Genomic DNA, 57,671 nt, shown 5'->3' on the forward strand with positions numbered 1-57,671 from the left:
GTATGTCCTGACGGGAATGAATAGTCCTTCAATGGGAAATTTCCAATTTTCACCTGCTCCAGAACCCGGAATGGGCGATCTCTTCTGACGATCTTCTTGATGAGGACAACAATCAGATGGCTAACGGTTAAAGCAATGGCACTCTGATATGCCGTTATGTCCCATGCTTCAAATGCTGCCCAGGCGATGAGCAGTGCACTCAGAATCGTGAAGGTGGCTCCACCGAGATGGGTGATACCTCCGAACAACCGATCAAAAGCTCTGTTGCTGATGGTCTGGTTACACCAGACGAATACCCGATGATCAAATCTTCGCAATCGCTTTATCATTACTCTTCACCTGCCGTTACATCCGTTGATTCTTGTGGACCCTGCACAACAGGGACTTCCGCACGTTTCTTCTTGCGGTTCTTGATAAAACGCACCGTCAGCCAGATCCCTCCTATGAGAGCACCTACAGACAGTAGAATGATCGTAAGTACGCCGTCCACCATATGCTCTGCAGCACGCCCGTACACGTAGAACAGGATACCTACGGTATAGAACTTCACGGCACGCCCGAGGGCTGCGTAACTGAGTAGTTTCCATAAAGGATAACTCATACAACCGGAGAGGATGGTGAAGATTTTGAACGGAATCGGCGTAAACGCACCGACAAGAATAGCGGCTTCCCCATGCTTGGTGAACAATGTGGTGGCCGAATCGTACCATTTTTTCTTCATGATCTTGGTTAAGACCAAATTTCCGGAAACCTTGCCGATTCCATAACCAATCGGCGTTCCGATCAGGCAGCCGACAAATCCGATCGTGGCAAGCCAGATCGCACGGTCTGGACTCATTGCACTTAAAGACAATTGCGAGAAAAGAGCCGGAATCGGAAAAATAATCGCATCGATCATAGCATGAATAAATAATCCGATATCGCCTAAATTACGTAAAAAATCCATCTGGCCTTGTCTCCTCTGCGAGGCTTCCTACTTGGCAGCCCGTATGCTGTGCGATATCGTTGGTTACATTTAAAATCAAATTCATCCGTTCACATTCCTCTCCGAAATCATGTTAATGAAAGGATATCATGATTGGGAAAGGATGACTTCCGTCTTCAGACGATAATGAACCTAGACTTAGGTCTAGATACTAATAGTAGATATAATATAGTAGATATAGTATAAACGAGTTTTATGATCAATAAGTTGAGTTTATAACCATTTGGACCAAAAACAAAAAAACAGCTTAGCCGCAATGCGCGGCCAGGCTGCCAAGTTCTAAGACCATGTGCTATTCAAATTGACAAATTTGCGGGACTTCTCGGACCGAGTTCACCACATGATCGGCCTGCGATAAGTCCTGATTCCCCGAATTCGGGTTCACGAAGCCGATGCATTTCATGCCAGCCGCCTTCGCTGCTGCAACGCCGTGCCTTGCATCCTCAAGCACCATGCAATGCTCCGGATCCACACCGAGCAATTCAGCCGCCTTCAGATATACATCCGGCGCCGGTTTTCCCTTCTCCACTTCTTCACCGCTCACAACGCATTGAAAATGATCCAGGAGATCAAACTTACGCAAAACGGCTGAAATAAATACAGGTGGCGATGAAGATGCTATAGCCGCCGGTATATTACGTGCTTTAAGCTCCGCAAGGAGCTCCCGTATGCCATCAATAGGCTCCATTTCCCGGGAAGTAAGCATTTCAATTTTATTGGACAATTGGTATTCAATGATTTCCGAAACGGATTGGGTAAGCTGATGTTCATCCTTAATGGCTGCCCACATCTCCGGATTGGTCATACCTACATACTGCTCCAGCTGTTCATGGGTTATCGCCGATCCGTAGTAGTTCATCACCTGAATATCGACTTCAAAGTGAAGCGGTTCACTGTCAATAATAACCCCATCCATGTCAAAAATAAATGCCTGTATCATGTTCAAACTCCTTTGATGAAATGTTTTTAGTTAACGCCAGATTATATCGAGTACCGTTCCCAGCACTCCGGATTTATGGCCTCTGAGGACATCGGGATTGAATACTTCTACGAAGCCGCATCGGGTGCAGGATACAAAGAGATCACGCAAATGAAATGATATCGTGCAGCTCCATAAGGGAATGAATCTCATATTTAGGTTGAATGGCTGTCGGGTTTGCCTTGCGCAGCGGGTTATACCAGCAGGTGTCGATCCCGTAACGAATACCTCCTTGTATATCGGAAGTTAATGAATCACCAACAATAAGAACCTCGCTCTTGTCGGGATGGTTCAACTTATCAAAGGCATAATCGAATATGCCTTCATGAGGCTTTTGGGACCCTGCATCCTCTGAAACAATGATGCATTCAAAGGAATCGCATAACGCCGATCGGCTAATACGGTTAAACTGCACCTCCTCTATTCCGTTCGAAATGATCGCCATTCGTTGACCGCGCTCGGTCAGTTGTCTGCACAGCTCTTGCGCCCCTTCCATTAGGAAGGAGCCTTGCCCTAAATATTTTATGTAAACATCGCTAAAGGCATCGGCATCCAAGGCGCACGTAATGCCGTGTTCTGCCAACAAACGCTCAAATCTGGCTGTACGCAATTCACGCTGTGTAACCTTCCCCTGCTCAAAATCACTCCACAACTGCTGATTAATGCGTCTGTAGCTGTCTACGATGGCATCCGTGCACTCCTGACCAATTTCGCCAAATACGCCGGATAACGCAAAAGCCTCCGACTTGGCATAGTCGTATAAGGTTTCATCTGCATCAAATAAAATAACGTTGTAACGCACAGCTGCCCTCCTTACATGCTGCTTACTTATTCCAATCTGGATTGTTGATTCAATTCCCGAATCTTCTGCCTTTGTTGGTGCTTTAGACGATCCCTGTTACTCTTTACCAGCTCCGTTAGACGAACAAGTATTAACAATAACAATGTAATGATTACCCCTACTGCCAGTATTATCATGACCCATTCGTCTACTCCGAAGAGCATAAATAGAAGCAATTCGATCAAAATAAAGAACCCTGCACCCAAAGCAAGCTGTTTCATAATACCTCCTTAACTCTCTCTTCGGAGTTTATAGAGATGATGCCGCTCCTGCTCAAGCTCAATTTCGCCCACATACTTAAACCCGCATTTTTGGATCACTTTATTGGAGGCATGATTATGAAGAACGGCTAATGCACTCAGCTCGCGCTCGCTTGTATTTTGGAACAAAAACTGGATTAATGCCCTTACAGCTTGGGTGGTATATCCCTTATTGTAATGCTGATTCGAGATTCCGTACATAATTTCTCGATTGGGCTGGGGCAGCTCCTCTTTAGGACCTGTATTGCACCAGCCGATACATTCGTCTGTTGCTTTCAAGACCATGGCTAGTCGCAGACGAAGCTGTCCCACATCCCCGCCGTTTTGAACAGCCTGCAAGAACTGCCGATTCTCCACAATTTCATAGTTGGTTAACCATTCAAGCCGCTGTTCCCTGGGTACATCCCAACCGGGCAGGAACTGTCTGATCTCCGGTTCATGCGTGATCTTAAAGATCGCATCAACATCTTTCACCATATATTCCCTGAGCAGGATGTCCTCACATTCAATTATAAAGGGTATTTCTTGAGCATCGATATTTATCTTGTGGTTCAATTTAGCCTCCTGTATTGATTTGCTTATGTTGCCTGGCCCATGACGATGGCATCAATTGACCGGCCCGAGTATAAGTATCATCAGGCTCAACAATTGAGAGGCTTTGAATATTTCCTTCCAGCTCAGACCAAATTCAGCCTCATCTGAATGGTAATCATCTTCCGGTCATCATCTAGCGTCGTAATACGGACATCGTAGGGCTCAAAACCAAGTTTATGATAAAAAACAAGCCCTCTGGAATTGGTATTATGGCAGCTAAGATAAAAGCGAGTCATTCCATATTTCTCTTTGGCTATATCCATCATGGTCTGTAACAGCTTCTGTGCGGCTCCCATTCCCCTATGCGACGGAGCAACAATAACATTGCCAAGCCACAGAGATTGATCAATATCCTCGTAAAAATTTGCGTAAGCCACTACCTGCCCACTAGATTCTTCAACAATAACCGTGGGATCATATCGATTTTCCAGCAAACTCAAGACTTGCTCCGGCGTCCAAGGGAAGTCCGATCTGGGACTCACATAAAACAGCTCCTCCGGCGTCTGAGGAAAGCTGCATATCGTTGATAAATCCTCGTCAGCCAGCGGCCTATGGATGTACATAATACAAGGTCCTCCTTACTTCACATTTCGTGCAATATACATACCTCTTCCAATCAAGCCTTCCGGATCGTGCTCCACGCGAAGGCCCGCTTCCTGGAATGCCTCGATCATCTCTTTCACGGTAAAGAGCCCCAAGCGATGCTCCTCCGTATAATGCTCGATACCATGCTCGCTTCCAAACAAATACTCCATTTTCATGATCGAAATATCGCCTTCGCGGTCCGAATGGGACATCCTGCTCATATGGATCCCGCGATGCTCGGTCATGATCGTGTCCACTCTTCCGGTGGTCCAGACATCCGGTGTCAGCCACGGCTCAACCAGAATGACACCCTCCTCGTTCAGATGCTCCTTAAACTGCGTTAGGGTCTGCACCAACATTTCCAGCGTTTTCACATACCCGATGGAGCTGAACAGACAGAGGATCACATCATATTTCCGGTCCAAGCGAAAACGGGTCATGTCGGCAACCGAATAATGACCATCCGGATTTTTCGACTTCGCGATCGAAACGAATTCCCGGATTTAAATCGATACCATCGATCGTATAGTGCTGCTTTAAGAAAAAGGCGTGTTCCGCGGTTCCACAGGCAACGTCGAGTACAGTCCGGTAATCCTTACCCTGTCTTCTAATATATTGCCGGACCTGCTGCGCCTCCTGCTCATAATCCTTAAAGCTGTAAATCACGTCATAATATTTCGACGATAAATCAAACATGGATACACCAACTTTTCGCATAATAAGTAACCTTCATGTCTTTATCTGCAGCCAAATAAGAGTTCGTAAGCTATAAAGACCCCTACTTAGATAACATCATCTAAAGTCGGGGCATCCGCTCAGTCATCTTCCATGATTATACAACCGTTCCACAGATTGAGTAACCCTTTGTTCAAGTAAGCAGCAGACTTATGAACATCCATGATTATGGCTGTATCTGCTTATCCTTCGATATGCTTGTACCTGTACCAATAGGAATAGATCTCTTTGTACTGAAGACGATCGTACAATCGGCTTGCGGCAAAATTATTCTGTACCACCTGTAAATAGCTGCTTGTAGCTCCATGTTTCTTGGCCCAATGCAGAATATGTAACATTAACTGTTTGCCGTACCCACGATTTCGACAGGCCGGAGCGGTAACCAAATCATATATTCCTACATAGCCCTGCTCCAAAGCACCAATTCCGCATGCTACAGGTTCAGTACGATGATATAGGATGAAGAATCCATATTGTATCACGGAATAGTTAAACAGCTTTCTTTTTACAGCCTTGTTCTTCTCAGATATTCCGGTTAAGTCCGCAAGCACATCCAGCCATTCATCGGTCAGCTTGTCTTCGATCTGAACTTCCTTATGGGATGGGGACTCCATATCATCCAAGTGAGCCAATACTCGAAGACTGGTAGGATCCAAAAGGGTATAACCCCTGGATTCTAAAATAGGATCGAGTTCCTGCGGATTGAATGGTGTGATTTTAAATACGACGTCAAGTCCGGCCTTAACATATAAACGCTCACATTGTTCAATCTGGCTATTAAGGTCGATCGAAGACTCCGTATAGAGAGCTTGAATTGAGTTGGATCTCTTGGTATAGCCGTCTGCAAATCGTAACAACCATCCCTGTTGTGTCAAGGTTTGGAGCGCTGGCCAAGCGTTTAAGGTAAGCTCCTCGATTCTCTTATGCACGTAAATCACTCCTACAAATATGTTAGGAATAAATATACGTTAGTATGCATTTTTATTCAATAAATAAAATGTATTATTCCTTACTCTGAACCAGACCGTTCACCCTGTTTCGTTAGTGGAATTAAGCGCCTTATAAACTGAATATAACTGGAACATCTGCGAGTCTTCGTTTCCATATCATATGGTCAACTCCACTCCCCCAATGGTCCTGTAGGACATAATCGGGTTCACCCAGCTTCTTCTTCCATATCTTCTGTGCACGAGAGTATCCGCTATCCAAACAAAATTCCGTTAATCCTTTATTGAGAAGCGTAAGATACATGATATTTAACATTAGATTTCCGATCCCTTGCTGTTGGCAATCCGGATGAACAAATACCGTTCCGATTTCAACCACATCACGCAATCTCCCATCGGTAGCTTCCCGGATCAATGCATTGGATGGTCCATACTCGATGCAGCTCACAATGCTGTTATCTAGCAGTCCGATGAGAAAATATCTCTGCTCTCCGTTCGTTTCAAAATCTGCGTTCAAGTACCTATTTTTGCTGTCAATCTCCTGTTCAATATCCTCCAGTAAATCTGCCAAGCCTTCTTTGGCAAAAGTATCGGTAATTACGAACCTGAAAAAATGCTCCATAGCTTTTATATCGCCGCGATTTGGTCGCCTGACTTCTACTTGAAGCATGTTATGCCTCCTTGTAGCTTCAATTACAATAGTCTCACAGATCTTTGGTGTGTTTCATAACATGGGCTTTAACCTCATCCTTTTGTTCATCGGTTAACTGGACAGGTTTCCAAGCATGATCATCAAGGATGTGGAGGGTTAGAGGTTGATCAATTGCCAAAAGTGCCTGATACTATTGTTGATCACCTTGTTTTCTCCAGACCGGACTTCCGAAATGATCTTTGCCGCCGTTTCTTTAGCCAGCTTGTAATCTTGAAACTCAATATGCCCTTGGCGTAAGGCTTCCTCTAGCTCATCTTCATCTTGAATGAAGAGGCTTCCGTCTGGAAGCACAATAACATCCAGATAGAGATCATCCCAATAAGGGATCCCTTCGTCACTAACTCCATTCACCCTAGAAATATCGTTCTCATGCGTTATTCCATGCGTTCATTGCGGATTACCATATGTAGGTGGTCTTCCCAGACGCCGTTAATCTTCAAATATTTGATGGCCAGTCCTTCTTCGTAAAAGCCTAATCTTCTCACTACATTCAACGAAGCTATGTTTCTTGGCATAATGTTAGCTTCCAGCCGGTGCAGCCCCATCGTATCAAAGCAATAGTCGACCACGGCCCTTAGCGCTTCGGTCATATACCCTTGCCCCGTATGAGCCTGTGCCAGCTTGTATCCCACATTGGCCGATTGAAAGACGCCCCGAACGATATTGCTGATCGCAATCGAACCGATAATTTCATCATCTTTATGCAGCCACACTTTAAACAGAGTTCCGTCTGCTATGCTTCGACTCTCCGCTCCCAGTATCTCCGCCTGCTTATCGAAAGTATAGAACTCAGCTTCTCTAGCTGGCTCCCATACCTTCCAATGCTCATCGTTCTTAACGATAAAATCCACCACATCCGCTGCCCGATCCCGATCAATCGTCTTCAATTGCAGACGAGAAGTTTGTATCGTTATGGTCATGCGACGCCCCCCTTGAACTACTTTAACTAAAATCTAGACAATAACCTATCCGTCCCTGGGAATATAATGTTTTAGCTCCGAACGGGTATTCCACGGGCTTCCCCCTCTGGAGTCAATCGGCAAGCACGAACACCAACAAAACCAAAATTGCAATTTTGAGTTTCTTCATTTTATTTTCCTAATATTTCATAGATTAAAATGCCGCTTAACCTCTTCGTAGTTCTCCTGAATGCTTTTGCTTCCGTCCACGAATATAACCTTGAACCCCCGATTCATGGCGTCCTTGGCCACATATGCTGCAAAACCGATATCTCGTCCCATCCAATTCTGAAAAGCGTTATCGGGATCATCGCATTGATTCAGAATATCGTGGATCCATGCGCGCTTCGCATAATGCTCCTTCTGGAAATCCGGAACCGGTACGATCCATATTGCCTGATGGGGGCTGGATACCAGCTGTGCTACTTTTTCAGGTAAAAGCGCTGCTCCCTCCACAATTAGGGGGGGTGAGGCCGGCATGGTCGATACATCATCCACGATCATCGGAAACTCCTCGCGATAAAACTCCAGCTCCTCATCAATCTGCTGCTCAACCGGTCGTGACCATAATGTATTCCAGCCCATATCCTTCAAACGGAACATGGTGGGATGCTCCGACGGATTGCATGAGTTTACATGCTTCTCGTTGAACAGGTCACATTGATAATAGGTATAGCCGTAATCTTTCGTGATCATTTCGGCAATCGTGGATTTGCCTGAACATGGGGAACCTCCGATCCAGTATACGTGGGAGTAGTCTTTTTTCTCGTTCATCATCTAATCATGCCCCTCTGTCGTTATCTTTTCTTAACTCGTTTCGAATGTCCAGCAATACGTTCCAGATCGCCCGCAAATATACCACAACGAATAAAAAGCCTACAATCAATATCAATGCGATCATACCCATAATCTCTCCACCTTTGCTGATCTGACTGGAGACCTCCAATCGACCATAACTCTTCTATGTGTAATCCCTCTTGCCCTCAGGGCTTTTTCGAATCCGGCTGAAAATTCTCGTCCTTTCACAATGGAAAGCATGTAACAGCCTCCTTCGGATCTATTCATCGGAAAATGGTGGTTATCTGACTTCGTTTCCTCTCTAATTATAACTATTCTTTCAGCTAAAAAGTTACGCTAACCTTGCATTCACACCATTGTCCTACATAACGAAAAGAACCGGCATTAACCCCCGGTTCTCAGTAAAATTTATGGTAGTCATACGCTCTTGTACCTTGATCTTAGCCTACCACGGCATCCAGTTCCGTCTCACGCTGTTCATGTTCGGGAACTAACACCTCAACCACGACTCTAGTCGGTACGCAGATGATCTGCTGATAGGGTTCCGAGATAAATCCCATATCCAGTGCAATTCGCTTCGGAGCATCCGAGTATATCATCTGGATCCCGTAGTCATACACTTTCAGTGTGTTGTGTCCAAACTTGGTTTTAATATCAATGATACGTTCGTCCCCGGTCAGCGGGACAGTCTCGTATTCTTTGCCATTCACTGTAATCAAAGCCTTGAGTTCTCCCTGCTGGTAATCTACATGGCTATGCTTCCACCACTGCAGTCCCGTGAAGGAGCCAAGGATCAGGATCAAGGCAAACAGGATCATATCTCCGCGTCTTATTCTGGACAACATGCTCCCTCCTCCACATGCACAGTCTTTGGAACCCCAGTATGAACGATGTGCGAAACCACCGAAATGAATTTTGTCACATTCGTTATCCATGTGAACAGCTTGTACAACCGAAGGAGCAAGCCGCGAAAGCCTTGATGCAGTTCTCGCTATGGGGCAACCTGCCGGCTGCCCGGAACGGACTCGATCATGTGTTGGAGGCCGTGATTTCATCATGAATTGCTTAAATCACATCCCTCTGTTCCTCTATCAATACAGCTCCGTTGACCTGCACGCACAGATTACATACCGCCCATAGACCCGGGCTCCCTGATAGCACCAATTCCTTCCGACATACGGATGTACATAGCGCGAGATGCAATCCTGACACTTGGCCCGATGTCCCGCTGGATCACTCGTATACCACCAGCCGGAAGGATACGGGCATAAACCTTTACAATCGTCGATCACCGTCTTGGGGGTGCAAATGATATAATCGGACGGGCAGGAGGCATCTGCGCCGCAGCCTGAGCAATATTGTCCATGCGGAGGCCGGCAGGGCCCCGCAGCAAACGAGATTTTAACGATATCGTTATCATCGGGACGAACTAATACTTTGGCAAGCGTCTCCCGGCTTCCGCCACATACTCTCACCTCATCTTAAGAAGCCCTGGATGCTTTCACGTACGCTTCAAGCTGTTCCCGACTGTTGACCAATCCCTTATGCCTGATGACGCCGTCCATATCCACCGCGTAGGCATAGGGGGTGACCTGCACATCGAGATGATTCGCAAACTCCGAACTAACGATCAGCACCTCATCGTCATAACCTATTTTCCGGACATACTCCGATGCCAAATCCACAGACGAGAATAGCAAAAGGATGGGTCTCACGTTATTCATCCTGGCGATCCGTCTAAAATCCGGCAAAATATCGGCGCATTCCTTACACGTTGGCGATCCAAACAGCATGATGGAAGGTGTGCCCATCAGCTCGCTTGTAGACCATTCGACACCCCGCAAGGTTGTCGTTGTGGCCCCGGGGATTTTATGGCCGACCGGAATGCCGGACTGATTCACGCCTCTCGCGGTACCCATCACCATAATCCCCAACTGCCGAAACAGGACCAGGTTCAGAATGACCAAAGGTACAACCAGAATCCACAGCATGGTATATGAAATCCAGAAGAAGGTGTTCATCGCAGCCCCCTTACAACCTTTTTATTTTGGAAATATGAGTTCCGGCAATCTCGCGGTATATTCGGATCGCATGCAGGGCATCCGGAACCCCTATGATGATAAAGAGCGATAGCAGCAGCATCATCCCCTCCATAAGCAGACCGGTTACATCAAAAGAGTGACGATGCGCAAACCAGACAGGATGGCTGTAGGCCAACCCCATGAGTCCCATCGCCAGATTGAACCCAATTAATGGAAAGCCAAGCTTGGAGCTGATCTGAGGCCCGAGACAGCCGCAGTCCACCCTCCCTTTTTTTCGGATGAAATAAGCGACCCCCACACCCTGGACAAAATAAAGTAAAGAGATGCCCAGGAAACTGTACCGCGATGGAAAACCATATACCATGGTCACTGACAAGACCTGCAGGAGGATGAGCAGAGCATGCAATCGGGCACTTCCGGGGAACCGATCCGGATCACCGAATGCACGGCTCCAGCCAAAGCTCACCACGGACAACAGCATGGGCAGCGTAACGGATATTGCGAGCAAATCGTACATGGGCCCATATGCTCCTTTCTCTTCAGTAGCTGATGATCCAGATGATGGAACCGATGATCAGCAGCATGGAGACCGTTTGCCGCACGGCCGAGAGCAGCGTGAGGTTGTGTACCCTTTTTTCAAGCATACGGTACACGATGGATCGGATCAGCGGGAGGCTGAACACGGTGCCGCGAACAACTCCAAACGTTGCCCCTGCCAGCAAGCTAAGCCACCATGGAGCCGCGAATAAGGAGACCAGGATATAAGCGTGAAAGAGGACGCCCACCTGCAATGTGATGAAACCCAAGCCCAGAATCTGGCCCCATAATGCCGCCGAACGGTACCCTGCATGCTTGATCCATTCGGAGGGAACGATGAAATTGCCGGATGGAAGAATCCCCGTTTTATGAATGAACTCCAAGCCCAGGAGTATCGCAAACAGCACCACAATAATATAGTTTTGATATAAACCAACAGGGGTTAATTTCAGCACAAAATTGATGCACCCGATCGCCAGTCCGGTCATAGCGCCGCCCAGGGTACAAGATACGATATACACCAGCGCATATTTGGATTTACTGACCTTCGTGCCCTCCAGACTGCCTAACACATTCAGCCCACAGGTGGTGTCGACACTGGCTACCGCGGCACCGACGGCAAATATAAAGAGCAATATCGACAGCAAGTCATGCCACCTCCCCATCATCCCTAAATGAACGCTTCACTCCTTCATCTTATGAGTGACAGCCTGTCGATTATTTACACAAATATCCGATACGCTGGGTATGCCGCTACAAGGCTAACTCATTGAGAATAAAAGAAACCGTCCATGGATAATCTCCAAAGACGGTTTTGATTTATGCAAGCATGCTCGATGATATGGTTATGCGACTTTATGATAATCCGAGATATCAACCTCCAGCGGCATTTCGGCTGCGCGCGCTTTTTGGGCTGCTTTAAAAAATACGATGACCAGTATGACACTGATGACAGCACCCACGATATAAGAAACATTCATGGACTGCCTGAATCCGATCTCCGCGTTCAGAATATACACCGTCGTTGTGTAGAGCATAAACGCACCCGGAATCAGCGCTACCCAGTAATTTTTACGGGCAATGAACAGATACATCGCACTGACAAACAAAGCAATAACCGCGGTGGCCTGATTGGCCCAGGAGAAGTATCTCCAGAGAATGTTGAAATCAATCTGCGTTAAGGCAATGGAAATGACAAACAAAGGAATGGCAATGATAAGGCGCCGCTTCATGCTGAATTGTGGCAGCTTGATATAATCCGCAATGATCATGCGTGCGCTCCGGAATGCGGTATCCCCTGACGTAATCGGCAGCACGATCACGCCCAGCACAGCCAATGTGCCTATAGACCCCTGGAACAAACTCATCGCCGCTGCGGCCCATACCATGGCAATAATCCCCTCGGCAATCATCATGCCATAGAAAATTTTACGTCCCTGCTTTTCGGTCTGTGTAGTCCGGGAAATAATCGGTGTCTGGGTAGCATGGAATCCGGATAAGGCACCGCACGTAATCGTCAGAAACAATAGCGGAAAAATCGGCATATGATCCGGATGCAAATTGGCTAATGTCAATTCCGGTATCGGTACCTGCTGTACAATCAGCATCCCGCCAACACCAAGAGATGCTATGAGTAACAGAGCGCCGAATATCGGATAGAAGCGGCCAATGATTTTATCAATGGGCAGCAGTGTAGCCAGAATGTAATAGCCGAAAATAAACAGGGTGATGATCCACAAACTGACTTTGCCGTTCATCAGATTGTGAAGCAGGCTGGCCGGTGAGGTCACAAAGACGGTACCTACCAAGACCAGCAGCAGAATCGCGAAAGCGTTCACAACATGTTTCATCACTTTGCCCAGAAACTTGCCAGCAAGCTCCGGCAAATGCGCGCCGCGGTTGCGGATGGAGATCATACCCGTCAGGTAATCATGCACAGCCCCGGCAAAAATACACCCCAGCACAATCCAGATAAAAGCAACCGGTCCATAGAGCGCGCCCATAATGGGTCCGAAGATGGGTCCCACACCGGCTATATTAAGGAGCTGAATCAGCGAGTTTTTGTTCGAGCTCATAGGCAGATAATCAACACCATCCTGATTGACATAAGCAGGTGTTGCCCGTTCTTCTTTAACTCCGAACATTTTTTCAATGTATTTTCCATAAGTGAAATATCCAATAACCAGCAGAATGATCGATATGATGAAGGTATACATGCCTTCGCCCCCTTTTCTTGAAATCGCTTACATTGATTATAAGAAATTATCGAGATTAGAGGGCGATTTTGAACTAACATGTCGTCTAGACGCATTAAGATGTTCAAATTTAAGGTTATTATGCACATTAAAGGGCTCTCATGCAGTCTTCATTCACATCATGAGCGTTCCATCCTTAACACATCCCACGTTTAATTAAAGCTCCAAAGCCTCTCGAAATGCTTTGGCATAATTACGGCTTACGGCTAGTTTATCGCTGCACCCCTTCAGCTCAAGCTGGAATGCGCCGTTAAACCAAGGAACCAGGCTTTTGACATAATCAAGATGTACCACATAGCTTTTATGAATCCGGAAGAACGGATACTGCCGAAGCTTCGTTTCCAGCTCCTTGAGTGGCGTTTTAACATGATATTGCTTATCGACTGTGACGATCTTGGAGTATGTATCCTCCCGTGAGATATAAATAATATCTTTCGGGTCTATGAACATAATTTCCCCATCCACATCCAACGACAGCTTGCCTGAAGATTTGGAATGACCGGGTGCTGTCGGGTCTTCCCTTCGTAATGATTGCTCAAGACGCCTTACCGTCTCCGCCAGTCTTTCTTCGTCTATGGGCTTTAACAAATAGTCCAGCGCTTCGAACCGGAAGGCCTCTACACCGAATTGAGGGTACGCCGTGGCAAACACGATTTTTGGAGGGAGCTTCAACTCGTTCAAGGCTCTTGCCGTTTCAAGCCCGTTCATTAAGGGCATTTCAATATCCAGAAATACGGCTTCCGGCTTCAACTGCATGGTCTTTAACACCGCCTGTTCCCCGGAATCCGCTTCTCCAACGATCTCGAGTGTAGGATGCTGCTTCAGTAAATAGATCAGTTCTTCACGGCTGTACCGTTCATCATCCACGATGAGTGTTCGGATGCGTTCGATCATGTGTAAGAAATCCCTGCCTTCATGAGTAGAGTTATACGTTAGCGGCTGCGGGAATCTGGAATTGAATTTCAGTCCCGACCGCTTCATCACTTTGGATGTTTAATGATGCATGGGGCCCATACATCAAGGCCAATCTTCTGTTCACGTTATACACAGCCATTCCCGTACCCGATGAAGAATCGAGCATTTGGCGCCCCAATAACCGAAGCCGTTCCGGCGTAATCCCCGTTCCGTTGTCCTTGATCGTAACGAATACACCGTTAGCCGGATCACCCTGAATACGGATAAGTATGACACAATCGTCTGTTTTGTTCCTGAAACCGTGGCGTATGCTGTTCTCTATTAATGGCTGCAAGGTCAGCGGCGGTACAAGCGCCTGCAGCGCGGAATCCTCTACTTCATATTGAATTTGCAGCTTATCCTCGAATCTGGTTTGTTCAATGCTCATATAAGATCGTATATGCTGCAGTTCATCCTGAAGCGTGGCCTTCTCGGTGGTTGCGGCGGTCAAATTCTGGCGGATATAGTCCGATAGACTCCGCAGCAGCTTTCTTGCTTTCTCCGCATCAATCCGTGTTAGAGAGAGTATCGTGTTTAATGCATTAAACAAAAAGTGCGGATGAATTTGTGCTTGAAGCGTCTTGATCTCAGCTTCTCTGGCAAGTTCCTTGGTTTCCTCCAATTGAGCAGCCTCCAACTGGTAGCTTAACAGCATCGTAAGACCTGACATCAATTCTGTTGTAACGTGGGTAATATCCTTCGGACTTCGAAAATAGAACTTTAGTGTGCCCACGGTCTGACCGCCCTGTTTCAAAGGTCCGATGACAGCGGCTCCCAGCGGACAATCCGGCTTCTGGCACTGAATATGCGCCCGATCCGCGATCAGCTGCTCCCCTTGTTCAATGACCCGGCGCGTCACTTCCGTCTGCAGCGGACGACCTGCCGCATGATGATCATCCCCCGTTCCGACATGGGCCAGAATCATCCGATCATTCGTAATCGCAATCGCACTGGCATTGACTTCCTCGTAAAGAATCTGGCATACCGCTTCCGCGGATTGCGCATTCATCCCCTGACGCATATACCCAATGGTTCTGCGGGCAATCCGAAGAGAAGCTTGTGCCTGCTGAGCCGCTACCTTCTCCTCTTCATTCAATACGGATCGGATAATGAGCAGAAACAATGCACAACCGATTCCGTTTGCAACAATCATTGGTACTCCAATATAACCGACCAAGGACATCGCTTGTTCGAATGGTCTGGACAAAAGCAGGATGATCAGCATCTGAAGGGACTCTGCCAATGCCCCCATTAGAAGCGCAGCTGAGAAACGAACCTGCTCATTCTTTTTATGAAACAGGCTGGCCAGAAGACCTGCAAGTATGGTCGCGAGCCCACAGGCCAAACTCGTAAACCCACCTAATGTAAAACGGTGAAGCCCTGCAATCAGTCCTGCACCAAGCCCGATTCTGTAGCCTCCGAACAATCCGGCCATAACAACACCGACAACCCTTGAATTCGCAATCGCTTCGTCTCCGGAAACTTGCATCATCCATTTGTTGACTTCAAGGGATTCGGTGTTCACCGTAATTCCGGTATACGTCCCGATAATCCCTAAAATCCCGAAGACCAATATTGCCTGAATCTGTTGTACTGACGTCAGCTTGTCCTGACTTATCATCGATCGGAAGAACCTCAACCGGGTTACGATAAATGCAATCGTCACAATAATTCCAATCCGCTCGGTCATTGTAATCAGCAGTTCAAACATGGCGTCACCCCGCAATCTGACTTTGAATCACTAAATCGTCACGAATAGATTCCTTAAGAAGTTTACCGTAAACCTGGCAATACATACTAAATTATCATGGCAGAGGCTCAAAAAACAACAAAAAACCTCCCGCTTCAATTCGTTCTAAAGCGGAGGTTGTTAAACTCCATACCATCCTATTCGTTTGAGCGTCTCTCGTTTATATGGATATCACCTGAAGACCGGCTTTCTCCATTCCATGTAAATACGATCGCTGAACCCTTTTTCCTCTGCATTTATCTCGGATTTGCGTTCAATCTCCACGAATCCTAATTTCTGATATAACGATAGCGCGACCTGGTTGCTGTCGGTCACTTCCAGAACATAACGCTTGTATGGCAGCTCCTCTTTGACATGCTTTATTAAAGCGGTGGAAACGCCTTTGCCGCGTGCTTTCGTAGTAGTTGCCACACATTCGATATAACCCGTTTCCTCATCATAAGGCAGTGCCGGGTTAAATTCGTTCTTCATGACGTTATATGCAAGCTCCCCTGTCTTATCTCCAAAAGCCTCCTGAAGCGGAGCTAACTCGACCGGCATGGCCCGCTGCCTATGATGGGAACAGGCTAAAATCCCGATAATGACGCCCTGGACCTCAGCCACATAAAACACCTCAGGACTGAACAGACTCCGGAAGGCTTTCTTTAACGTGCTTCGATCCTCGGTGAAATAGGACAGTTCGTTATAATACCCATCAACAAACACTTCCGCCACTTCCTCGCGAACGTCTCGTTCATAATCTGCCATTCTTCTAATCGTAATGGAGTACATCATGTTCTCCTCCTGTCAAAAATGTAATCTGCGCTTCATATCCTTTCGGAATCCCTTATCTGCAATCAGACACATCCCGCCGAACGTTAATAAGGCATATACGGCCGTCGCAACGGCTGTCCATAATACGTGCGACATGCCGACGGCATATAGTAATAAGGGCACAAACCCAAGCAAGATCAGGGTTAACAAGTAATCTGCGAACTCACGCCAGCGCATTTTTCTGGTGCAGCATATAACGGTAATCAGAAGGGTTGCCGCCATCATCAGGAACGGAATGACGTAACCGGTCGACCAGTAATTCGTACCCGCTGCCACGTTAAGCCATAGCAGCATGCCGGACAGCCCGAGCAGTTGTACGACGATTTTGCCGCCGAGGTGCGACTTGGACATCAAGGTATGTCTGATGAACAGCCATGCATAGAGCATGCAGGGCATGAGGTACAGACTCCACCATACTTCGTGATCTCCCAGAATATTTATAAGTAAAGATAAACCGATGACAGACACTGCAATGAAGGTAAGCCACTTGGATAACAGACTGCTCGCACGCTGCTCCTCTACAGCCTCATAGATGGGGTACCAGGAATTCCCTGTTGATGGTGCATCGCCCTTACCATGTAAATTTCTCCGGCATAAGGGACATGCTGCGTGCGCCGGGTCTACGGATACCCCACAGCTCTCGCATCTCATGCGCCCATCCCCCAATCATTGCTGATAATCCTTATATCCAACCCGCTTAGGCTGGCAAGCTGGCGAAAAAAGTGCCTGATCACATCGCTCTCGACGATATTCCTGGCAAAGGTGATGGTAAGCTGGTCATTGATCGAACTGACGGCACAGTTCATTGGACTCTTGGCNNNNCGTGGTTTCCATTGATTCGATATGCGCAGCCATACTCGCTGGGATATCGACTCGGCCCAGATTGGTAAGCGTAAGCGTTTTGGCTTCTTCACCGTAATGGTCGAACCCATAACGAATCGCCAGATCCTTCAATTTCAGCGGCGTGAATCGGGATAATAGGTTTTTCTCGTATTTCATGCTGCCGGCCATCGCTTGGGTTAGATTAGACTTCGTCGTTTTCTCTTTCATCTGTGCATGCACGATACCTTGTACCTCATCCAATGTCATGCCTTCCTTCATCTGTACGCCAATGTTAATGACCGCAAAAAAGTTGCGCAGGCTGCTCGAAGGAAATATTTTACGCAGGTTCACCGGCATGCTGATCACAATCGGCCGGTTATCGTTGTTGAAGGGCAACGTCGTCTCATAAACCGCCATAATCAAAATCGCTGTCAGGTAAGCGGTGAGCGTTACTCCCTTCTGCTTGGCCGCCCCATTCAGCCGCGAGGCGTGAATCATGCCGTGGATGACGTTGTGTCCATACGGCGAGAATCGGGTACCGGGAATTTGCAGGGCCTCCGGCATTCTGGAATCGGCCGTGGCCGATGTATAATGAGCTTTAAAGCTGTCCTGTGCCTCGGCATAGCGAGCAAATGAAGCTGGCGGCAAAATCAGACCTTCCTTGTCCTCTACGTTTTCGCCGAGCAGATATAAATACTGGAACACCAAGGTTTTGAGAAACTCCAGTGCCCCACCCCCGTCTGTTAGCGCATGAAAAATCTCCACGCTAATCTTGTTGCCATGATATAAAACCCTCACCAAGCTTCCGCCCTCAGTCGAGAGAGCTGCAGGTGCACAAGGATAGGTGGATTCCGGTTCCACCATCAAACGCGTCTCCTTCTCCCGCAGAAATTTCCAGAACAGGCCATTTCTAAGCTCGACGTTTAATAGCGGGAATCTCTTCATTACGCTATCGAGCGCCTGCTGCAACACCGATGGCTCCACATCACTTGTCAGCATCATGGACAACCGGTAGGTTGATGAATTCTCCCTTCCTGCAACGGCGGGAAACAGCTTCCCGGCGTGGTCAAGTTTATACCATTCTTCCATCTGTTGCTCTCCTCATTTCTATTAGAACTCCCACTCAGCTGCAATTAACAGGTTTACCTTATGTACGTAGCAATGCCACTTTCACTCAAGCTTCAACCGCAGCCGATACCAAGATGGCATGCCCCTCTTCATGTAAAGGCCGCTTATCCGCCATTGAAAATCGCTTCATCAGCGATGAGCGGGTATGTATTAACATCATGGGAACGAGTAATTCCGTTCTTCGATCAATCCGGTTCTTGCCATCCGGGTGCATCACGGATAACAGCATTCGCAGATAGGACGTGGTCAGCTTCTGGAACAAGTCCGGTTTCATCGCTTGATGCTCAAAACCAAGACCGTGCGTTAATCCACGGTGCAGCAAAGTAATCCCAACCAATGCGCTGACCTCGCTGAACTCGGACCGATCTTCATATGCACGGCTAATCTGCAGCATGGACTTTCTTGCAAGTCTTGCTATTTTCAAAGCCGCACGATCCGGCCCTTCCGATCGGATTAATTTGAGAATCGTTTCATTGTCCAAATGCAGCTCGCCTACCAAATCTCCATTCTGAATGACCGTTGAGTCCTCGCAGACGATGCGCTCTCCTCGATGCTTCTTAATCATGACTGTGCATATGCCAAATCGCGAGATATGCGAGCTGCGGAACCTGGAAATGAAGCTGAAGATACGTTCCCACATCATCCAGGAGCTTTGCATGACGGTTTTAAGTAATTTTCGCAGCAGATGGAACACCTCACTATTTTTTAGTTTGAAAATGTCATTCCATGATTCTCCAAGAGTCATCCGTTAATTTCATCATAAAGAAGATCTGCACAAGTTCACACCGTCTCAGGTACAGAGTTGCTCTCGGTCTCAAGACGGAGATGCGGGTCAAAACAGTTGCTGGCTAGTGACTTTGTATGCAAATCAAAACAACCTTTGGTCTGCACCAAAGGTTGTTCTGCCTTAACGCTTATATCATCAACTCATTAGCCTCTCTCTGTCCCAGAGTGCTCCGCTTTCCCTATCAATCCATAATAAAACAAGCGATCGATATCACGAAGCATGGTAGGACTCGCTTGTGTAATGAATCCCGGTCGTGCCAGCGCCTCCTTAAACACTTGAATATAAAACAATGCCGCATCTATCGAAATTTCTGGATCAATAAAACCCTCCTGCTTGCCTTGCTCAATCAATTTCACAAAAAAGGGAATCGTTCTCTCCTTGTAAAATGCCTCGATATACTCTTGAACAGACGGTTCATTGCTGATTTGAATAAAATCCGAGTTAATCTGATCCATGCTATTCATTCGTCCCCTCAGCAACAACTCCAATTTCTCCTGAAAAGGGATGGGCTTATCGAGCAGCTGCTCATACTCGTTCATGATATTACTCATATAATCGATATACGTCATCCGGATAAGCTCTTCCTTGCTGCCAAAATAATTATATATGGAGACGGGGGACACGCGGGCGTGTTTGGAGATTTCTGCAATGCTTGTCTTTTCAGCTCCGTATTTCCTGATCAAATCGAAAGTTGCCTTCATAATCTGTTCTTTTTTCTTCACTGTGCGGAGTTGATAACCGTTCATATACTCACCTCTCGGATAAAACTATACGGAATGTTTTGTAATAATGCAATTCATATATTTCAAAAATATCTTGATCATTTCTTCTTGAAGGAATATTATGAAATATATGAGTGATTTTATTACAAATCATACAAAGGAAGTGTGATTATGAACCGTATTCCTGGACCCGACTCCGCCCTTGGCTGGAGGATCAATATGTTTCATTTCATCCGCAGTCCGTTCGCATTTCAGCAAACATTATTTGAACAGTATGGTAAGCTCGCTGCCCTGGGGAAAAGCCACAAGCCTTCATCTGTCTTTGCGTTTGGACCCGATCTGAACCGTCAAATCCTATCCAATCCGAACTTTTTCGAGATGAGCACGGCTCTTGTCAAAATACCCAAAGACACCGTAATGGGGGATTTATTCTATCATAATCTTCTATTGATGAGCGGCGAAAAGCACAAACAGCACCGTCGCCTGATACAGCCCGCCTTTCTGCATGGGCAAATTGAAAAATACGGTCAGGACATGGCATCCATAACGGAACTATTGGCAGACGAATGGAGAGGACGTACCCGGATTGACATCAACACCGAAATGAAAAAGTTAACGCAGCGCATCGCCCTTAAGACATTATTCGGTGTTCATCATACTGAAAAGATGGACTCCATGGGGATGCTGATCAATCGGTTTACGAAGTCTTTTTTGCTTACCACCCTCGCTCCCATTAATCTTCCCTTCACACCATATCGTCGATCTCTTCGTATTGCACAACAGCTTAATACTCAAATTCGGTCCATGATCCATGAGAAGCGGCAGGAGTCAGATGCAACGGATGTGCTAGCCGCACTAATTAGAGGACATGATGAGGATGATTTTGCATTATCGGATGAGGAATTAGTCGGGCATGCATTCTCAATCTATACAGCTGGTCATGAAACCACTGCAAATGCGTTGACTTGGACATTTTTTCTGCTGATACAGCACCCGGACATTTATGCGAACGTAATGGAGGAATTAAACGCCGTGATGAGTGGAAACCATCCGACTCGGGAGGAACTGAGCCGACTCTCACTGCTGGACCATGTGGTTAAAGAGAGTCTTCGTTTACTTCCTCCAGCAAGCATCGGCACCCGCATTACGGCTGCGCCTTGTGAGTTGAATGGTTATGCCCTTCCGGCGGGAACGAATATCTTTTTTAGCCAATTCATTACCCATCGTCTCCCGGAGCTTTACGAGAGTCCGAATCAATTCAAACCGCATCGATGGGAGACCATTAAACCTTCCGCATACGAATTCTTACCATTCAGCGCAGGGCCTCATATGTGTATAGGCTGGTACTTCGCCATGCAAGAACTTAAGATTGTCCTTGCTGTTCTTCTTCAACGATATCAATTTTCATTAGTCCATAATGCCAAAATCACACCGAATCTGATGATGCGACCCGTTCACGGCATGCCTCTACGTATAACTTTGAAGAACGGCAAATTTGAACGGGTTGACGTACGTGGTACCATTCATCGGCTTATCGAATATGGAGTAGATCCTGCTCCCCTTCAAAAATAATAACCTGCCACGTCTCTGACATCGGTTCTAATCGATTTTTTTCGTAATATTAAAAAGTAAGCGCTTCATATTGACGCAAAATGCTTGCTCACAGGATAAGCAAGCCATTGTAACTGCCGTAGAGTCCATTAGGTTTACATCATACTGACAAGGATGTGACTACAAAAATGCTTTCACATTTACGTAGGTGCGGGCTTTTGTTGCTGGCGGCAGTTCTGATTTCTACAATCTGTATCCCGCCTCCCCACGTTAAGGCAGCAGCGTTAATTACTATTGATTCTCATCAGGACGGACAAACGCTTCAACCGGGTGTGGCTGAGTTATCCGGAACCTACTCCGGCGTGTATGAACTTCAGCTCATCGTTAACGGTGCATTTGTGACGGATGTTCAGATGGATGACCCGAATGGCGATGACAGTGGATCTTGGTCCTACAAACTGGATACAAGTCAGTTGGACGGTCCCGTCGAAATGGTCCTTAAAGGAAATGATGCGGTTACGCGTTATGGTATCTGGTCCCCTTGGATTCACCTTAATATCGATAATCCTGCAGCTCATATCCCGGAAGTGCAGATTACCAGCCCAAGCGAGCATACGTTGCAGCGCAACAAAATGGATATTCACATATCTGCAGCGGGTAAAAATCCGATAGCCCAAGTTGAGCTCCGCATCAACGGAGGCGATTGGCTGCAGGTCTCCCCTGCCAAAAACGGATATAAATATACATTCGATTCGCGTCAATCCCCTCACCAGGTTCACAGCCTGGAGGCAAGAGCAACCGATTCTTACGGCAATACAGGCTATAGCCTTACGGTCTATGCAAGAACAGGGGGGATGCCTCCGGCTAACCAAGGCAAACATCCCCCGACGGTTACGGATGCTGTCTATATGGATCTTGCCAACTCAACTCCCGTTAACGTAATAAATGATGTATACGATCCCTCCGCGACGAATCCTGAAACGGTGACCAGCAACGCCTATGACCCGGACCCGCTGCCGGATCAGGATCGTGCGATCTGGATCTGGGAAAATGCTTCCTACCCACTAGTACTGAATCCAAATTCCCGAGCGACCCTCTCTTCCATGGCAAAGGATACAACCACCTTTAATCAACGTCCGATTACAACGCTTTATTTGGCTGTAGGGCAATATGACGGAGCAAAAATGCTGGAGGATCATCGAAGTGAGGTTCAACAATTCATCGAGTGGGCTCACTCTCAAGGTTTCTATGTTCAAGCGTTGATCGCCGGCGGCACCTCCCCACCTTACTTCGGAGCCTATAGTCGGTATCAGACTCAAGCCGTAAGAGAATTTGAGCAAATCTTGAATTACAATTTGGCTTCCGGCGAAACGGCTCGCTTTGATGGCGTGAACCTGGATACCGAACCGTATATCCTGCCGGATTTCAAAACAGCAAAGCCTTCTGTTCAGATTCAGTACCTGGATATGCTGCAGCTTCTGATGGAACGTAAACAGGCATCGGGCCTTACCTTGTCCGTCGGCGCGGCAATTCCAAGATGGTATGATACTTCTGCTGACGCCAGCAATATCTCATGGAACGGAAAGACGAAATGGCTGTCTGAGCATATTCAGGACACGGCCGATTATATCTCGATCATGAATTACCGCGATCAAGCCGATGGCAGCGCCGGCATTATCGCACAAGCGCTAAACGAGCTGGCTTATGCAAATACGATCGGCAAACCGAAGTCGGTTGTGATCGGAGTCGAGACGAAGGACATCGCCGATGGCGGGGATCCGGAAACCATCAGCTTCCATGAAGAAGGTCGAACTTATATGGAGCAGGAGTTAAACAAGGTTTATGATGCTTTTCTGAACGATTCAGCGTATGGAGGCATTGCTCTCCATCACTACTCCTCGATCGTTGATTTTCCAAGCGAATGGGGACCTGGCGGCTACGCATGGCAGCCTCCTGCTGACCATGAACCGCCAAGCACAGTCAGTGGAGCAACAGCGGCCACGTTTGATTTTCAACGCATAAATATTACTTACAATATGGCGATGGACAACACCGCAGTGAATGCGTATCGGATCTACCGGAGTACCAATGCCGACTTTGAGATCGGACCCGCTACTTACGCCGGAATCTCTAAAGGACTTTCCTTCAAAGATACCGGTCTGCTGCCGAACACCACCTATTATTATAAAATCACGGCGGTCGATATCAGCGGCAATGAAGGAGCTCCCAGCGCGGGTGCCTCAGCAACAACAGCGCCATCCACAATGAAACCGATGGTCATTGATCAGATGACCATCACCTATTCTGCCGGTATCGCCAGAGTAACCATGCAGATGGTCGATAAGGAAACAAGGCTGCCTGTTTCAGCCAAAATCAGCGGACGGTTCACCCATATGGCAGGCAAATATGTTAATGCCGCGACAACTGCGGACGGCGTGTTCCAATCGCAGTCTGAGCTCATCTCCGTATCCAGAGGCGAGATCGGCTTCCTGCCACGGCGCATCATGGCCGACTCCTATTACTGGGCCAGTGCTTATGACCAACTCCCGTACCCGACGGTGATATGGGAGCCTTGAGACTCAGATATGCAGCGATTCAGAATACAGCAACACGTATGCAGATCATGCCTCCGAGATCCCTGTTGCCCCCAGATTTCTTAAGATCCTATGACAAGGTTGAAATCAGGGGACAAAGGGGACCGCTTTGCTTCTACAGCATGATTCCGCCTTCTCCGTTGGAGAAAGGAAACCAGACAAAAACCTCTCTTGATAATGAAGGTGTATACCGCCACATATCAAAGAGAGGTTTTCTTGTTTTATAAAAAATCTACTTAAGTTGTACAAATATCATTCATGTTAAGGCAGCGTGTTCAAGAATGGTTTCACTGTTTTGGCAAGCGTGTAATTCGTGGTCGTATCCCAGTTAATGGACCAAGTCATCGCTCCCCGTATATCGGGGTATTTAGCAACCGGTTTATAACTTCCACAGCTGTTTCCGGTTGCCAGACAATTTAGGGCATTATTTACGACGGTTGGCGAAACATATCCGCCTCCAGCTGCTGCTGAGGTAGCAGGCACTCCTAATCCCAATTGGGAAGGTGATACCCACTGCAGCGTTAAGTCCGAAAGTGCCGTCAGGAAATCAACCGTGCCTTGGGAATAGCATTTACCGTCACGGCCTAGCATGCATCCAGAATTATAATACTGGACGTTAATTACCGTTGTTATATCCTTCAGATTGTTATAAAGCTGCATATAGGAGGTATTTGGATTCTGCATGTCTATCGTTTGGGGAGCCATCGTCAGAACAAAATCATTTCCTACTTTTTGCTTCAGTTGGCGGATCGCATTGGTTAAATTAGGAACATTCATGCCATGCTCCAGATCGATGTCTATCCCATCAAGCCCAAATTGAGTGATGATGCCGTACATGCTGTTCACAAAGTTCGTTACATTCGGGGATGGATTATTCAAATTAATGTTCCCCAATTCCCCTCCAATGGATATGATGACCTTCTTGCCTTGAGCGCGTTTGGCCTGAATATCCGCGATCAGTTCGGCATTCGTGTACCCGCCAAGGGCTGCGGATAGCGCAGAATCTACAGTGAAAGTGACACCACCAGGGTTAGCAGGATCCATCTCGGCAAACGCTAACACAATGATGTCGTACTGATCAGGTATATCTCTCACTTTTAACTTGCTCGCACCATTAACAAAGTTCTGCCAGTACCCTGTCAATATATGCTTCGTCGGCTGGGGACCTCCTGTTCCCTCTGAAGTGGTTGCATTCACGATCGCACTGGCAGGCGAAAGGTTTCCGGCAGCATCCTTAGCAATGACCTTAAAAGAATATGTCGTGTTCGGTGAAAGACCCGTTATTGTCGCTGTCGTACCGGCAACAGAAACGGCAATGGATGTGCCTTGGTATACATCATATCCTGTCACGCCTACATTGTCCGTAGATGCCTGCCAGGATAAAGTAACGCTTGAAGAAGTGACTGCGCTTACAATTACATTCGTAGGCGTTGTCGGGGCTGCAGTATCATTACCTCCACCACCTTGAACAAACTGCCACAATGCAGGCACATTGGGCGGTTCCCATCCGGGTAATGAGGTATGAGCTTGAATAGCCTTATATGCTTTCCCATCGTACGTTACGTTGTCGTTAACGGCATAAGATACATTGGGTGCCCAAGCACCCCGGTCTGCTGCAGACACCTCAAGTGGAAAAAAGTTCAACACCAAAGACACGACAACCAATAAAGGCAACATCATCACTCTCGATTTGTCCAGCACTCTAAATAAACCCTTTTTCATCCATTAATCCCTCCTCAAAAAATAAATTGATCATTCAGCTTCAGCCTAACTTGCGTAAGACGACATCACCTCCCTTATGAAATCTTCTTGTTAATTCTTTAAATCCAGATCGATGTATTTCACTTACTCAATTATGATTCATTTACATATTTCGTAAGTTGATTTATATGTAAAAAATTTACTTTATATGTTAATTATTATCAATAGCTCGGAAGGATCAATCTGTGTATGTAAGAAGATTTTCAAACAAGATATGCCTAAGACTAGGCAACACAAAAACAACCGTCCTCCTTGTAATGTGTTCAGGAGAACGGCCGCTTTGATCATTGTATGTAATGTTGTACTGACCCAACTCCTCGAGAAGCTGCACTACGCATGCGATCATGCTTCCGCCTTCTCCGTTGGGGTTTGTAAAGCATGTGCCACGCGCCAGCATTTGGTCTATTCGCCATTAGGTAAACACCCAGCTCGTGAGTTGAGTTCACAGTGTAATGCATGCCTTACGATTTATTTTCAAATTTTCAATATCCGCATCAACAAAATATCGCCCCTTTACCCCGCCGATCACTTTTTTCAGCTCGCCCAGTACCCGCTTCTCTTCCTCTGGATCGGTCCACCAATTGTCCCGTCTCCCAAGAGAGCGATGGTCCGGACACCATACATACTCATACCAAGGGGGCATAAAGGTCCTGAGCATCAGTTGGCATCGGCGCATATGTCCAGGTGCACTGACGAGCAAGAGTCGATGGATTCGTTGTAACCCCAATGCCCGATCAAGCACGGTTAGGGAGGCCATAATGTTTTCCTTCGTATGGTTGGACATCGTTTCAATAAAAATGGATTCTGGCAGAATGCCCATTTTTATGGCTTCATCCCGCATCATAACCGCCTCGGGCTGCTCCCACTCGCCAAATCGATCTCCACCCGTGAATAATAGATACGGGGCGCGTCCGGCTGTGTATAATTCAACCGCTTTCCATACCCGGTCCAGGTTTTTTCCGCCAAACACAAAGATACAATCACCAGACTGCGTACCATCATCAACTTCCGTTTCCGCTCCGAACACCACCGTTGTGATCTGTTCTCTCGTCAATATCTCTGGATTCATCTGTGAGATCAGCAATAAAGAACCCTCCCGTTGTCTCATGTTCATCAAAACCCAAGTAATGCCTGGCGACTTCATATCGATAAAACTGCAATAGCTTTGCAGCGTCTGGAGTCCTCCATGTGAACGGCAGCCGCATCCGTTAGGAAACTCTATACTTAATCTTTAATCTACAGGTTTAACACGCTTTGCCATGATAATATCCGGTTTTCCTATTCCGTTCGCATCTGGTATAACACCGACGATTGCAAAACCTAACTTTCTATAAAAGTTCGCTGGATGATCTAAACTTTCAAAATTGGATAGGTGTGCCGGAGTATCATGATACAAATTCACGTTAGATAGACTGGTTTGATTATACTCATCATCCGTACCCAATATGATGGTTATACCTCCACGTTGGTAGACCTGACGTTCAAAATCGATTACTAATAGCTTGCCAAGACCTCGTATTCTACTATCTTTTCTAATAACTAACGGATGAAGTTCCCACACATTACCGTCATACTGGCTTCTACCTCCAATCCACCCGATAACTTCATCATCGCCATTAACTAATACTCTACTAATAGAATCATCACTAATTGATTCGAAAACTTCACGTATGGCAGATTCTATTGAGGGCCATGCCTCAAAACTCTCATGCAGTAATCTCGCTGTTTGATTTATCTTATCAGTATCCTTTTCTAACAAATCCATTATGATCAATGTAAGTACTCACATCCTTCTTTAAATTTTATAAATACATCTCATTCCATAGTATTATTCAAAAAAGACCAATCACACGATCGTCCCATACCTGTACTTCTATATATCGTTCTGGTCCTTGATTCCCGTCTTTATTCCATTCTTGCGGCCAACCATATTCGTCTACCAATCGGAGAATTTCGTTCTTTAAGTAGACCTTCCCTCTGTAAGGCTTGTCGTCTTTAAAGCGCATCGTGGGAAATAAGTCACCATAAGTAAAACTAATCATCTCGGGATCAACATCATCGAGGGGAATCTTAACTTCCCTCCCGCTCTGATACCACTGCTTAATCCATTCGCAAGGGCCAAGTGTCTCTCTGGCACGCGATTCTAATCCGCGTCGGATTACGATATAATCATCCCCGCGTTGACTCGCAAACATATTCTTATTTTGTTGGAGTCTTCTCTGTACTTGCTTCGCTTCTTCGATAGATAGTGCAGATAGATTTCGAAAGGGACCGGTTGCTGCATCATAATAATGATATAAGAATAATTCCACGGCTTCTTCCTTTCCTCGATTACAGCGATATTATTTCGCTCGTAGATTTAAAACCCACTTATGTTTCTCCGAAGTCTCCGAGGCTTCAAATATCAGCCCGTCCATGGTCAACTTACCCTGATTCCATTTTAATCTGGATACTTGTACTTGTTGATCTGTTGACTGCAAATTTATAGAATGATCTGGAATCTCCATCTCAATCTCAACATCATTTATTATTCTGACCTTGGATTTATGAGAAGAAATGACAGGAAGTCCACTTCCATAAATCATGTAGAGACCATATTTTTGATTGTTTTCTTCATAAAAATACACCCCCGTCCCCCTTGCCTCCCACTCCCGATTTTCAATAGCCGTCCATATGACATATTCATTCTTCATCCATTGATTAACATGAAATAATAAAAACACGGAAAGGACGACAACAAGGATAAGTAATAATTGTTTTTTCATGAGCTACTCCACATTATTAAATAGGAAACTTCTCTCGTATATCACGACTTGTGATTTAACGATTTTCACTCGCGATTCTCTTCTTATCACCCTCGATGTAGTCATATACTTTTAAAATCTCATCTTCGTAGTTCTCTTTAATTTCAAAATACGGGACATCTGATGCTACACACTTTTCACGGAATGCATCATGCTCCAGTATGTAATCAGTAATGGTTCTTTCTTCAGGATAGGTACGTGTTTCGATTGCATTGCGATGTTGAATGATGTTGGATTGGAAGTTTTGCTGGATGTAGGTGGTTGAGAAACCCAAGAATACCGGTATGATGTGCGCTGAGTAGGATGGCTCGATATCTTGAAGATGGTGAGGCAGGATGTAGCAGCCTTCAATGATTAGATTCTGGTTATTCTCTATGTTCGTCTTGATAATCTCTTTGAGGATCGGCCATAATTTTTCACCGATAAACTCTGATGAATCCAGGGGGGTGAAACCGCAGTTCATATCCGCTCTGTATAAGCCCATTTTCAAATGATCGATCGAAAGATATGGAACGTGATACCTCTCGAGCAATTGTTGAGCCATATAAGTCTTACCCGTGCAGCTGTTCCTGCTGATTAATATGATCATATTCGTTATAGTTCTCCTTTAAAGGCATTGGCATTGACTCGTTAGGCAAAAATCAGCTCTTTTTTTATACTTCTCTTTTTTATTCGTTCTATAGAACAAGCTGATATGGGTTGCTTGAAATTCTTGTACTGAGTTAACATACGACTCCATTTCCTTCTTCATTTCAATGATGGAGTCAGAAACTACGGATTTTCGAGCAATCGTGATATGCGGTTTGTATAGTTCTAACTCAAAACATCTCATGAGTTGTTCCTGATTGGGGTTAAATATGGATACGAGTCTCTTATGTAGTTCTATTAATTCATGGGAACTCACTTCTAAATAAAGAACATCCATATTCCCGAAATAACTCGGGTCTCCTACCCGTATTGGGAATTCGCCAAATTCCGAAATCACCTTTTGACACGGCGGTAGCCACCCTATATCTTCCGTGAGTCCACATGATGCTTTTACCGTAATGTGGGGTCCGGAACTTTGATGACCATTATACTTGTCTCTTAATCTCATAATTTTACCGTAAATATCCATAGGTGGGACAATTCCGAAGTAATACTCCAATAGAAGGGCACCTCGCTTTTTAGCTATTGGGGTCCAAGATGATATTATTGCAAATGGTAATATCCTCTACAAAATATACTATTCTTAGGTTTAATAAGAATTAAAAAAGAATTTATGATATCAGACGATGATATGATCGTGTTAAACCAACAAATGTATAACATGAGTGATCTCATAAATCCACTCATATAAAGTGAAGTCATAGCTGGAACTATAGACAACATGATAAGGGGAAGACTCATGAATAACCAAAACCTCTTTTTAGATAGGGGAGCATTTGTATTGAGCCAAAAAAATATGCCGCTAAAAGTCAAACTTATATCACCAAGCCTATAAATAACTATAATGTGAAAGAACTCGTGTATCATGAATATACAAGCACTAAATAGGATTAATGTTATATAAAATCCAACACTACTGCTACTGATATTTACTTGATTGGTTGCCGTGATCAATTGTGAGATTATATCTTGGCCAAGAACAAGGCCAGGTGCTAATGCAATACTTATCATTAACAAATATACAAATTTCATATAATGTGTTCGGAACCAAGAATTTCGAATAAAAGGAACCCATGAAGAAAAATCAATATCTGTTGCAGGAAGGTTTTTAAACCATAAAATCATGTGTTACATTCCCCCTTGTCCAATCCAACCGTGATGTCAGCGTGCAGGATTATGACGTGTATAAAAAAATGCGGTGGCACAAGCGTATTTAACGAATACATCCTATACCTTTACCAGCTTAACCCCGAATACCACATATAATTTCACAGTAATGGCCAAGAGACAGCAGGGATATTTCTAAGCTGCGTGAATGCAGTTGTTAAATCCCCCTATAGTCTGTTGGCATTATTAAATCTATGTATTCCAAATCCCTTAAAATCTGAAGAAACTATTGATTCCCTAATTGGACATAAATTGGGTGTAAACCTTAATTCAATTCCCTTGCTTAAAAGTCTCTCAACCAGTCTATCAACCTTCACTATCCCCACTGGCTTTACGGTTTGATAGGAAATATAATAGCCTGCAGTTTTATCAAAAACTTCAAACCCCTCGTCTTCAAATTGGTACTTGTACAACGTTTGTTGATTGATTCTTGCGTACCAACCATCTTCTACAGTTACGATTATGTCAGCCAACGTGTTGTTAAAAAACAACTCATTGTTTCTCTCACTGATATCCTCTGTTCTTCTACATACAATTCGCGGACAATCCCTTGGGAAGTAATATGAGAATTCATGTTCCGCATCTATTGCCCACACCACTGCCGGAAAGTCCGGTCGGTTCTGTTTTTCTCGTGGGATGAAGATTTCAATATCAGCCTCTTCGCTAAAATGAAAAAGCATTCATGCACCTCATTTTATATATGTATTTCAGTAATTTCGTATACTTTAATCACTTACTAAACGCGTCACAGTTTCACTGACTCAGGTCTTCAGGCAATCCACCTAGGTACATCTCCGTAGCATTCGAATAGGTTTCTAGTGTTTGAATAATGACTGGATGGGGCTGTGCGTAATTAATCTTATAATCCTTCTCACCATATTCTTCCCTAACAGGAAAGGCTAATCTCTCCTTATCTATTGAAAACTGCGCATTAATGCCTTCCTTATTTCCTCTTGCGTCTAAACGTATCCACCTGTCATGCTCCCTCAAATACACTGTATTCAAAGCATGCAAACAGTACCCATCCTCGGGTTTATCGAATAGGGTTAACCTTTGATAACAAATGCCTGAAGGTATACCCATTCCTCGCAGTATTCCTGTTAATAAATGAGATTTGGCATAGCATATTCCATGTCTTTTGTTCAATACTTCAGAGGCCTTCCTTGTTACTTCTTCGTTTTTAATATCAAAAGAATGATCAATCTGATCGCGCACAAATTCAAATGCTGCCTGTATTCTTTTATTTTCAGTTTCTTCTGTAAAAGATAAAATCACAGCTTGTATTTGAGCATCAAAATAATCAATATACTCAGATGCCTGTAAATAGGCTTCCAATGATGATAGCTGCTTCATAATTTCTCCCCCTAGTCGTTATAACAGCAATTTCCAGCCTAACTTCTTTCGTATTCACGACGTTCAAGAAGCTCACACTTCGTATCGGCAGGTATCCTTTTTATTACAGATATTTTTTGAATGCTCTACTTGAATTACCGTCATATCCCAACCTATCGTAAAATACATGAGCCTCAGTCCTTGAACTTCCACTTGTAAGAAATATCTTTAAACAGTTCTTCTCGGCGCACAAACCTTCAATATATTTCATTAATTCTGAACCATATCCCTTTCCTTGTTGTGCTCTTGAAATAATAACTCTTTCTACAACACCAAACGGCCTGGACCCCACTAATGCGTCCAAGCAAAGATGCAAATGAGCAGTTCCCACAATCTTTTGCTCTAGTTCGTAGACGAATAAGAAGCTATTCGGATTATTTTGTACTTCACTTATTCTTTCATTTGACACATATATTTCTGTGTTGCTAGGTAATAACTCCTTATATAATTCCTCAATTTGTTCTGCATCTTTTGGTTCCGCTGCTCGAATCATTGTTTTTCTCCTTTCCTTTCTTATGCCGATTTCATATAACGTTTCCATGTTTACGACGTCAACCCAACTTTAAGCGAACGTAAGTGAGCGGCCGTGATGGGTTAGGTGGTGCGGGCGTGTCCGCTCAGATTATCTTGAAGCGGACCAAGAGGTGAACCTTGTGTTATGTGTAGCCAGTAACCTCATTAAACTCTCCACACATTGCTCTTAACAGTTTTATTTAGGATTAGTCTAACAACTTCTTCTGTTCCTATATGGTCCGTTTCAATATGTTCTAGAAATCTGCTATCCCTAAATGCAAGTAAACCAGCTTCTGTATGTGTCTGATACCACGTTCCAAATTGGTCACCACGCTCTTCAATTCGCTTTTTGATTGTGTCTTCAGACGCAATGAGACAAAAATGAAAAACGTCTTGATCAAAGCTTTTAAATCCATTTAATATGTATTCGAAATGATCAGCTTTATAAATCGTCATCGGAACAATAAGATGTTTCTTATACTTATTCATCAATTCATGAGCTGTATTAACAGTGAGGATTCTCCATAATTCCAGATCCTGAAAATCATCAGTTCGTTCTTCTTCACATCTTGTTTCTTCGTTAATGATTTTTCTTAACATGTATCCGATTTCTTCAGGATCATAAATCATGCTATTTGAGATTAAGGATTGAAGCATGTTAGCTGCCGAAGTCTTGCCAGAGCCGAATGTACCATTAATCATGATAATCACATAATCACCCCCATAGGTATGGATTTATATCTACGAATGATAAGTTGCTAGCTGCTACCCCTTCTACCCCAAAAACCTATTAATCTTCATTTTAATACCATCCGGTCTTTGTCTCTCCATGTTTATAAATTCTTACTACATCCGGGTCGTAATTAACTGGAGTATCTGAAAAACAAAACCATATTGGAGCTTTTGATGTTGGAAGTATAGTCGCATCTCTTACTGCCTGACCCTTGTATTGGATTTTTAAATTTTCAATATCCCTATCATTTATTACACCAAACGTTAGCGAAACAAGTTCATCATTTCCTGATATCTCAGTTGGTAAGTTTGTGAATGCTCTTGTAAGGATATGCTCGGTTTCATTAAAATGTTTACTACCAAACCCATAAATCCACTGATATTTTGATCTTTTCTTGGTTGCTATGCCGACCGACAAAATATCTTCTTCACCGTAAAAAACAATGCTGTATCCTCTATTCTCAGTAATATAATATATTTCATCATAAACAATGTTTGAATTAATCATCGCTTCTTCTATTGATGCGTAGTCATTTGGTCTATCCTTTTGAAAAAGAAATATCAATGCTATCAATAAAATAAGAATTATAAATATACTTACCTTAATCTTCAGATCGTTCACCTCTTTATGGCGTACACAACTTCTCGGAGATCTATAATCCAACTAAGTACCCACTCGACTAGTCATAATGTAATCAAAATTTTCTTGTAGTTAATCGGAATCTTTGAAGCTGTTAAGTTGTGGGATGATATACACTCATGGTCTTCCGGGAATAGATTGTATTTACCTGATTCTGTTTCCAGACCAGTAGCCCCCTAGCGGTCAAAGCTCGGCCCTCAGCCGAGACCAGCGTGAATATTACGTTATCGGAAGTCTATGTCCTCATTGAAATTTCAACACATTCCTTTACTGTTCTTTCAAGAATATCAATGACTTCTTCAAATTCAAGAATTTCCAACTCTTGTTCTTTCGCCTCATCTTTCATTGCAAAGTCATTTTCTATATCCTTTACTAATTCTGGCAGGTATCTATAATCAATCTCTTCTATCTCGATGGACTTGACTTCCATCGGTCTATATTCAATGGAATAATAATCAATCAATTTTCCATTGAGTCTCCAAAAATCTCTATAATACTTTAACTGCGCTTCTTTTTTATCCGGTTGAGGCAACCACTTTATTTTCTTGTAATAAATTTCTTCAACCCATATAACATCAGATATTAAATGAAAAAAGTAACCTAGATAAAATGGTTCTCTCATATATCTCAGATATTTCTCATGAAATCCCAAATAATCGGCAAATATTTGTCCTTCATTATTGGTCCTTACGAAATGAGAAATAGTTTTAGGGGTTTTCATATTTTTATTCACATCAGGAGCAATGCCACCTAAGAAAAATTGATCATCATCAATCTTTAATTCTTTAGCAAGACGGGCAGAAATACAATAATGCATGATTCTAGATCCCATGTTATTCTCCTTTGCATAGAGTTCTCATAACGTTCTTGTATGTAATCGAATGTCACATTCATATGCTACTCTCAAAATCATTTCCTTATTACTCTTTACTACAATCAGTTTTTCTTAGGTGATAAAAAGATAATTACATCTGCTTCTTCAAAGCTTCGTCCCGCCCACTTGCGATATACCCCTTCAATAATCCACTATTCTTTATTTAAGGTTTTCAAATACCCAAAATACTCTTTCCAGGTTCACTTCTTTTTCCAATTGTGTTATCATAATTTACAAAGAAGCCGAGTGCGGGAACACTCGGCTGAACAATTGGCTTGGATGGTTTATTCCCTTCTAAGCGATCAGAATAAAGACCCACCTTCGGCGCTAACCTTGGGGTGGGTTTTTACTTTCTCTTGTTGTTCGAATTGATGTATGTTAAAAGTGCAAGGATAAACGATCCAAACAGAAACATGATCGTCAACGCATCTTTAATTTCCATGGCTTCACCTCCTTTCGAAGGGAAACCATGCCCACCCAAGATTCAATTGTCTTTCCTTATTATACCATCATCTACTAATGAGATGAAGAACGATTGTTCGGTTTTTTTACTCAATCTTACATCCGTTGATTTCATCTAACGTTGTAAGTATTCACGAACCCGAAAGGCTTAAAGGAGCGAATGCGACTATTGTGCGGCATGAATTTCCGATAACTCCATATCCACGAACTTCGCAAATCCCCATCGCAATGAGAATCCACGAAGTTCATAGACACTACTGAGCTCACTCCATTTACCGAAACTCTAGATTCCCACCATCACATTCCCGCCACACACTGGAATATATGCCCCGGTAATAAACGACGACAAGTCCGAAGCCAGGAATGCCACGGCATTGGCAATCTCCTGGTCCGTTCCGCGGCGCTTCAATGGAACGGAGGCCTCATAGGAGGCGCTGTGCTCGGTTCCGTTCTCCCGATCGCGGTCGCTGATCGTCCAGCCCGGCGCGACCTGGTTGACGGTGATCCCGTGCTCGCCGATCTCTTTGGCGAGCACGCGGTAGACACCGTCCATGCCGCGTTTTCCCGCAACATAAGCCGATTGGCTCGGGAAGTTTTGGATCGAACATTCGGTATTGATCCCGATGAACCGGCCCCCTTGACGCTCGATCATAGCAGGAACAAAAGCTTTCGCCAGGTAGACGCTTTGCATGACACAGGATTGGAACTGACTCTCATAATCTTTCGGCGCTTGCTCCAAGACGGATGTCCATTGATAGGATTCGACGGCATTGGCAACAATGATATGGGGCAGCACGCCGAAGTGTGCATGCACCGCATCCCGCATGGCATTCACGGAAGCTTGATCCGTCACATCGGCTTGCACCGGGAAAGCCCGACTTCCCATCGACTCTACTTCGCGCTGAAGCTCTTCTGCCTTGGCTTGGCTCCCCCGGTAATGGATAACCACATCCGCGCCGCATTCCGCCAAGGTTCTGACCATGACACGCCCTAATTGGCCTGCGGCTCCTGTAATTAACGCAATTTTATCCGTCAAATCCATCTTCATTGCTCATTCGCTCCTCTACCTTTGACTGGTTATTTTCGCCTATCATACCATAATCACCTACCGCCAGACATGACAAAAAAAGACCAGAATCGAACTCCTGGTCCTCTGCCTAAACCTATCATAATCTATCTAATCCACGGATCACGGATCCTCTTCTAAACTTGCCAACCTAAACCTTAAGGTTCAAAACCCTTCTGGCTCACAAACAACTGCTCCTCCGGAAACTCCCGGCTAAATCGATCGTAGACCGTTCGATAAGCAGCGGGGTCGTACCATTCCTGCTCCCCAAGCTCCTCGTACAGAGCCTGAACAGGCAGTCTTTTCGTACGTTTCCCGCCACTGCCATCCCCCATGAAATAATCGTCGATGCACACGCGATGAACGAGCGGCCGCAGGATCTGCGGGAAAGCCTCCGTGCTCGGAAGCACGGGGGCAATAGCTGCCTGAGCGGGAATCCCCGCGTCCCTCAGCAGCTCGAGGGTTTTCAGTCTCGCTTGGATCGGCGGCGCTGACGGCGTAAAATGCTTGCGTATCTCCTCGCGGTCCGTCTCGACCGTCATGCTTACCCGCACGCGTTCTCCTAACTGCTGCAGCAGATCAACATCCCGCCGGACCAACGGACTGCGCGTCTGTACGAGCAGAAAATCCGGCGGTTCGCTGACCATCACCTCAAGCAATGCGCGTGTCACTTCTTCCTTGGCCTCAACCGGCTGGTAAGGATCGGTGCTGGAAGACATGAAAATCGTGACAGGTCCCTTGGACTTGGCACGCTTCAGTTCTTTTCGGAGGATAGCAGCAGATTCAACCTTAACGTCAACCCAGCTTCCCCATTCCTGATTGCGGAATATCGATACCGGCATTTGCCGGACATAGCAATAAGAACAAGCGAAGGTGCAGCCCGTATACGGATTCAAGGTATGGCTGTATCCATTCAGGAATCCCGTTCCTTTATTGAGCAGGGTCTTCGGCGTTTTGTAGAGCACTTCTTGTTTCACCTGGGACACCCCATTCCTACACTTTCTTCTATTATACTATTTCTCTCCTCACATCCCATAATGAATGAGTGGACACACGCGCCCCTCTACTTGGCATCATGAAAAATAATCCCGAGGCTGTATCGGGTCCCCGACGTAATGGTGCCGACGCCATGCCGGAGCGTGGTCCGGTAATACCCTCGCGTTCCCTGAACAGGACGATGGTTGGTCGGAAAGATTAGACCCGCTCCTTGTTCCAACGTGATCACATGTCCCCGGCTCTGTGCCCGCGGCCGCTGCTCGATGAGCAGAAACTCTCCTCCCGTGTAATCGACTTCCTTCTCATTCAGAACAAACACTACTTGAAATGGGAAAAATTCATCTCCGTACAAATCCTGATGCAAGCAATTATAGCCGCCCTCTTCATATTTCAAAATCAACGGCGTCGAACGCTCTTGCCCCTGCGCATGGCACATGCCAAGAAACTCATCCAAGCTCACCGGATACCTCTCCTCATGTCCAAGCTGCGTCAACCAGCGGTTAGCGGTCAACGCAAGCTCAGGATAAAAGCCTTCCCGAAGCTGCTGCAGCGGTTCTGGCAGCGGAGCTTGATAATACTTGTACTCTCCTAGCCCAAACCGGTGCCTAGCCATATTGATCGTGCTGCGAAACCGCTCCTCTTCCGAATACGTGTTGATAATCTCCGCACACTCGTCAGGCAGCAGCACCTTTGGAACAACCGCATATCCCTGCTCATCCAAAGCTCCTTGTATCCCCGTCCAATCGAGCCCTGCTATTCGTTGCGGCAATGAATTAGGCATTATTCACCTTCTCCCTCATCCTGGCTCGCTTCCCCTCAAGCTCCAGCAGCCGGGTCTTCATGGCAAGCCCACCGCGATACCCCGTCAATGCACCGCTTTTTCCAATTACCCGATGACAAGGCACGGTTATCAGCAGCGGATTAGCGCCTATAGCCGCTCCTACAGCTCGAACAGCTGCCGGCTTTCCAATCTGGTTGGCGATGTCCGAATACGTGAAGGTTTGTCCATACGGGATCTGGCACAGCGCATTCCATACCGCCATTTGAAACGCGGTCCCCTTATAATCCATAGCCACCTCAAACCGAGCGCGTTTCCCCTGAAAATACTCCACCAACACGGCAGCATACGGCTGCATGGCTTCATCGTTCTGCACGAGTTCACAGCCAGGGATTTTCGCCTGTACCCAGTTCTCCAGCTCTGTTACAGGTTTATCCGGTGATCCGACGTAACATAAGCCCTGCTCCGTCGCCGCGATGTATACGTTCCAGTTATCATGACGCAGTTGGGTCCAGTTAATGGTAATCGAATGATTGGATTTCATGATCTTGCACCTCCGCATTTGTATTTTTTAAATATTGCGCGCGATAACTAAGGGGCGTCATCCCCGTCTTCTTCTTAAACAACGTGATAAAATAAGCCGTATTCTCCATGCCCACCTTATGGCCGATATCCGAAATGGCCAAGCTGGAATTTGTCAGGAGCTCCTTGGCCTTGCCGATCCGGTAATCCTGAATGTATTCCATCGGGGTCTGACCTTTGACGCGCTTAAATATCCGGTGCAGATGGTACGGACTGCCGTGGCTCACATCGGCCAAGACATCAAGCGACAAATGATCCATATAGTGTTTATCGATATACTCGGTGACAAGTTCAATCCATTCATGGTCCGGTAAACGCTCGCCCGTCGGCTTGCACCTTTTGCATGGCCGGAAGCGCTCGGCTTTCGCTTCATCCGCCGATTGAAACACGCGCACATTTTCAAACTTCGGGGGTCTGGATTTACAGGATGGCCTGCAGAAAATTTTCGTTGTCTGCACTGCATAGAAAAACTTGCCGTCACTATCCTTGTCGTTGTTGATAATGGCCTTCCACTGGGCTTCGGTCGGTTGTATTCGGTTTGCCACGTTTCCTCACCTCCGCTAACATTATAACCACAGGATAATCCTGTTGTACGCTTTTTGGAATAGAAGAGCAAGATAACAAAATTATACGGTCTGCGTTTATGGTACAACTAGTATAGAAGAGTTCAAGCGCGAAAGGAAACGATGAAGATGCAGGAGCCAAACCACAACCATGACGATAAGCCATATACAATGGAGAATCATCTCCCCCGGGCCAGCTGGGAAGATCATGCCGAAGCCATCAGGCTGTTCGTACCGAAGGAGTTCAGTTTTACGGAGAACCTCAGTTATTTGCAAAGATCGCCGAACGAATGTCTTTATCATATCCGGAATGATAGCATCTACCGGGCTATCCCACTTGAGGGTGACATCGCTGTGATTGAAGTCAGCGCGGAGCCTAAGGCGCAAGCCATCCTTGTTCGGTTTTTGGGGAATACGGCCCCCTCCGATCCCTGCAAGCGGGCGGAAGTAGCAGGTTATGTCCGGGACTGGTTCGATCTGAATACCGATCTCGTACCGTTTTATAACATGGCGGAAGCAGATCCATTGCTCAGTCAAGCCGTTCAATCCTTCTATGGACTTCGCAACATGGGCATTCCCGATCTGTTCGAAGCTTTGTGCTGGGGCATCCTGGGGCAGCAGATTAACCTGGCCTATGCCTATACGTTAAAAAGACGTTTCGTTGAAGCCTTCGGCCGCCGCGTGGAGTGTGAAGGAGAGGTTTATTGGATCTTCCCGAGACCTGAGGACATAGCACATCTGTTTGTTGAAGACCTGGACGGGCTTCGTATGACCGTAAAAAAAGGCGAGTATCTTATTGGAGTCGCTCAGCTTATGGTCGAAGGGAAATTGACGAAGGAGCAGCTGCTTGAAGCAGGCAGCTTGAAACAAGCGGAGAAACAATTAGTCAGCATCCGCGGGATCGGACCATGGACGGCCAACTATGTGCTGATGCGCTGTTTGCGAATGCCGGCTGCATTTCCTATCGATGATGTCGGTCTGCACAATGCCATCAAACATCTGCTCGGCTTGGAGGCGAAACCGACGAAGAAGGAAATACTGCAGCTATCGGCAGCATGGGCGAACTGGGAATCCTACGCCACCTTTTATCTGTGGAGATTTCTTTATTAATAGTCCAAACGCAATAAAGAGGAGGTCTCCCGCTTCTGCCATGACAGACAGCAGGAAGACCTCCTCTGATTAGCACATCGCTGATTCGAGAATCAACTACTCGATGAAATACAATTTGCCGTCAACCTCGAGTGAGATCGCGGATTGCGACAAATCGTCCTTAAGCTTCTTCGCATAGTCCACCACTTGATTAAGCGAGTCCTTATCAAGCTTCTCGGCAAACGCGTACACGATCGTTACTTTTTCCTTGATCAGGGTTTTGTTATTGTCCACCCATGCCCCTTCGCCCGGAATCGCAGTTGCCCCGCCAAACCAGCCGGACAGCTTCGTCAGCGTTTGGTCGACAAACTTCTGATGAGCTGCATCCGTAATCGGAATGTCACCCTTTACCGTTGAAGGCACGTAAATCTTAACGACATGATCCAAGTGGAACTGATCGTTCAGAGCACTCTGTGTAATGGCGGTTGCCGTTGGATTGCCCTCTGCGCTGAAAGACTGCTGAACCGGTACTACGATAAGTGTTATCAATAATGCCGCTGCGAATGCGATAAGCCAACCTTTTCTCTTCATGCCCATTTCTCCTTTATGTATGGTCTCGTGTCCCGTACAAGCATGGCATTTCTGTTGTCCAGTGCAACCTTCCTGCCATCCGCACGATACAGACTAGCACATATTATATACTGGCCTTTTCTTATCAGCTATGGGACATACGGATTATATTATGCGGAATCATGCAAAAAAGCCGATATTCCCGATAAACAAACTACGAGAATTCGACTTTTAATGAATACATCGCTATTTTAGCGTCCCGATCCAGGATAAACTCTCCACTGATCGATGATCCATGCTGCCATTCAAAATAGCTTGAACATCATGCAGCGTATCCTGCAAATGCACCCGCTCGCCCGGTAAACCGGTATAAGCCTCCGCAACGTAAAAAGGCTGCGTCAGATACGCCTCAAGCCGTGCTCCCCGCTCATAAACCTCTGTCTCGGATGCCGGAATGGCCTGCAATCCTCGTACTTGAACCAGTGAACGCAGCTCGCGATAACGGCGCAGCAGCTTCTGGGCCCGCTGTTGGACCGCTAAATGAACCTGATCCAGGTGCACGCCTTCCGATACGGAAGAGGTAGAGTATAACGGGTTTACGGCAGGAAACATATGTCTTGCCGCCAGATCGGCATCGAAATACCACAGCGTCTCCAGCGGGCCGTAAGGCATGTCTTCATCCACTGCCGCACCTTTGAGGTCCACAAGAAACGTCGTGATGTGCTGTATGCCCTCTTCTTGAAAACGTTCCTGAAGATCATAGATTTTGCCGGTCAAGACGTGCTCCCTGTCCGCTGCAAACACAATCTCATGATCGGTATTCGCATTCGCCACAATGGAATAGGTTTCTTCTATAGAATAAGCTACCCGTTCTACGTCATTCAGCATGTCCTGCAGCTCTGGATATTCGCCTTCCGGCTTTAGCAAAATCGTCATATACCCTTCCTGCTTGAAGTGATGAAACAACTCACCAAGCAGCACCAGTTGGCCCATTCCGGGACGGGCGACCAGACCTACGGTACCCCCTTTTGCCAAAGGAGCAAATAGATCAAGCGGTTTGATGCCGGTTTCAATCATCTCCACACTTTCTCCACGCAGAATCAGTTCATCCAGACTGCATTTTGCCAGAGATGCCAATGCGGCAATGGTGCGGACTTCCGCCCGACCAACGGGAATTTTCCCTGTACATAGGTTGGAGACCGTGGCCGGCCGTAATCCCACGGATTTGGCTGCGCTGGTCAGGTTCGGAACTCTTTGTCGTAAAAGTGATACATTCAGCTTCAGATTGTCCAAGTGCGTACACCCTTTTTAAGTGATTGATTGATGGTTCTTCCTAATCTTTTTCAGAAAAGAGTCTGCGGTGCGGACAAACACATCCACATCCGGTTCAAAAATATTGTGATCGCGCTCCTCGAACGCTACAATGATTGCCTGAGGCAGCGCCAGCTTATATTGTTCCACTGCTTCTAATGATAACCCGGGATGTGGTTTTACGCCACGGATAATAAGGACCGGGCAAGTCAGTCTAGTTAGGTCGTTCCACATTTCGACCTTAGCCGATTCCTGCTGCAGTGCCTGTAAAGCCGATATTTTCATTCGGTCAGACAGCTTCTTTCCTCTCCAAGGGGGCAGTGACGTGAAGAACTCCACCCATCCCGCAGGCAGCTCGGTATGAACCGCAGGATAGTCCCCGATGATCAAACCTTGAATGCGTTCCGGATTCTGAACGGCGTAGCCTAATTGATAGGACACCCCTCGAGAATATCCCATGAGTACAAAATGCTCAAGTTCAAGATGACGAATCGCCGCATCAATGTCGCTGATATGGTCTTCGAGCGTATAACCCGAAGCAGGCGAGTCACTTCGGCCCCGGCCGCGAAGCGTGATGATAACAATATGCCTGGGCGACAGCTTTTCCATAATGGCGATATAATCCTCAGCCGACTCGGACAGTCCCGGGATGACGACCAGTGAGGTTTGTTCGTTCCTAAGATCCCGATGTACCTCCGTCACATGAATATGTACCCCTTGGTTATTGACCATGGTCTCGTATAGCTGCATGCATTAGACCTCCTTAAAAATTTACATTTATCTATGAAGTGTTACCTCAATGCCCCAAAAGGTAAAAATGCGTGCACGCCCTTACATGTGTTCACGATCTGGGTTACCCTTAGATCGACCGTCAAGGTGGCATAGGCATACGCCTCCGTTCTTGAAATAGAGTAAAGCTCGGTCATGAGATCAAGCATCCCGCTTAATGCCATCCACATGGCTTCGTCCAGGTCCTCGTGAAACCCCATCGTAAGCCAGCCGGTACTTGTCTTGGCCCTGGGCATCGTTATGGGCATGTCGTCTCGGACATGAAAGGTTAGACTCGCCTTCTCCATGGGGCATTCCAGGGCGGGACCGCTAACTTCGCCGTCTCCCTGAGCCGCATGTCCATCCCCTGTTGAGAACAGCCCGCCATCCACCGGGATCGGCAGATACAAGGTGCTGCCGGCCGTTAATTCTTTGCAATCAAGATTTCCTCCATAAGGGCGCGGTGCAAAAGTCGTATGCTGACCTTTTTCATTCGGCGGCATGCCCATGATTCCCATAAACGGCTTCAGGCCGACGCTATACTTGAAATTTCCGAACTGGCTTCTGCCTGTCATGGTCTTGAGATCCAATTCAAAGTCCAGCGTCACTTCCTTGGCGTGGGCCATGCCCAGCTTCTCGTTCCAATAGCTCGGATAACCTCCGGCAGAGGTCCATCCCCATGATCCGGGAACGATCTCGTTGATCTGAATCTCCAATGTAAGCCCGGGTTTAGCCCCTTGAATATGGACGGGACCCAATAACGCATGCCCGAATTGCTTCTCCTGCCGCTCCGGCTTGCGCTTCGTAAACTTCATTCTCGCCGCGCCTGGGGCAGCACGTTTCTCCAGTCCCCAACCCGCATCTAAGGTTTGATACACGACAGTATCCCCAGATTGTATGTATAGGGCGGGTTCCAATTCCCTGCTGAAAAATCCATGAAGCGTATGAATATCCGGTTGTAACATATGAACCTGTGACATCCAACTTTCTCCCTTCACAGCCGTAATCAGAGTGGCCATTCCATGTCTCATATTCACTCTGTTACTTTATAAGGTATTTCAAATTACTCTTAGAGTCAATATAAAATTACTCCAAAACGTAATAGTAATTACTCCAAACACAAACCATTGCCCCTTTCCGGTTGTACCATGGTTGTTCGTCGAAACACAAAAAACCGTCCACTGCGCAGATTCACTGCGAGGGACGGTTCATCTCCATGTCAATTAAATTTTATATCAGCTAACGATGAGCGTTCATGGGAATGGTAACGGTTACTATGTGCACGGCCATTCTCACTACACACGATTCTTTATTCAAATCCTTACGCTGGAATCCCGCACGACGATCTGCGGCATCAATTTCACGGCCCGCTCTTCCCTCGGTATTCCCAACATGCGATCCATCAGGATTTGGGCTGCCTTGCGGCCGATTTCCTCCTGCTGCAAGGCAACGGACGTCAGCTTGGGATATACGCGGGAGGCAAGGTCCAGATTATCCATGCCCACAACGGCAACGTCATGGGGAATGCGAAGACCGGCTTCTTCGCAGGCCTTCATAACCCCGATTGCCATTAAATCGTTTGCGGCGACAATGCCCTCCGGATGGTCGGGCCCTTGAAGCCACGCTTTTGCCATCGCATAACCGCCGCTTTCAGTATAATCGGACTCGGCGATAAAACGCGGCAGCAAGGGGAGCCCCGCTTGCAGCATGGCATCCCGATACCCGCAGAACCGCTCATGGCCGGTCTGCTCGCTCAGATTGCCGCCCATATAGGCGATGCAACGCAGGCCTTGACGGATCAGATGCTCCGTGCTTTGCTTGATCCCGTCATATGTGTCCACATACACATAATCGAAGCGGTCATTCCCTTCCGGCGAGACATATTTATTCGTGAGCACGACCGGTGCCTGCAGCGCATTGATGGCCCCGATATTCTCTTCACCGAAATGAAAAGACACCATGATCATGCCATCGGCCACATTTTCCCGCAGGGTTTGAATTGCCTTCATCTCCTCCTGGAGCCTATGCTTGGTGTAAAACAGAATCATCAGGTAATCATGCTCTTCCAGCACCTGATTGATTCCGTTGATCATATCGAAATAAAAAGGGTTGCATATATCGGGCACGGCAAAAATAATTTTGTTGGTTTGTCTCATTTTCAGCATCTTCGCTGCATGATCGGGCGCATAGTTCATTTCCTTCGCAGCCGCCAGAATTTTGCTCTTCGTCTTGGGACTGCAGTAACCTCTTCCCGACAAGGCTCTGGACACCGTAGAAGGGGATACGCCTACCCGTTCAGCAATCGTATAAATCGTATGTTTGTCCATCCTATCCTCCATTAACAACCATGGATACGCCATATGCTCCCGCAAAAGGGTCCATGGATTCACACTATCACCTTACCGGCAGGTAAGCAATAGCTCCTCCTTTATATAACCTCCCGCTCATCATTACCCGGAAGCTCTGGAAATGGCGCATGGGGCTCGGCCTGATACCAGAACGCCGTCGATGCAATATCGCTCTGCTGCGGAAGATACCTTCCTCCGGACCTCCAGCCAAGATCCTGAATGGTCACGCGAAGATCGCTTTGAAAACGGATTGGATCCATGACATGCCATCGATACATGCCAAAGCGCTGCTGACTTCGATACAACCCGTCCGGCTTCAGCACTTGGTGCATCCCCAAATATGGCGTCGAGTAGGTTCGGTAGGTACCAATCGGCTGCTCCCAATTCCAGGCCCCGCCAAAATAATCTTCCGTTCCCGTACCGCATATGGTCGGATAATCCTGATCCCCGTCCATATAGAACTTGATCTCGCCTTCACCCCACCAGCCGTTATTGTTCACCTGCCAGGCGAGGTAAGTCCCTACATAGTGCCCGTGTCCAGTCACCCCATCCAGAATGGTATAAACTTCTTTATATGGAACGGGATTCGTTCTCCGCCACTGCGCGTGAAAATATGCCTCATCTTCCGGGATGTCCGTCAGCGTATAGTCAATTTGATAGTAAAGGACTGCCTTTTCCGGCGCACGGTTCTCCATCGTCAATCGGGCATGCTTGCGGAAGGGCATCTGCCAGTAGCTGTTCATGCCGCCGGCCGGATTCACGGCAACCGGAATTGAATTGACATCGCTGCGCTCGCCCCATCCGTTACAGAACAAATCACCGACGGGCACCTCAACCGAAGGTTCCTGCTCATCGTCCCAATACATGCGGATAATCAGATTGCGCCACAGCGTCGGATGGCACGTAAGCCAGATATGTTGAATCGCCCCGGGACCCTGAATGTCACCCATCGTAAACGTTTCGCCCGGTAAAATCTCCACGGAAGGAGAGACCTTCCAGCCCACGCCCAAGTCCCTGGAAGCCGCTGCGCCCGTCCCGTCGGTAGCCATTCCGCCCTTTCCTTTTTCGCCGGTAAAATTCTCCGCGCTGATGGATCTCGTCTGCGCATTGGACAGCCGGGATAAATTTCCGAGGTGCATATTAAGTCCATTAAAGTTTATCATCTGTTATCGCTCCTTTTAGTATGTGATATCGTATCCGTACCGCTCTTTCAACGTTTGACCCAGACGGTCCTTAATCCGCAGGTAAGCCTCAGCTGCCGCACCGTTCCCCCAATCGAAGATGGTGAATGTCCCCATGCCTCGCCCCTCCTCGTCCACAACACCATCATGACCGTAATTCTCCATCATGAAGCCGTAATCCTTCTCGTTAAAGAAAGGATACGCCCGCTCCCACTGCTCTTTTGTTTTTTCGTTTTCGGGACAATACATCATGACGAACGAGGCCTGCAAAGCGGCTAACCCGCGCTCAATATATTCTTTTTGGTCCAACTCCACGCCATATTGCAGAATCAGCTCAGCAAACAGGCTTTGCCGGGCATCATTCCATTCCCCGTCGCAGTTCATGACGCCGAATCCGCCCACTACGTCGACGTACAGATAGGGCGGCTGCCAGGAAGCCTGCGTCATCAGCATTTCATCCAGCACACGTTGGCCAACGATCATATATCGTTTGTCACCGTTTGTTTTATACATATGGTATAACGCTTCCGCCGTCCAAAACATGGAGAAATTACATTGCTTGAACATGTTATTCCTAGCCACTTTGTTGCCTGGAAGCTCATCGCGCCCATAACCGCAGCAGGACCAATACGTCTCGAAATCCTCCCACCTGCCGGTCGGCACGATCTCCTGGATAACAACCTTAAGCGCCTGCTCTGCCGCTTCCATGTATTTGGAATCCGGGCGCAATTGGTGCAGCTTAAGCAAAAACGTGACGGAGAGCGACGTTTCCGGGGACTCCCGAAGGATATCCAGCGGTGCTAACGTATCCTGATCCAGCCAGGCTGGAAAATATCCCTTCTCGTCCTGGAGGGCCACGAGCGCATCCGCATAGCGCGCGGCATATTCCAACAGCCTTGGATCCGGCTCGAGCTCATCATGCCATCGAAGCATGAGCAGCGCCGTCCAGCTCATATCCAGCACATGATAAGGCGCTGCAGCGATCGCCCCCCAAGGATCGACCGGGTTGCGATTGGAATTTCCCCAGAAGGCTAACGCCCAGCTCCCGGACCGATTGACCTGCTGTCCATCTACCATCACCCGCTTCATCTCCGTCGCGATGACGGCGGGAAAGAACCCGCCTCGCTGCGGGGCCGCCAGCGCAAGCTCCTTCATAAGCATTGCCTTGCGAACCAGCTCCGGATCGTTCTGTTCCTTACCGTATCGGTAGATGCCTTGAGCCGAGCGAAGGGAGCTGAACCAGGCCTGATTCCAGATCGATCGGCTCTCCCTTTCGTTGGGCACGCCCGGATAATTCGGACTTTGACTCACATCGGCAATGAATACCGGTGCCCCTATGTTCCGTCCGTCCCATTCGAATTCCTGCCATACCGTGTCTTTCCAATGCCGAAAAGCCCATTCATAAGCATGCTTTACATAGCTATCTAGGCGGACCTCCCCATCGATCGATTGACTGAATTGGGCATGGCCCCATCGATCCCATAAAAACTGCAGCAACGGTCGCCAGGGGTTCAATCCGGCCTGATCATGATCCGCCATTTTCAAATAGAAACCGAAGCGTATCGTTCCTGAAGAATATGAAGCCCCATTCACCTTCTCAAACAGCACATGCTCGCTTACCCGAGTTCGGCTCATTCCCAAGACAAGCAGGTTATTAGGGGCATCCAGGTCCATGTACCAACGAGCGTCTGCATCCTTCGTGATCAGATCCAGATCCGGTATGAGCATGAGCGTCCTTGTATCGTCATGAACGATGAGCGCGGGCGAACGAAAGCAATGCTGGTCCATCACATGACGGGAAGTCGGCGTTAAATGAGGCGCCCAGTGAAAATGAGGCAGGAATGCCGGCTCCAAACGCATCTGCCAGTCATCCTGTTGAATCGTCTGCTCCAGCTCGAATGTCAGCACGCAGTGGATCGTCTCTTCATCCAGCTGATACAGACTTACCTCTGGCGCCGTTTGCCCGATATCGTCGTAAACCCATTGCTTCACAAAAGAATCCGGTAATCGTTTCATGGATGTCTCCCTTCTCCCCGTTATCCGACTATTTGGTTTACCGTCAAATCTTATCACGCCAAAATTCATCCATTATCTATATTCTCGAGTTCAAGGCTAGGTCAACTCCAGCATCGCGATGCTTCGGGCTGGAAGCGAGAGCAAGCGCCGATCATCTTGCTGCGAATCGCAATCTACGGTCTGCTCTCCCGTAAGCATGTACAGCCGCCCGCTCACTGCCGTTTTCCCGTAGTCTTCCGGTCGTAGATCTATACGTATCGTTTGCTCCGCTTCGCTCACATTCGCAAAGAACAAGCCAACATCGCCTTGCTCATTCTGCCATGCCGCATGGATAACGGAATCGGTCAGCAATACTCCTGCATTGTTATATTCCGGCGTTTCCTTGCCATGGTTATAGTGAAACCATTTCATAGAAGCCTGCGGGCTGTCGAAGGAGAGGGGCCGAAGCATGGTCCCATACGACCAGTACGTCTTCGCCGCTCCGGTCCGAAGCCGTGCATACAGCGCCAAATACTCGGCCCGCTTCGTCGAAAAGGCATACCCGCGAGGATCAAACGGGTAGTAATGCTCCTCCGCCGTATTTTCGATCCCGTCCAGCGCCTCCATCGGACTGTATTCGTAATTCAATTCGTATACACCGCCCCAGAGATACGTGCGTGCCACCGTAAAATAGTACAGCTCCCCAATTTCCTCTGTCAGCTTGCCCCAGCCGTCCAATCTCAGCGCGCCGTACTCATGATACACGTATGTGAACATCGGGATCAGGCGGGCATCGCCTGACTTAAGCAGCTCCCGGATCGGCCAGCCTTCAAGCGGCGCTGCGGGCTGCCCTCCGGCCCGCGCCTGATAGTAGTCGATCAGATCGAGCATCGTCTCATTGATCATCTCGGTGCCCATAGGGATGTAACGTTCCGCGATTTCGTACATGGCCGCCTTCGTATCCGCATAGTTCCGCCGGTAGGCCTCCTCGATGATCCTGCCGGCTCCCACCGGATGACCATGGTTTTCATCCATGCAGACCTTTAGAATGTTGTTGGCGGAGATATCATAGTAAATCGCATCGATATCGTCGCTTCGCTGCAGCGCCGCATCCCGTTTTACATGAAAATCATGGGTATACGGATGTGCCGGACAGAGGAACGGGAAGCGGTAGGCATCCACGCTTTTTTTCAACTCGGGAAATTTCTGCTCGGCTTCCTTGCCAAGCTCTCCGTCGGCTCCGTCAAAATGGTACAGGTAATCGAACTCGAACGGGGCGAAGCGATGGCCCAGCTTTCGAATCAGAGCGATGTTCTCCGGGTTGAACCGGGTCGGGAACCAATCGTCATATCCTCCCGGCACGCCGCTGCCGAACGTCTGCGGCCGATGCGTCCAGTCGGGGCCCAGAATGTGAAACATCGGCGTTCCGATGCTATCATGATATTTCTGAATCCAGGCCGTGCGGTCCGATCCCGCATTGATTCCGAAGGTTGCTGCTCCCATGTCCTCATGCAGCCATTGACTGCCCTCCTTCGCAGCCCTGCCCGAAAGCTTGCCGCGTGAACACCACTTCTGCCTTACGGCCCAGCTCTTGTATCGGTCAGCAGCTTCGTACCACCCGCCTCCAGACAGAAGCGACACCTGTACCGGGTAATGAGGCCGTATCCCTTTGCCGGGTCCCATATCGCTGCAGCCATGGATCACGGAGGCTTCCAGCATGCCATTCCCGTTCTTGTAGAAATTCAGCCATTTCGGATGGCCTTCGCCGTCCAGCGCCGCGAAATACAGCCCGCCCCTGCCCTTGCCGTAATAGGTAAAGAACTGCATCGTCGCCCCCGAGAAGCTTTCCGGGTACGGCATAAAACGAAACCCGATCCCGTCCGTTTCAAAAACCTTCATCGGGTTGTTAACTTCAAATCCGGTCGCGAAGGGATGGGCAATATAATCCTCTTCGCCATCCTCCGTAATCGTGGCCATGTTCGGGACAATCGGATATTCCAGGCTTAGCACCCTGTCTTCCGAGTGGTTATCAACCCCGCATTTGAATTCAATACCGTTCTCTTCCGCCGTGAGTGTTACGGACGAGGTTACAATCATGCCTTCCTGCGTGTGCCAGCATAATCGAACTTGATTATGCCCGGATGCGGCACGTTCCCGGCTCCATTCAAACTTTTGAAAAGAACTGCTAAACCCCGCGTCTGTCTCAAGTCGAAACGGATCCGTACGGCCACGGCCCGAGTCCGCGATGTAATCGATCCCCTTTAAGCGATCGCGTACGGCTTGGATCGTTCCGTTATGCTCGCTGATCTCAACCCGAATGTGTCCGTTCTCAATGATAATCATGCGCCACCTCCACTTTTTGGCATTGAAACGCTATTTCAATCCGGAGATTTTGATTCCTGAAATGATGTGCTTCTGGAAGAAGAGGAACAGGACAATGGTCGGCAAACAGGAAAGCGCCGATCCGGCCATCAGCATGCCCATTTCCGTTGCACGCTCGGAACGGAAGGTGTACAAATACTGCATAATCTGAAACAGCTCCGGGTTGGTAACCGTCATCGTCGGCCATACGAAGGAATTCCAATAGGCCAAATAGGAGCCGATGCCTACAATGACAAAGACCGGGAACGACATGGGAATGAAAATATGGGTAAAGATCTTGGTCCTGCCCGCTCCGTCGATCAGCGCCGCCTCTTCCAGCGCCATAGGGATATTCAGATAGAATTGGCGGATGAAGAACATATGTCCCGCAGAAGCGATCCCGGGCAATACGAGCACAGCAAGCGTATCGAGCATGCCCATCTCATTCACCACGATGAAAGAGGTCAGCAGGATCGCCATGCCGGGAATGAACATGGTGATGATGACGTAGACCCACAGAAACGTCTTGAACCGAAATTCGAGCCTGGCGAAGACGTATGCCGCCGTAGCATTAACGGCCAAGCTCAGCGCTGCAAATAATACCGCCCCCCCGAATGTGACGAGCATCGACTGAATGAAGGCCGAATCGCCGAGAATGTCCGTATAATTCTGAACCATCCACTTCTTGGGGAAGAATCGGAACGGCGTGGCAAGCACCTCCGCCTTGTCTTTGAACCCGGCGATGATGACCCACAGCAGCGGGAACAGAGCCATAATTGTCACCAGACCGGTCAAAAGTGTCATCAATGTTTTCTGAACTCCGTTGAACGTTTTCATCAAGTTATCCTCCTGTCTTCCCTAACCGTCGATCGCTTTTTCCGAATTCAATACTCTGAAGATGATGGCCGAGATGCTGCCCAGAACCACGAACAACAGCAGCGATGCCGCGATGGAATTGCCGACCATGACGTCGTTGCGGAAATGGTTCAAGATATACAGGTTCGGCGTTGTGGTCTCGCTGAGCGGTCCGCCACCCGTCATTACGAGGGACAGCTCGAACTGTGAGATTTGCGCCGTAAATCCGGTTACGAGCAGATACAGAATCACATTGCGCATGAGCGGAATCGTGATGTACCACATGCGGACAAAGGTGCCCGCTCCCTCCAGTTCCGCAGCCTCATAGTAGCTCTTCGGAATATCGTGAAGACCTGCCAGCATGATCAGCGTTGTGAGACCGAAGCCCAGCCATACGGCAGGAGCGGCGATGCTGGGCAGCGCCGTAGCCACATCCGCAAGCCAAGCTTTCGGCTCATATCCGAACAGTCCGATGATATAATTGGCTAAGCCGCCGGCATAATCGAAGATAAAGACGAAGATGACCGATGCCACGATCCCGGAAATGATGGTTGGGATGTACACGGAGGTCTTCACGACGCTTGCGAAGCCGGAGCCCAGGTTCTTAATGATGTTGGCGAACAGAAATGAGAGAATCAGCATCGTCGGAACGACCATAAGGGCAAACTTGAGCCCTACCCAGATGGACTGGAGAAAGAGGTCATCCGTCAGCACCATATAGAAATTCTGTAAGCCCACAAAGGTGGAATCCTGGTAGAAGCTCCAATTATAGAAACTCACTCGCAGGGCATAGAAGAAAGGTATGATGACAAAGATCGTTAGCAGGATGACGATGGGTGCGAGAAGCAAATAAGCCACTCCGTTATCCTGCCGGAAATTTTTCTTAAACATGTAGAGTCACCACCATGACCTAAGGATGAGGCAGCCATCCGAAATCGGATATCCGTATTTGAAGGGTTGATCCCCGATGGCCGCCTAAGCGCTAATTTTTCGGATTTGTGCCGGCAAGCTTGTTTTTGGTAATGAAATCGTTAATATCCTTCTCCGCTTTCTCCAGTGCTTTGTCCACTGACGTTCCTTTCATGGCGGACTCAATGGAGGTGGCGAGCGCGAAGCTGATGTCCCATGGATAGATCGGCTCCGCTTGGGAGTATGGTATGATCTGTTCGGAGACCAGCGAACGCCATGCATCCTTCGATGCATCCGGATCGGACTTCATCGCTTCGTCCACCGATTTGCGCGGGGAGAACTTGGAGAATTGAGACGTCTTGAAAAAGTCGATCATGATGTTCGGATCACCCGCGAGGAGGTATGAGATGAAATCGGCCGATTCCTGCGGATGCTTGGATTTCCCGTCAACTGCCAGCGACCAGCCGCCGAGCGTTGCCGTCGGTTTCGTCAAATCGCCGTCCATCGATGCCATTGGTGCGATCCCTACTTTACCAACCATATCTTTATAGGTGTTGCGAAGCTGTCCGATTGCCCAGGATCCGCAAATCTGGATGGCAATCTTGCCCTCGCCGAAAGGCTTGATATCCGCATATCCGGCCAGAGCCTGCTTCGGCATGACGCCGGACTGGTAGGCTTTCTGGTAAAAATCCAGGAGCGCCTTGTATCCTTCATTATTCACGTCCGCTTTGGACCAGTCCTCCGTCACCGCAAGATGTCCTGCCGCGTTGTACTGCAGTCCCCAGCTCGACCAGCCCAGATCCGGAGCCGTTTGCGCGATCGATAATCCGAACACGCCTTTCTTGGTCAGCTTCTGAGCCGTCTCCAGAAGCTCCGTCCACGTGGTCGGCGGCTGATTCGGGTCAAGCCCGGCTGCCTCAAACATGTCTTTCCGATAGAACATCACGGCTGACGGTTCAACGAGCTTCGGGTAAGCGTAGTACTGACCGTTGACGGCTACAAAATCCTTCATGTTGTCGTACAAATCATCGAATGCCGCAGAATCCATCAAATCGTTCAGCGCCATAAGCTGACCCGTCTTTGCCGCGTTGGCCACATTGCCGTAGTTGATCGTTCGGATATCCGGCGCTTTCCCCGCGGCTTGCGCTGCCTTCATCTTCTGGTCCCAAGCGTCAGCCGGAACAATCGTCAGCTTCACTTCGACTTCGCTTTGGGATTTGTTAAATTCGCCGACCCATTTCTTGAACCAGGCATCGGTGGTATCCTCGAATTTTTGCGCCCAGAAATCAATCACTACTTTGTCGCCGGCGCCGCCTCCGTTGTTTACGCTTTCATTTTCCGGTGGATTGCTTAATGCTCCCCCTCCGGGACCGCCGGATCGTCCGCCGCAGCCTGTAATGAACAGTACGAGAACCAGAATTACGGAGAACGGAACACGCCAGGATTTGAAGCTGATGGTTGTTTTCTGCATCATGAACCCTCCTTATAATGGATCAAACTATTTAAATGCGATTCGCATTTAAACCGAACATGAATTGAATCCGTTTTCATTTTTCCAGCGAGGCTTTAAACCAGAAGACGTTGTATGGATCCCATAAAGACAAGGTAAAGTAGATCGTTTGCCCGTCATTCTCGGTATACCGCTCATTCATATAGGGACCGTACAGTCCCGGATAATCCTCGGCTCGGACCAAATCCAGAGGCTTGCCCCATGGTCCCCATGGCGTTATGCCTTCACGTATGACAACACCCCTACCTTCCTTCAGATATGTCATCAGCCAGCGTTCCAGATAAGCATTCCATACAACCGAAAGCTCGCCTGCCGTGTCATCCACCACTTCTATTGCATCCTCCATATCGGTGCTCCACTGGGGATTGCCGTCAGCATCCACGCCGCTAAAATACTCGTACTTGGACTGCTTCTCGATGTGCTCCTCCCCCACCTTCATAAGCTGAACGCCGCCAAAGCGCCCGGCTGGAATACCCCAGAAATAAATGTTCGAGCCGCCTGCGTCATTCTCCACCTTATAGGGGCTTACCTGAATGAAATTGCCATCCCCCGGCCAACGGAGCTGGTCCTGCAGCTCCCAGGTTTCTCCGTTATCAACCGATTTGGCGACGCTGCTGTAATTGGCGTCCCACTTCCCCGGATCTCCCCAATGTTTGACCGACATGTAGTACAAATACAACGCACCTCCTGCCGCAATGCCGTGGGTCGGGATTTTCGTCATTTCTTCGTAGTCGATTTTGGCTGAGGGCAGCAATTCCTTGGCCGTTCCGAATTCATCCGCCACCATGCCTTCAAATGTGATGCCGTCAGCCGCCTCCGCATCCGTTGTATAGGCCATCGTGTTGGAGCGCCAGTAGCTGCCTCCTCCGCCAGTCTGTCCTGGCTCTCTCTCGCCGAACGTATCCCCGAACACGAAGTAAGTTCGTTCCCCGTCGTTCATCATGGAACCGAGGTCGGTCCCGAACACCGCGTAACGATCCGTGCGATTAGGCGATGGTTCGCCGGTCAATTGCGTAATTTGTTCCAGGCCGGTTATGCCTTTTAATAAAAACTCCTTATCTGCTCCATCAAGCTGGGGATTCACCTTGCTGCCGTTCGTGCAGCCGCAGAGCAGCAAGAATAGGCCGGCAAGCAAAGCCGTTTTCACCCTCAAGCTCATCTCCCCTTTCGATACGATATCCCACCCTTGATATCAAGGGTTAGAATGGCCGAAGATCTGTTTCATGCTGGCAGGGTTAAGCGGCTTGATATGCGGCAGAGGCAATCGGTTATCGACCTTCGGCAGTTTCGGGAAAGGGCGATGCGGTTCTGCCTGATACCAATACGCCGTTGAGGAAACATCGTCGCTACGATGATTGTTATGGCCGTGCTCAATCGTAACCTTGATGCTGCTCTCGAACATGATCGGGTCCAGGATATGATAACGGTACGTGGAGATTTTGCCGCTCCAGTTCGGTCCCCCTCCCAAAATAATGCCATGATACGGGGTGCACACCTCCTGCTGCGGACACCAAGCCGTGTTGAAATAATCCTCCATGCCCGTTCCGTGCAAGGTCGGAGGCCACGGTTCCCCATCGATGAAGATCATGTCGTCGCCTTCGCCGTACCAGTTCCATTCCCGCGTATCGCGCAGGTTGTGGACATTGAAGTTGCAGCCGATGTAATGGCCCTTTCCGACCGCGTCCAAAATGACATAGTTGCCGCTGCCGGTCGTATTCTTGCCGCCGAATTCGTAGAAGGCGTTGTCCACCCCGGTGTCCGGAATACCGTCGGTCGGATTTTCCCGGTGCCACTGGGCATGGAATCTCAGCTCCTCCTCAGGCAGCTTATCGTAGGACTCATAATCCACATAGAAATAAAATTTGATTGGATGCTCCGCCTCGCTCTCAATCGTAATGCGGGCTCCATCCGCATACGGCATACGGAAGAAGCTGTTGAATGCCTTGCCGTCCTCGGGACTCATCATCAATGCCGCTGACGTATAATTTTTGGTGAGCCCGTGCCCCATTCCGAAAAAATCGCCAATCGGCGCTTCCACGCTGGGCTCCGTCTCTTGGTCCCAGTACATGCGGAGAACGATTTTTCGCGGCAAATACAATTCCTCCGCAGGGACGTCGCTGGCCATTGTCATCCAGATGTGAGTGATAGCGCCAGCGCCCGGAATGCTGCAAATTTCGGTCAGATCGCCTGGGTTGATGGAGAAGTAGTCTTTATTGCCTCCAGAACGGTCGTAGCTGGATTCCCGTTTTCTTTTTCCGGTTCGGGTAAGGCTGAGTGAAGATAATGCTGCTTGATGGTCCATGAATGATTCGCTCCTTTTTGGCTTGCGGATGATAGTTGAACGTACTTCGTAATGTCGTTTCACAAATTGTGACATCGATTGCAGAATTAGTTAATACGGAATGCAGATCTTTCCAGAACCTGCATTCCCAGTTTATGAGTCCAATGCTACCCGGCCATATTTCGTCGTGGCCAGACGTTTATTTAGGCGTTTTTTTTAGGCGTTCAATCTTTCATTCATTCCGGTAATTTTCCGCTCTTTAATGCTTTCAAGCGTTTCAGCACCCCGTTTTCGCCTCTTCCCAAATAATCATGAAGTCCTTTATATTCCTTGTATAATTGATCATATACACGCACGTTGGCCTCAATCGGCTTAAAGGTCTCTTCACGAACACGAGCTATGGCTTCTGCTGCCTCTACGATGCTCTCAAAGCCTCCCCGCTCTTTGCCTGCCGCAACGGCACCGAACATAGCTGCACCAAAGGCAGCCGTCTGGACGGTATCCGCTACTTTGATTTCCTTGCCGGTAACGTCGGCATAGATTTGCATCAGCAGCCGGTTTCGCTGCGGCAATCCGCCGCAAGCATAGAGCTCCTGGACTTCAACGCCGCTTTCGGTAAAGGCTTCGATGATCGCTCGCGTTCCGAAGGCGGTAGCCTCCAGAAGCGCCCGGTATATTTCCTCTGGCTTGGTCTGCAGGGTCAATCCAAGGATGACACCGCTCAGATCGGCATCCATCAGTACGGAACGGCTTCCATTCCACCAGTCGAGAGCCAGCAGGCCGGTTTGGCCAGGCTCATATTGTGATGCTCCCCTCTCAAGCCACTCATGAATGCCGAGGCGATCTTCGGCAGCCTTGCGTCTTACATATTCCGGCACTGCCTCATCCACATACCAGGCAAATATATCGCCAACGGCCGATTGTCCTGCCTCATACCCGTAATAACCGGGGATGATCCCGTCCTCGACGACACCGCAAATCCCTTCTCCCGTCACTTCCTTGTCGCTTAATATCAAATGACAGGTAGAGGTTCCCATGGCGAGCACCAGTTTACCCGGAGTTACGACACTGACGGCCGGCACCATGGCATGGGCATCGATGATGGCTACGGCTACCGCGGTTCCTGGCAGAAGCCCGGTTATAGCTGCCATCGAGTCGGTTAATC

The 57,671-nt window shown here is 47.6% G+C and carries 65 protein-coding genes (2 of these 65 cut by a window edge); 5 read left to right on the forward strand and 60 right to left on the reverse strand.

Translation table 11 applies throughout. The annotated features are described in order from the left end of the window. The 15 genes from ACPV3A_RS19745 to ACPV3A_RS19815 all read right to left on the reverse strand — a co-directional run. Positions 1–329: the 5' portion of a phosphatase PAP2 family protein gene (locus ACPV3A_RS19745; RefSeq protein ID WP_426200692.1), read on the reverse strand. 208 nt of this gene lie to the left of the window's left edge; the window shows 329 of its 537 coding nt (coding positions 1–329); the start codon lies at positions 327–329; the stop codon falls past the left edge of the window. Further along, positions 329–946, reverse strand: a complete 618-nt coding sequence (locus ACPV3A_RS19750) for a YqaA family protein (protein ID WP_426200694.1) — start codon at positions 944–946, stop codon at positions 329–331. The genes ACPV3A_RS19745 and ACPV3A_RS19750 overlap by 1 nt, the downstream gene beginning before the upstream one ends. Positions 947–1,277: 331 nt before the next feature. After that, positions 1,278–1,925, reverse strand: coding sequence for an HAD family phosphatase (locus ACPV3A_RS19755; RefSeq protein ID WP_339218014.1), 648 nt, complete (start codon positions 1,923–1,925; stop codon positions 1,278–1,280). Positions 1,926–2,067: 142 nt separating this feature from the next. Continuing rightward, positions 2,068–2,766, reverse strand: a complete 699-nt coding sequence (locus ACPV3A_RS19760) for a YjjG family noncanonical pyrimidine nucleotidase (RefSeq protein WP_426200696.1) — start codon at positions 2,764–2,766, stop codon at positions 2,068–2,070. 269 nt (positions 2,767–3,035) lie between these two features. Beyond that, positions 3,036–3,620: a GNAT family N-acetyltransferase gene (locus tag ACPV3A_RS19765; RefSeq protein ID WP_426200698.1), complete on the reverse strand. Its 585-nt coding sequence runs from the start codon at positions 3,618–3,620 to the stop codon at positions 3,036–3,038. A gap of 122 nt (positions 3,621–3,742) precedes the next feature. Then, complete coding sequence (locus ACPV3A_RS19770; protein WP_426200700.1) at positions 3,743–4,222, reverse strand: GNAT family N-acetyltransferase; 480 nt, start codon at positions 4,220–4,222, stop codon at positions 3,743–3,745. A 15-nt stretch (positions 4,223–4,237) separates the two neighbouring features. Further along, complete coding sequence (locus ACPV3A_RS19775; protein WP_426200702.1) at positions 4,238–4,684, reverse strand: hypothetical protein; 447 nt, start codon at positions 4,682–4,684, stop codon at positions 4,238–4,240. Then, positions 4,653–4,961, reverse strand: coding sequence for a hypothetical protein (locus ACPV3A_RS19780; RefSeq protein ID WP_426200704.1), 309 nt, complete (start codon positions 4,959–4,961; stop codon positions 4,653–4,655). Before ACPV3A_RS19780 ends, ACPV3A_RS19775 begins: the two co-directional genes overlap by 32 nt. Positions 4,962–5,161: 200 nt before the next feature. Then, positions 5,162–5,908 (reverse strand): GNAT family N-acetyltransferase, encoded by a 747-nt coding sequence (locus ACPV3A_RS19785; protein ID WP_426200706.1) that lies wholly within the window; start codon positions 5,906–5,908, stop codon positions 5,162–5,164. A gap of 130 nt (positions 5,909–6,038) precedes the next feature. Further along, positions 6,039–6,596 (reverse strand): GNAT family N-acetyltransferase, encoded by a 558-nt coding sequence (locus ACPV3A_RS19790; RefSeq protein WP_426200708.1) that lies wholly within the window; start codon positions 6,594–6,596, stop codon positions 6,039–6,041. A 138-nt stretch (positions 6,597–6,734) separates the two neighbouring features. After that, positions 6,735–6,989: a DUF402 domain-containing protein gene (locus ACPV3A_RS19795; protein ID WP_426200710.1), complete on the reverse strand. Its 255-nt coding sequence runs from the start codon at positions 6,987–6,989 to the stop codon at positions 6,735–6,737. 23 nt (positions 6,990–7,012) lie between these two features. Further along, positions 7,013–7,558, reverse strand: a complete 546-nt coding sequence (locus ACPV3A_RS19800; protein ID WP_426200712.1) for a GNAT family N-acetyltransferase — start codon at positions 7,556–7,558, stop codon at positions 7,013–7,015. A gap of 186 nt (positions 7,559–7,744) precedes the next feature. Further along, a complete protein-coding gene (locus ACPV3A_RS19805; protein WP_426200713.1) occupies positions 7,745–8,374 on the reverse strand; it encodes a hypothetical protein in 630 nt (209 codons plus the stop codon). A gap of 4 nt (positions 8,375–8,378) precedes the next feature. Then, positions 8,379–8,504 (reverse strand): hypothetical protein, encoded by a 126-nt coding sequence (locus ACPV3A_RS19810; protein WP_258394524.1) that lies wholly within the window; start codon positions 8,502–8,504, stop codon positions 8,379–8,381. 331 nt (positions 8,505–8,835) lie between these two features. Beyond that, the gene (locus ACPV3A_RS19815) at positions 8,836–9,240 is read right to left on the reverse strand and encodes a NusG domain II-containing protein (RefSeq protein WP_237566485.1); all 405 of its coding nucleotides are present in this window, start codon (positions 9,238–9,240) and stop codon (positions 8,836–8,838) included. Between the two features lie 38 nt (positions 9,241–9,278). On the opposite strand from ACPV3A_RS19815, the gene ACPV3A_RS19820 reads away from it, so the two are divergent. Beyond that, positions 9,279–9,455 carry a hypothetical protein gene (locus tag ACPV3A_RS19820; RefSeq protein WP_426200715.1) on the forward strand — a complete coding sequence of 59 codons (177 nt, stop codon included), beginning with the start codon at positions 9,279–9,281 and terminating at the stop codon, positions 9,453–9,455. 31 nt (positions 9,456–9,486) lie between these two features. Here ACPV3A_RS19820 and ACPV3A_RS19825 read toward each other — a convergent pair whose 3' ends face one another. The 11 genes from ACPV3A_RS19825 to ACPV3A_RS19875 all read right to left on the reverse strand — a co-directional run bounded on the left by ACPV3A_RS19825 (position 9,487) and on the right by ACPV3A_RS19875 (position 20,229). Beyond that, positions 9,487–9,870, reverse strand: coding sequence for a hypothetical protein (locus ACPV3A_RS19825; RefSeq protein ID WP_426200717.1), 384 nt, complete (start codon positions 9,868–9,870; stop codon positions 9,487–9,489). A gap of 6 nt (positions 9,871–9,876) precedes the next feature. Next, complete coding sequence (locus ACPV3A_RS19830; RefSeq protein ID WP_426200719.1) at positions 9,877–10,416, reverse strand: methylamine dehydrogenase; 540 nt, start codon at positions 10,414–10,416, stop codon at positions 9,877–9,879. A 10-nt stretch (positions 10,417–10,426) separates the two neighbouring features. Next, complete coding sequence (locus tag ACPV3A_RS19835; protein WP_426200720.1) at positions 10,427–10,954, reverse strand: MauE/DoxX family redox-associated membrane protein; 528 nt, start codon at positions 10,952–10,954, stop codon at positions 10,427–10,429. A gap of 22 nt (positions 10,955–10,976) precedes the next feature. Next, the gene (locus tag ACPV3A_RS19840; RefSeq protein WP_426200722.1) at positions 10,977–11,621 is read right to left on the reverse strand and encodes a hypothetical protein; all 645 of its coding nucleotides are present in this window, start codon (positions 11,619–11,621) and stop codon (positions 10,977–10,979) included. 198 nt (positions 11,622–11,819) lie between these two features. Beyond that, positions 11,820–13,190 (reverse strand): carbon starvation CstA family protein, encoded by a 1,371-nt coding sequence (locus ACPV3A_RS19845; RefSeq protein ID WP_426200724.1) that lies wholly within the window; start codon positions 13,188–13,190, stop codon positions 11,820–11,822. Positions 13,191–13,385: 195 nt separating this feature from the next. Beyond that, complete coding sequence (locus ACPV3A_RS19850; RefSeq protein WP_426200726.1) at positions 13,386–14,123, reverse strand: LytR/AlgR family response regulator transcription factor; 738 nt, start codon at positions 14,121–14,123, stop codon at positions 13,386–13,388. A gap of 31 nt (positions 14,124–14,154) precedes the next feature. Continuing rightward, complete coding sequence (locus ACPV3A_RS19855; RefSeq protein WP_426200728.1) at positions 14,155–15,894, reverse strand: LytS/YhcK type 5TM receptor domain-containing protein; 1,740 nt, start codon at positions 15,892–15,894, stop codon at positions 14,155–14,157. A gap of 210 nt (positions 15,895–16,104) precedes the next feature. Then, positions 16,105–16,707 (reverse strand): GNAT family N-acetyltransferase, encoded by a 603-nt coding sequence (locus tag ACPV3A_RS19860; protein ID WP_339294188.1) that lies wholly within the window; start codon positions 16,705–16,707, stop codon positions 16,105–16,107. Positions 16,708–16,719: 12 nt separating this feature from the next. Beyond that, positions 16,720–17,397, reverse strand: a complete 678-nt coding sequence (locus ACPV3A_RS19865) for a DUF6320 domain-containing protein (protein ID WP_426200731.1) — start codon at positions 17,395–17,397, stop codon at positions 16,720–16,722. 1,345 nt (positions 17,398–18,742) lie between these two features. Beyond that, complete coding sequence (locus tag ACPV3A_RS19870; protein WP_426200733.1) at positions 18,743–19,441, reverse strand: YkoP family protein; 699 nt, start codon at positions 19,439–19,441, stop codon at positions 18,743–18,745. A 185-nt stretch (positions 19,442–19,626) separates the two neighbouring features. Next, positions 19,627–20,229: a TetR/AcrR family transcriptional regulator gene (locus ACPV3A_RS19875; RefSeq protein ID WP_194543276.1), complete on the reverse strand. Its 603-nt coding sequence runs from the start codon at positions 20,227–20,229 to the stop codon at positions 19,627–19,629. 147 nt (positions 20,230–20,376) lie between these two features. Between ACPV3A_RS19875 and ACPV3A_RS19880 the strand changes: the two genes are divergently transcribed. Together ACPV3A_RS19880 and ACPV3A_RS19885 are read left to right on the forward strand one after the other, a co-directional pair. Further along, positions 20,377–21,777, forward strand: a complete 1,401-nt coding sequence (locus tag ACPV3A_RS19880) for a cytochrome P450 (RefSeq protein ID WP_426200735.1) — start codon at positions 20,377–20,379, stop codon at positions 21,775–21,777. A gap of 200 nt (positions 21,778–21,977) precedes the next feature. After that, positions 21,978–24,332 (forward strand): Ig-like domain-containing protein, encoded by a 2,355-nt coding sequence (locus tag ACPV3A_RS19885; RefSeq protein ID WP_426200737.1) that lies wholly within the window; start codon positions 21,978–21,980, stop codon positions 24,330–24,332. A 279-nt stretch (positions 24,333–24,611) separates the two neighbouring features. On the opposite strand, the gene ACPV3A_RS19890 is transcribed toward ACPV3A_RS19885, so the two are convergent. From ACPV3A_RS19890 to ACPV3A_RS19925, 8 genes are all read right to left on the reverse strand, one after another. Continuing rightward, complete coding sequence (locus ACPV3A_RS19890) at positions 24,612–26,072, reverse strand: chitinase (RefSeq protein WP_426200740.1); 1,461 nt, start codon at positions 26,070–26,072, stop codon at positions 24,612–24,614. 481 nt (positions 26,073–26,553) lie between these two features. Further along, on the reverse strand, positions 26,554–27,195 hold the full coding sequence (locus tag ACPV3A_RS19895; RefSeq protein ID WP_426200742.1) for a YdcF family protein: 642 nt from the start codon (positions 27,193–27,195) through the stop codon (positions 26,554–26,556). Positions 27,196–27,342: 147 nt separating this feature from the next. After that, positions 27,343–27,876 carry a GNAT family N-acetyltransferase gene (locus tag ACPV3A_RS19900; protein WP_426200892.1) on the reverse strand — a complete coding sequence of 178 codons (534 nt, stop codon included), beginning with the start codon at positions 27,874–27,876 and terminating at the stop codon, positions 27,343–27,345. A 67-nt stretch (positions 27,877–27,943) separates the two neighbouring features. After that, entirely contained in the window at positions 27,944–28,423 is a 480-nt protein-coding gene (locus tag ACPV3A_RS19905; RefSeq protein ID WP_426200744.1) for a hypothetical protein, read from the reverse strand. 30 nt (positions 28,424–28,453) lie between these two features. Next, positions 28,454–28,876: a hypothetical protein gene (locus ACPV3A_RS19910; protein ID WP_426200746.1), complete on the reverse strand. Its 423-nt coding sequence runs from the start codon at positions 28,874–28,876 to the stop codon at positions 28,454–28,456. 55 nt (positions 28,877–28,931) lie between these two features. Continuing rightward, a complete protein-coding gene (locus tag ACPV3A_RS19915; RefSeq protein ID WP_426200748.1) occupies positions 28,932–29,459 on the reverse strand; it encodes a 2-phosphoglycerate kinase in 528 nt (175 codons plus the stop codon). 63 nt (positions 29,460–29,522) lie between these two features. Beyond that, entirely contained in the window at positions 29,523–30,032 is a 510-nt protein-coding gene (locus ACPV3A_RS19920) for a 2'-5' RNA ligase family protein (RefSeq protein WP_426200894.1), read from the reverse strand. A gap of 74 nt (positions 30,033–30,106) precedes the next feature. Then, positions 30,107–30,688 carry a DUF3267 domain-containing protein gene (locus tag ACPV3A_RS19925; protein ID WP_426200750.1) on the reverse strand — a complete coding sequence of 194 codons (582 nt, stop codon included), beginning with the start codon at positions 30,686–30,688 and terminating at the stop codon, positions 30,107–30,109. Between the two features lie 73 nt (positions 30,689–30,761). Here ACPV3A_RS19925 and ACPV3A_RS19930 point away from each other — a divergent pair, with 73 nt between their 5' ends. Then, positions 30,762–30,869 carry a fibronectin type III domain-containing protein gene (locus ACPV3A_RS19930; protein WP_426200752.1) on the forward strand — a complete coding sequence of 36 codons (108 nt, stop codon included), beginning with the start codon at positions 30,762–30,764 and terminating at the stop codon, positions 30,867–30,869. Between the two features lie 28 nt (positions 30,870–30,897). Here ACPV3A_RS19930 and ACPV3A_RS19935 read toward each other — a convergent pair whose 3' ends face one another. From ACPV3A_RS19935 to ACPV3A_RS19990, 12 genes are all read right to left on the reverse strand, one after another. After that, a complete protein-coding gene (locus ACPV3A_RS19935) occupies positions 30,898–31,410 on the reverse strand; it encodes a DUF6886 family protein (protein ID WP_426200754.1) in 513 nt (170 codons plus the stop codon). 73 nt (positions 31,411–31,483) lie between these two features. Further along, on the reverse strand, positions 31,484–32,083 hold the full coding sequence (locus tag ACPV3A_RS19940; protein WP_426200756.1) for a transglutaminase-like domain-containing protein: 600 nt from the start codon (positions 32,081–32,083) through the stop codon (positions 31,484–31,486). A 103-nt stretch (positions 32,084–32,186) separates the two neighbouring features. Further along, positions 32,187–32,663 carry a GNAT family N-acetyltransferase gene (locus ACPV3A_RS19945; protein WP_426200758.1) on the reverse strand — a complete coding sequence of 159 codons (477 nt, stop codon included), beginning with the start codon at positions 32,661–32,663 and terminating at the stop codon, positions 32,187–32,189. Positions 32,664–32,800: 137 nt separating this feature from the next. Further along, positions 32,801–33,337 carry an AAA family ATPase gene (locus tag ACPV3A_RS19950; RefSeq protein ID WP_259445698.1) on the reverse strand — a complete coding sequence of 179 codons (537 nt, stop codon included), beginning with the start codon at positions 33,335–33,337 and terminating at the stop codon, positions 32,801–32,803. Positions 33,338–33,437: 100 nt separating this feature from the next. Next, complete coding sequence (locus ACPV3A_RS19955) at positions 33,438–34,031, reverse strand: hypothetical protein (RefSeq protein WP_426200760.1); 594 nt, start codon at positions 34,029–34,031, stop codon at positions 33,438–33,440. A gap of 211 nt (positions 34,032–34,242) precedes the next feature. After that, on the reverse strand, positions 34,243–34,839 hold the full coding sequence (locus ACPV3A_RS19960) for a hypothetical protein (RefSeq protein ID WP_194543288.1): 597 nt from the start codon (positions 34,837–34,839) through the stop codon (positions 34,243–34,245). A gap of 388 nt (positions 34,840–35,227) precedes the next feature. Continuing rightward, positions 35,228–35,323, reverse strand: a complete 96-nt coding sequence (locus tag ACPV3A_RS19965; RefSeq protein ID WP_220091170.1) for a putative holin-like toxin — start codon at positions 35,321–35,323, stop codon at positions 35,228–35,230. 303 nt (positions 35,324–35,626) lie between these two features. Further along, positions 35,627–36,391, reverse strand: coding sequence for an SDR family NAD(P)-dependent oxidoreductase (locus tag ACPV3A_RS19970; protein WP_426200763.1), 765 nt, complete (start codon positions 36,389–36,391; stop codon positions 35,627–35,629). Between the two features lie 176 nt (positions 36,392–36,567). Beyond that, positions 36,568–37,386 carry an SPL family radical SAM protein gene (locus tag ACPV3A_RS19975; RefSeq protein ID WP_339294200.1) on the reverse strand — a complete coding sequence of 273 codons (819 nt, stop codon included), beginning with the start codon at positions 37,384–37,386 and terminating at the stop codon, positions 36,568–36,570. A gap of 86 nt (positions 37,387–37,472) precedes the next feature. Further along, positions 37,473–38,186 (reverse strand): 2OG-Fe(II) oxygenase, encoded by a 714-nt coding sequence (locus ACPV3A_RS19980; protein ID WP_194543291.1) that lies wholly within the window; start codon positions 38,184–38,186, stop codon positions 37,473–37,475. Beyond that, positions 38,179–38,727 (reverse strand): methylated-DNA--[protein]-cysteine S-methyltransferase, encoded by a 549-nt coding sequence (locus ACPV3A_RS19985; protein WP_426200765.1) that lies wholly within the window; start codon positions 38,725–38,727, stop codon positions 38,179–38,181. Before ACPV3A_RS19985 ends, ACPV3A_RS19980 begins: the two co-directional genes overlap by 8 nt. Beyond that, on the reverse strand, positions 38,699–39,310 hold the full coding sequence (locus ACPV3A_RS19990; RefSeq protein ID WP_339218044.1) for a bifunctional transcriptional activator/DNA repair enzyme AdaA: 612 nt from the start codon (positions 39,308–39,310) through the stop codon (positions 38,699–38,701). Before ACPV3A_RS19990 ends, ACPV3A_RS19985 begins: the two co-directional genes overlap by 29 nt. A 147-nt stretch (positions 39,311–39,457) precedes the next feature. On the opposite strand from ACPV3A_RS19990, the gene ACPV3A_RS19995 reads away from it, so the two are divergent. After that, positions 39,458–40,438 carry a DNA-3-methyladenine glycosylase 2 gene (locus ACPV3A_RS19995; RefSeq protein WP_308116296.1) on the forward strand — a complete coding sequence of 327 codons (981 nt, stop codon included), beginning with the start codon at positions 39,458–39,460 and terminating at the stop codon, positions 40,436–40,438. A 96-nt stretch (positions 40,439–40,534) separates the two neighbouring features. On the opposite strand, the gene ACPV3A_RS20000 is transcribed toward ACPV3A_RS19995, so the two are convergent. From ACPV3A_RS20000 to ACPV3A_RS20065, 14 genes are all read right to left on the reverse strand, one after another. After that, positions 40,535–41,008, reverse strand: coding sequence for a DUF3574 domain-containing protein (locus tag ACPV3A_RS20000; RefSeq protein ID WP_426200768.1), 474 nt, complete (start codon positions 41,006–41,008; stop codon positions 40,535–40,537). 225 nt (positions 41,009–41,233) lie between these two features. Continuing rightward, entirely contained in the window at positions 41,234–42,280 is a 1,047-nt protein-coding gene (locus ACPV3A_RS20005) for a hypothetical protein (protein WP_220684798.1), read from the reverse strand. A 15-nt stretch (positions 42,281–42,295) separates the two neighbouring features. Then, complete coding sequence (locus ACPV3A_RS20010; RefSeq protein ID WP_426200770.1) at positions 42,296–43,048, reverse strand: alpha/beta fold hydrolase; 753 nt, start codon at positions 43,046–43,048, stop codon at positions 42,296–42,298. A 41-nt stretch (positions 43,049–43,089) separates the two neighbouring features. Then, on the reverse strand, positions 43,090–44,085 hold the full coding sequence (locus ACPV3A_RS20015; protein WP_426200772.1) for an acetamidase/formamidase family protein: 996 nt from the start codon (positions 44,083–44,085) through the stop codon (positions 43,090–43,092). Between the two features lie 294 nt (positions 44,086–44,379). Then, positions 44,380–45,393: a LacI family DNA-binding transcriptional regulator gene (locus ACPV3A_RS20020; protein WP_071220441.1), complete on the reverse strand. Its 1,014-nt coding sequence runs from the start codon at positions 45,391–45,393 to the stop codon at positions 44,380–44,382. 101 nt (positions 45,394–45,494) lie between these two features. After that, positions 45,495–46,577 (reverse strand): glycoside hydrolase family 172 protein, encoded by a 1,083-nt coding sequence (locus tag ACPV3A_RS20025; RefSeq protein WP_220684795.1) that lies wholly within the window; start codon positions 46,575–46,577, stop codon positions 45,495–45,497. Between the two features lie 15 nt (positions 46,578–46,592). Continuing rightward, positions 46,593–48,611: a hypothetical protein gene (locus ACPV3A_RS20030; RefSeq protein ID WP_220684794.1), complete on the reverse strand. Its 2,019-nt coding sequence runs from the start codon at positions 48,609–48,611 to the stop codon at positions 46,593–46,595. Positions 48,612–48,707: 96 nt separating this feature from the next. Further along, positions 48,708–50,933, reverse strand: coding sequence for a DUF6259 domain-containing protein (locus ACPV3A_RS20035; protein ID WP_426200775.1), 2,226 nt, complete (start codon positions 50,931–50,933; stop codon positions 48,708–48,710). A 30-nt stretch (positions 50,934–50,963) separates the two neighbouring features. Continuing rightward, positions 50,964–51,788, reverse strand: coding sequence for a carbohydrate ABC transporter permease (locus ACPV3A_RS20040; RefSeq protein WP_426200777.1), 825 nt, complete (start codon positions 51,786–51,788; stop codon positions 50,964–50,966). A gap of 21 nt (positions 51,789–51,809) precedes the next feature. After that, positions 51,810–52,697, reverse strand: coding sequence for a carbohydrate ABC transporter permease (locus ACPV3A_RS20045; RefSeq protein ID WP_071220435.1), 888 nt, complete (start codon positions 52,695–52,697; stop codon positions 51,810–51,812). Between the two features lie 91 nt (positions 52,698–52,788). Beyond that, positions 52,789–54,186 (reverse strand): ABC transporter substrate-binding protein, encoded by a 1,398-nt coding sequence (locus tag ACPV3A_RS20050; protein WP_194544854.1) that lies wholly within the window; start codon positions 54,184–54,186, stop codon positions 52,789–52,791. 76 nt (positions 54,187–54,262) lie between these two features. Beyond that, the gene (locus tag ACPV3A_RS20055) at positions 54,263–55,372 is read right to left on the reverse strand and encodes a DUF4185 domain-containing protein (RefSeq protein ID WP_426200896.1); all 1,110 of its coding nucleotides are present in this window, start codon (positions 55,370–55,372) and stop codon (positions 54,263–54,265) included. 45 nt (positions 55,373–55,417) lie between these two features. Continuing rightward, the gene (locus ACPV3A_RS20060) at positions 55,418–56,527 is read right to left on the reverse strand and encodes a glycoside hydrolase family 172 protein (RefSeq protein WP_220684789.1); all 1,110 of its coding nucleotides are present in this window, start codon (positions 56,525–56,527) and stop codon (positions 55,418–55,420) included. 215 nt (positions 56,528–56,742) lie between these two features. Further along, positions 56,743–57,671, reverse strand: the 3' portion of a protein-coding gene (locus ACPV3A_RS20065) for a ribulokinase (protein WP_426200780.1). The gene runs 748 nt beyond the window's last position; only the last 929 of its 1,677 coding nucleotides appear in the window; the start codon falls outside the window, past its right edge — the gene reads right to left on this strand; its stop codon occupies positions 56,743–56,745.

This window comes from Paenibacillus sp. Dod16 (assembly GCF_049893405.1).
GTDB lineage: Bacteria > Bacillota > Bacilli > Paenibacillales > Paenibacillaceae > Paenibacillus_AQ.

Coding starts and splice junctions, on each gene's coding strand:
- ACPV3A_RS19800 (WP_426200712.1), bottom strand. CDS start 7,558: ATGACCATAACGATACAAACTTCTCGTCTGCAATTGAAGACGATTGAT.
- ACPV3A_RS19875 (WP_194543276.1), bottom strand. CDS start 20,229: ATGAACGGTTATCAACTCCGCACAGTGAAGAAAAAAGAACAGATTATG.
- ACPV3A_RS19995 (WP_308116296.1), top strand. CDS start 39,458: ATGCAGGAGCCAAACCACAACCATGACGATAAGCCATATACAATGGAG.
- ACPV3A_RS20035 (WP_426200775.1), bottom strand. CDS start 50,933: ATGATTATCATTGAGAACGGACACATTCGGGTTGAGATCAGCGAGCAT.
- ACPV3A_RS19810 (WP_258394524.1), bottom strand. CDS start 8,504: ATGGGTATGATCGCATTGATATTGATTGTAGGCTTTTTATTCGTTGTG.
- ACPV3A_RS19915 (WP_426200748.1), bottom strand. CDS start 29,459: ATGGCTCAACAATTGCTCGAGAGGTATCACGTTCCATATCTTTCGATC.
- ACPV3A_RS19900 (WP_426200892.1), bottom strand. CDS start 27,876: ATGGATTTGTTAGAAAAGGATACTGATAAGATAAATCAAACAGCGAGA.
- ACPV3A_RS19935 (WP_426200754.1), bottom strand. CDS start 31,410: ATGCTTTTTCATTTTAGCGAAGAGGCTGATATTGAAATCTTCATCCCA.
- ACPV3A_RS19805 (WP_426200713.1), bottom strand. CDS start 8,374: ATGATGAACGAGAAAAAAGACTACTCCCACGTATACTGGATCGGAGGT.
- ACPV3A_RS19835 (WP_426200720.1), bottom strand. CDS start 10,954: ATGTACGATTTGCTCGCAATATCCGTTACGCTGCCCATGCTGTTGTCC.
- ACPV3A_RS19775 (WP_426200702.1), bottom strand. CDS start 4,684: ATGACCCGTTTTCGCTTGGACCGGAAATATGATGTGATCCTCTGTCTG.
- ACPV3A_RS20060 (WP_220684789.1), bottom strand. CDS start 56,527: ATGGACCATCAAGCAGCATTATCTTCACTCAGCCTTACCCGAACCGGA.
- ACPV3A_RS19860 (WP_339294188.1), bottom strand. CDS start 16,707: ATGATGTACTCCATTACGATTAGAAGAATGGCAGATTATGAACGAGAC.
- ACPV3A_RS20045 (WP_071220435.1), bottom strand. CDS start 52,697: ATGTTTAAGAAAAATTTCCGGCAGGATAACGGAGTGGCTTATTTGCTT.
- ACPV3A_RS19940 (WP_426200756.1), bottom strand. CDS start 32,083: ATGAAGCAGCTATCATCATTGGAAGCCTATTTACAGGCATCTGAGTAT.
- ACPV3A_RS19960 (WP_194543288.1), bottom strand. CDS start 34,839: ATGGGATCTAGAATCATGCATTATTGTATTTCTGCCCGTCTTGCTAAA.
- ACPV3A_RS19830 (WP_426200719.1), bottom strand. CDS start 10,416: ATGAACACCTTCTTCTGGATTTCATATACCATGCTGTGGATTCTGGTT.
- ACPV3A_RS19750 (WP_426200694.1), bottom strand. CDS start 946: ATGGATTTTTTACGTAATTTAGGCGATATCGGATTATTTATTCATGCT.
- ACPV3A_RS19755 (WP_339218014.1), bottom strand. CDS start 1,925: ATGATACAGGCATTTATTTTTGACATGGATGGGGTTATTATTGACAGT.
- ACPV3A_RS20050 (WP_194544854.1), bottom strand. CDS start 54,186: ATGCAGAAAACAACCATCAGCTTCAAATCCTGGCGTGTTCCGTTCTCC.
- ACPV3A_RS20000 (WP_426200768.1), bottom strand. CDS start 41,008: ATGAAGAGAAAAGGTTGGCTTATCGCATTCGCAGCGGCATTATTGATA.
- ACPV3A_RS19985 (WP_426200765.1), bottom strand. CDS start 38,727: ATGAAATCCAATCATTCGATTACCATTAACTGGACCCAACTGCGTCAT.
- ACPV3A_RS19845 (WP_426200724.1), bottom strand. CDS start 13,190: ATGTATACCTTCATCATATCGATCATTCTGCTGGTTATTGGATATTTC.
- ACPV3A_RS20040 (WP_426200777.1), bottom strand. CDS start 51,788: ATGAAAACGTTCAACGGAGTTCAGAAAACATTGATGACACTTTTGACC.
- ACPV3A_RS19890 (WP_426200740.1), bottom strand. CDS start 26,072: ATGAAAAAGGGTTTATTTAGAGTGCTGGACAAATCGAGAGTGATGATG.
- ACPV3A_RS19965 (WP_220091170.1), bottom strand. CDS start 35,323: ATGGAAATTAAAGATGCGTTGACGATCATGTTTCTGTTTGGATCGTTT.
- ACPV3A_RS19950 (WP_259445698.1), bottom strand. CDS start 33,337: ATGATTAATGGTACATTCGGCTCTGGCAAGACTTCGGCAGCTAACATG.
- ACPV3A_RS20030 (WP_220684794.1), bottom strand. CDS start 48,611: ATGAAACGATTACCGGATTCTTTTGTGAAGCAATGGGTTTACGACGAT.
- ACPV3A_RS19770 (WP_426200700.1), bottom strand. CDS start 4,222: ATGTACATCCATAGGCCGCTGGCTGACGAGGATTTATCAACGATATGC.
- ACPV3A_RS19855 (WP_426200728.1), bottom strand. CDS start 15,894: ATGTTTGAACTGCTGATTACAATGACCGAGCGGATTGGAATTATTGTG.
- ACPV3A_RS20020 (WP_071220441.1), bottom strand. CDS start 45,393: ATGGACAAACATACGATTTATACGATTGCTGAACGGGTAGGCGTATCC.
- ACPV3A_RS19925 (WP_426200750.1), bottom strand. CDS start 30,688: ATGATTTTATGGTTTAAAAACCTTCCTGCAACAGATATTGATTTTTCT.
- ACPV3A_RS19910 (WP_426200746.1), bottom strand. CDS start 28,876: ATGAAAAAACAATTATTACTTATCCTTGTTGTCGTCCTTTCCGTGTTT.
- ACPV3A_RS19790 (WP_426200708.1), bottom strand. CDS start 6,596: ATGCTTCAAGTAGAAGTCAGGCGACCAAATCGCGGCGATATAAAAGCT.
- ACPV3A_RS19870 (WP_426200733.1), bottom strand. CDS start 19,441: ATGACTCTTGGAGAATCATGGAATGACATTTTCAAACTAAAAAATAGT.
- ACPV3A_RS19945 (WP_426200758.1), bottom strand. CDS start 32,663: ATGGAAACGTTATATGAAATCGGCATAAGAAAGGAAAGGAGAAAAACA.
- ACPV3A_RS19820 (WP_426200715.1), top strand. CDS start 9,279: ATGAACGATGTGCGAAACCACCGAAATGAATTTTGTCACATTCGTTAT.
- ACPV3A_RS19970 (WP_426200763.1), bottom strand. CDS start 36,391: ATGAAGATGGATTTGACGGATAAAATTGCGTTAATTACAGGAGCCGCA.
- ACPV3A_RS20025 (WP_220684795.1), bottom strand. CDS start 46,577: ATGATAAACTTTAATGGACTTAATATGCACCTCGGAAATTTATCCCGG.
- ACPV3A_RS19920 (WP_426200894.1), bottom strand. CDS start 30,032: ATGGATATTTACGGTAAAATTATGAGATTAAGAGACAAGTATAATGGT.
- ACPV3A_RS19980 (WP_194543291.1), bottom strand. CDS start 38,186: ATGCCTAATTCATTGCCGCAACGAATAGCAGGGCTCGATTGGACGGGG.
- ACPV3A_RS20010 (WP_426200770.1), bottom strand. CDS start 43,048: ATGCAGCTATACGAGACCATGGTCAATAACCAAGGGGTACATATTCAT.
- ACPV3A_RS20015 (WP_426200772.1), bottom strand. CDS start 44,085: ATGGCCACTCTGATTACGGCTGTGAAGGGAGAAAGTTGGATGTCACAG.
- ACPV3A_RS19850 (WP_426200726.1), bottom strand. CDS start 14,123: ATGATCGAACGCATCCGAACACTCATCGTGGATGATGAACGGTACAGC.
- ACPV3A_RS19880 (WP_426200735.1), top strand. CDS start 20,377: ATGAACCGTATTCCTGGACCCGACTCCGCCCTTGGCTGGAGGATCAAT.
- ACPV3A_RS19815 (WP_237566485.1), bottom strand. CDS start 9,240: ATGTTGTCCAGAATAAGACGCGGAGATATGATCCTGTTTGCCTTGATC.
- ACPV3A_RS19780 (WP_426200704.1), bottom strand. CDS start 4,961: ATGCGAAAAGTTGGTGTATCCATGTTTGATTTATCGTCGAAATATTAT.
- ACPV3A_RS19865 (WP_426200731.1), bottom strand. CDS start 17,397: ATGAGATGCGAGAGCTGTGGGGTATCCGTAGACCCGGCGCACGCAGCA.